The organism is Neptuniibacter caesariensis (genome assembly GCF_000153345.1).
Lineage (GTDB): Bacteria > Pseudomonadota > Gammaproteobacteria > Pseudomonadales > Balneatricaceae > Neptuniibacter > Neptuniibacter caesariensis.
In genome coordinates this window covers 154,774-212,209 of sequence record NZ_CH724126.1, presented here as the reverse complement: position 1 = coordinate 212,209, position 57,436 = coordinate 154,774, and the positions used below count along the sequence as shown (strand labels likewise).

At 48.0% G+C, this 57,436-nt stretch carries 57 protein-coding genes (1 of these 57 cut by a window edge); 31 read left to right on the top strand and 26 right to left on the bottom strand.

Annotated features, from left to right (window positions below):
• A protein-coding gene (locus MED92_RS10715) for an Lrp/AsnC family transcriptional regulator (RefSeq protein WP_007021560.1) crosses the window boundary here: on the bottom strand, positions 1-365 show its 5' portion. Its footprint begins 91 nt before the window's first position; 365 of the gene's 456 nt are visible here — the first part of the coding sequence; its start codon is at positions 363-365; its stop codon lies off the left edge, out of view.
• Positions 366-514: 149 nt separating this feature from the next.
• On the opposite strand from MED92_RS10715, the gene MED92_RS10710 reads away from it, so the two are divergent.
• Positions 515-2,143: a thiamine pyrophosphate-binding protein gene (locus tag MED92_RS10710; RefSeq protein ID WP_007021559.1), complete on the top strand. Its 1,629-nt coding sequence runs from the start codon at positions 515-517 to the stop codon at positions 2,141-2,143.
• 57 nt (positions 2,144-2,200) lie between these two features.
• Here MED92_RS10710 and folE2 read toward each other — a convergent pair whose 3' ends face one another.
• Positions 2,201-3,136, bottom strand: a complete 936-nt coding sequence (gene folE2 / locus MED92_RS10705) for a GTP cyclohydrolase FolE2 (RefSeq protein ID WP_007021558.1) — start codon at positions 3,134-3,136, stop codon at positions 2,201-2,203.
• A gap of 480 nt (positions 3,137-3,616) precedes the next feature.
• Here folE2 and MED92_RS10700 point away from each other — a divergent pair, with 480 nt between their 5' ends.
• On the top strand, positions 3,617-5,107 hold the full coding sequence (locus tag MED92_RS10700) for an FMN-binding glutamate synthase family protein (RefSeq protein WP_007021557.1): 1,491 nt from the start codon (positions 3,617-3,619) through the stop codon (positions 5,105-5,107).
• 53 nt (positions 5,108-5,160) lie between these two features.
• Here MED92_RS10700 and MED92_RS10695 read toward each other — a convergent pair whose 3' ends face one another.
• The 4 genes from MED92_RS10695 to MED92_RS10680 all read right to left on the bottom strand — a co-directional run bounded on the left by MED92_RS10695 (position 5,161) and on the right by MED92_RS10680 (position 8,294).
• A complete protein-coding gene (locus MED92_RS10695) occupies positions 5,161-5,358 on the bottom strand; it encodes a PA3496 family putative envelope integrity protein (protein ID WP_007021556.1) in 198 nt (65 codons plus the stop codon).
• 384 nt (positions 5,359-5,742) lie between these two features.
• Entirely contained in the window at positions 5,743-6,573 is an 831-nt protein-coding gene (locus MED92_RS10690; protein ID WP_007021555.1) for a class I SAM-dependent methyltransferase, read from the bottom strand.
• 3 nt (positions 6,574-6,576) lie between these two features.
• Positions 6,577-7,410: a 2OG-Fe(II) oxygenase gene (locus MED92_RS10685; protein ID WP_007021554.1), complete on the bottom strand. Its 834-nt coding sequence runs from the start codon at positions 7,408-7,410 to the stop codon at positions 6,577-6,579.
• A gap of 32 nt (positions 7,411-7,442) precedes the next feature.
• Complete coding sequence (locus MED92_RS10680) at positions 7,443-8,294, bottom strand: SIS domain-containing protein (protein ID WP_007021553.1); 852 nt, start codon at positions 8,292-8,294, stop codon at positions 7,443-7,445.
• Between the two features lie 180 nt (positions 8,295-8,474).
• Here MED92_RS10680 and MED92_RS10675 point away from each other — a divergent pair, with 180 nt between their 5' ends.
• The 10 genes from MED92_RS10675 (at position 8,475) to MED92_RS10630 (ending at position 19,834) form a co-directional block, all read left to right on the top strand.
• Entirely contained in the window at positions 8,475-9,563 is a 1,089-nt protein-coding gene (locus MED92_RS10675; protein WP_007021552.1) for a TRAP transporter substrate-binding protein, read from the top strand.
• A 64-nt stretch (positions 9,564-9,627) separates the two neighbouring features.
• Entirely contained in the window at positions 9,628-10,224 is a 597-nt protein-coding gene (locus tag MED92_RS10670; RefSeq protein ID WP_007021551.1) for a YjaG family protein, read from the top strand.
• Between the two features lie 3 nt (positions 10,225-10,227).
• Complete coding sequence (locus tag MED92_RS10665; protein WP_007021550.1) at positions 10,228-10,488, top strand: hypothetical protein; 261 nt, start codon at positions 10,228-10,230, stop codon at positions 10,486-10,488.
• A gap of 9 nt (positions 10,489-10,497) precedes the next feature.
• Positions 10,498-10,923, top strand: coding sequence for a hypothetical protein (locus MED92_RS10660; protein ID WP_007021549.1), 426 nt, complete (start codon positions 10,498-10,500; stop codon positions 10,921-10,923).
• 396 nt (positions 10,924-11,319) lie between these two features.
• Complete coding sequence (locus MED92_RS10655) at positions 11,320-12,123, top strand: response regulator (RefSeq protein WP_007021548.1); 804 nt, start codon at positions 11,320-11,322, stop codon at positions 12,121-12,123.
• Between the two features lie 17 nt (positions 12,124-12,140).
• Positions 12,141-12,500, top strand: a complete 360-nt coding sequence (locus MED92_RS10650; RefSeq protein WP_007021547.1) for a response regulator — start codon at positions 12,141-12,143, stop codon at positions 12,498-12,500.
• Positions 12,501-12,515: 15 nt separating this feature from the next.
• Positions 12,516-12,992, top strand: coding sequence for a chemotaxis protein CheW (locus MED92_RS10645; protein WP_007021546.1), 477 nt, complete (start codon positions 12,516-12,518; stop codon positions 12,990-12,992).
• 20 nt (positions 12,993-13,012) lie between these two features.
• On the top strand, positions 13,013-15,130 hold the full coding sequence (locus MED92_RS10640; RefSeq protein WP_007021545.1) for a methyl-accepting chemotaxis protein: 2,118 nt from the start codon (positions 13,013-13,015) through the stop codon (positions 15,128-15,130).
• Between the two features lie 20 nt (positions 15,131-15,150).
• On the top strand, positions 15,151-19,038 hold the full coding sequence (locus MED92_RS10635) for a hybrid sensor histidine kinase/response regulator (protein ID WP_007021544.1): 3,888 nt from the start codon (positions 15,151-15,153) through the stop codon (positions 19,036-19,038).
• 19 nt (positions 19,039-19,057) lie between these two features.
• Entirely contained in the window at positions 19,058-19,834 is a 777-nt protein-coding gene (locus MED92_RS10630; RefSeq protein ID WP_007021543.1) for a type IV pili methyl-accepting chemotaxis transducer N-terminal domain-containing protein, read from the top strand.
• Positions 19,835-19,858: 24 nt separating this feature from the next.
• Here the strand turns inward: MED92_RS10630 and MED92_RS10625 are convergent, their stop codons facing one another.
• A complete protein-coding gene (locus tag MED92_RS10625; RefSeq protein WP_007021542.1) occupies positions 19,859-20,797 on the bottom strand; it encodes an NADP-dependent oxidoreductase in 939 nt (312 codons plus the stop codon).
• A gap of 201 nt (positions 20,798-20,998) precedes the next feature.
• On the opposite strand from MED92_RS10625, the gene MED92_RS10620 reads away from it, so the two are divergent.
• The gene (locus tag MED92_RS10620) at positions 20,999-21,223 is read left to right on the top strand and encodes a hypothetical protein (RefSeq protein WP_007021541.1); all 225 of its coding nucleotides are present in this window, start codon (positions 20,999-21,001) and stop codon (positions 21,221-21,223) included.
• 12 nt (positions 21,224-21,235) lie between these two features.
• Complete coding sequence (cysZ, locus tag MED92_RS10615; protein WP_007021540.1) at positions 21,236-22,009, top strand: sulfate transporter CysZ; 774 nt, start codon at positions 21,236-21,238, stop codon at positions 22,007-22,009.
• Between the two features lie 4 nt (positions 22,010-22,013).
• On the opposite strand, the gene phoR is transcribed toward cysZ, so the two are convergent.
• The 4 genes from phoR to MED92_RS10595 all read right to left on the bottom strand — a co-directional run bounded on the left by phoR (position 22,014) and on the right by MED92_RS10595 (position 25,721).
• Entirely contained in the window at positions 22,014-23,420 is a 1,407-nt protein-coding gene (gene phoR / locus MED92_RS10610; RefSeq protein WP_007021539.1) for a phosphate regulon sensor histidine kinase PhoR, read from the bottom strand.
• 19 nt (positions 23,421-23,439) lie between these two features.
• Entirely contained in the window at positions 23,440-24,135 is a 696-nt protein-coding gene (gene phoB / locus MED92_RS10605; protein ID WP_007021538.1) for a phosphate regulon transcriptional regulator PhoB, read from the bottom strand.
• Between the two features lie 134 nt (positions 24,136-24,269).
• Complete coding sequence (ubiA, locus tag MED92_RS10600; RefSeq protein WP_007021537.1) at positions 24,270-25,157, bottom strand: 4-hydroxybenzoate octaprenyltransferase; 888 nt, start codon at positions 25,155-25,157, stop codon at positions 24,270-24,272.
• Positions 25,158-25,184: 27 nt separating this feature from the next.
• Positions 25,185-25,721, bottom strand: a complete 537-nt coding sequence (locus MED92_RS10595) for a chorismate--pyruvate lyase family protein (protein WP_007021536.1) — start codon at positions 25,719-25,721, stop codon at positions 25,185-25,187.
• Between the two features lie 116 nt (positions 25,722-25,837).
• On the opposite strand from MED92_RS10595, the gene MED92_RS10590 reads away from it, so the two are divergent.
• Positions 25,838-26,422: a DUF1415 domain-containing protein gene (locus MED92_RS10590; RefSeq protein ID WP_007021535.1), complete on the top strand. Its 585-nt coding sequence runs from the start codon at positions 25,838-25,840 to the stop codon at positions 26,420-26,422.
• A 7-nt stretch (positions 26,423-26,429) separates the two neighbouring features.
• Here MED92_RS10590 and MED92_RS10585 read toward each other — a convergent pair whose 3' ends face one another.
• The gene (locus MED92_RS10585; RefSeq protein ID WP_007021534.1) at positions 26,430-27,335 is read right to left on the bottom strand and encodes a LysR family transcriptional regulator; all 906 of its coding nucleotides are present in this window, start codon (positions 27,333-27,335) and stop codon (positions 26,430-26,432) included.
• A 107-nt stretch (positions 27,336-27,442) separates the two neighbouring features.
• Here MED92_RS10585 and MED92_RS10580 point away from each other — a divergent pair, with 107 nt between their 5' ends.
• Together MED92_RS10580 and MED92_RS10575 are read left to right on the top strand one after the other, a co-directional pair.
• Entirely contained in the window at positions 27,443-28,006 is a 564-nt protein-coding gene (locus MED92_RS10580; RefSeq protein ID WP_007021533.1) for a pyridoxamine 5'-phosphate oxidase family protein, read from the top strand.
• 13 nt (positions 28,007-28,019) lie between these two features.
• Positions 28,020-28,613 carry a glutathione S-transferase family protein gene (locus MED92_RS10575; RefSeq protein ID WP_007021532.1) on the top strand — a complete coding sequence of 198 codons (594 nt, stop codon included), beginning with the start codon at positions 28,020-28,022 and terminating at the stop codon, positions 28,611-28,613.
• Here the strand turns inward: MED92_RS10575 and MED92_RS10570 are convergent.
• The 6 genes from MED92_RS10570 to MED92_RS10545 form a co-directional block, all read right to left on the bottom strand.
• Positions 28,591-30,108, bottom strand: a complete 1,518-nt coding sequence (locus tag MED92_RS10570; protein WP_007021531.1) for a diguanylate cyclase — start codon at positions 30,106-30,108, stop codon at positions 28,591-28,593. The genes MED92_RS10575 and MED92_RS10570 overlap by 23 nt on opposite strands.
• A 138-nt stretch (positions 30,109-30,246) precedes the next feature.
• A complete protein-coding gene (phoU, locus tag MED92_RS10565) occupies positions 30,247-30,981 on the bottom strand; it encodes a phosphate signaling complex protein PhoU (RefSeq protein ID WP_007021530.1) in 735 nt (244 codons plus the stop codon).
• A 20-nt stretch (positions 30,982-31,001) separates the two neighbouring features.
• Entirely contained in the window at positions 31,002-31,835 is an 834-nt protein-coding gene (gene pstB / locus MED92_RS10560; RefSeq protein ID WP_007021529.1) for a phosphate ABC transporter ATP-binding protein PstB, read from the bottom strand.
• A gap of 44 nt (positions 31,836-31,879) precedes the next feature.
• Entirely contained in the window at positions 31,880-33,568 is a 1,689-nt protein-coding gene (gene pstA, locus MED92_RS10555) for a phosphate ABC transporter permease PstA (RefSeq protein WP_007021528.1), read from the bottom strand.
• 24 nt (positions 33,569-33,592) lie between these two features.
• Positions 33,593-35,866: an ABC transporter permease subunit gene (locus tag MED92_RS10550; protein WP_007021527.1), complete on the bottom strand. Its 2,274-nt coding sequence runs from the start codon at positions 35,864-35,866 to the stop codon at positions 33,593-33,595.
• Positions 35,867-36,012: 146 nt separating this feature from the next.
• A complete protein-coding gene (locus MED92_RS10545; protein WP_007021526.1) occupies positions 36,013-36,984 on the bottom strand; it encodes a PstS family phosphate ABC transporter substrate-binding protein in 972 nt (323 codons plus the stop codon).
• Between the two features lie 239 nt (positions 36,985-37,223).
• On the opposite strand from MED92_RS10545, the gene MED92_RS10540 reads away from it, so the two are divergent.
• A complete protein-coding gene (locus tag MED92_RS10540; RefSeq protein WP_007021525.1) occupies positions 37,224-37,625 on the top strand; it encodes an acyl-CoA thioesterase in 402 nt (133 codons plus the stop codon).
• Between the two features lie 37 nt (positions 37,626-37,662).
• Positions 37,663-38,019 (top strand): GFA family protein, encoded by a 357-nt coding sequence (locus MED92_RS10535; protein ID WP_007021524.1) that lies wholly within the window; start codon positions 37,663-37,665, stop codon positions 38,017-38,019.
• Positions 38,020-38,067: 48 nt separating this feature from the next.
• On the opposite strand, the gene MED92_RS10530 is transcribed toward MED92_RS10535, so the two are convergent.
• A complete protein-coding gene (locus MED92_RS10530) occupies positions 38,068-38,577 on the bottom strand; it encodes a DUF6942 family protein (protein ID WP_007021523.1) in 510 nt (169 codons plus the stop codon).
• A 124-nt stretch (positions 38,578-38,701) separates the two neighbouring features.
• Between MED92_RS10530 and MED92_RS10525 the strand changes: the two genes are divergently transcribed.
• Complete coding sequence (locus MED92_RS10525; RefSeq protein WP_007021522.1) at positions 38,702-39,160, top strand: hypothetical protein; 459 nt, start codon at positions 38,702-38,704, stop codon at positions 39,158-39,160.
• Between the two features lie 102 nt (positions 39,161-39,262).
• Positions 39,263-40,561, top strand: coding sequence for a GGDEF domain-containing protein (locus MED92_RS10520; RefSeq protein ID WP_007021521.1), 1,299 nt, complete (start codon positions 39,263-39,265; stop codon positions 40,559-40,561).
• An 11-nt stretch (positions 40,562-40,572) separates the two neighbouring features.
• On the opposite strand, the gene MED92_RS10515 is transcribed toward MED92_RS10520, so the two are convergent.
• From MED92_RS10515 to MED92_RS10490, 6 genes are all read right to left on the bottom strand, one after another.
• Complete coding sequence (locus MED92_RS10515) at positions 40,573-40,923, bottom strand: ribbon-helix-helix domain-containing protein (RefSeq protein WP_007021520.1); 351 nt, start codon at positions 40,921-40,923, stop codon at positions 40,573-40,575.
• A 66-nt stretch (positions 40,924-40,989) separates the two neighbouring features.
• A complete protein-coding gene (locus MED92_RS10510; RefSeq protein WP_007021519.1) occupies positions 40,990-41,556 on the bottom strand; it encodes a DJ-1/PfpI family protein in 567 nt (188 codons plus the stop codon).
• A 92-nt stretch (positions 41,557-41,648) separates the two neighbouring features.
• Complete coding sequence (locus MED92_RS10505; protein WP_162010864.1) at positions 41,649-42,365, bottom strand: substrate-binding periplasmic protein; 717 nt, start codon at positions 42,363-42,365, stop codon at positions 41,649-41,651.
• 90 nt (positions 42,366-42,455) lie between these two features.
• A complete protein-coding gene (uvrD, locus tag MED92_RS10500; RefSeq protein ID WP_007021517.1) occupies positions 42,456-44,669 on the bottom strand; it encodes a DNA helicase II in 2,214 nt (737 codons plus the stop codon).
• A gap of 136 nt (positions 44,670-44,805) precedes the next feature.
• Positions 44,806-45,762, bottom strand: coding sequence for a homoserine kinase (locus MED92_RS10495; RefSeq protein ID WP_007021516.1), 957 nt, complete (start codon positions 45,760-45,762; stop codon positions 44,806-44,808).
• Between the two features lie 29 nt (positions 45,763-45,791).
• Complete coding sequence (locus MED92_RS10490; protein WP_007021515.1) at positions 45,792-46,070, bottom strand: DUF2782 domain-containing protein; 279 nt, start codon at positions 46,068-46,070, stop codon at positions 45,792-45,794.
• 84 nt (positions 46,071-46,154) lie between these two features.
• On the opposite strand from MED92_RS10490, the gene polA reads away from it, so the two are divergent.
• On the top strand, positions 46,155-48,923 hold the full coding sequence (gene polA, locus MED92_RS10485; RefSeq protein ID WP_007021514.1) for a DNA polymerase I: 2,769 nt from the start codon (positions 46,155-46,157) through the stop codon (positions 48,921-48,923).
• A gap of 239 nt (positions 48,924-49,162) precedes the next feature.
• Here polA and yihA read toward each other — a convergent pair whose 3' ends face one another.
• Positions 49,163-49,819 (bottom strand): ribosome biogenesis GTP-binding protein YihA/YsxC, encoded by a 657-nt coding sequence (gene yihA / locus MED92_RS10480; RefSeq protein ID WP_007021513.1) that lies wholly within the window; start codon positions 49,817-49,819, stop codon positions 49,163-49,165.
• A gap of 219 nt (positions 49,820-50,038) precedes the next feature.
• On the opposite strand from yihA, the gene MED92_RS10475 reads away from it, so the two are divergent.
• The 9 genes from MED92_RS10475 (at position 50,039) to tatC (ending at position 57,031) form a co-directional block, all read left to right on the top strand.
• Positions 50,039-50,644, top strand: coding sequence for a c-type cytochrome (locus tag MED92_RS10475; protein ID WP_007021512.1), 606 nt, complete (start codon positions 50,039-50,041; stop codon positions 50,642-50,644).
• A 114-nt stretch (positions 50,645-50,758) separates the two neighbouring features.
• Positions 50,759-51,379: a thiol:disulfide interchange protein DsbA/DsbL gene (locus MED92_RS10470; RefSeq protein WP_007021511.1), complete on the top strand. Its 621-nt coding sequence runs from the start codon at positions 50,759-50,761 to the stop codon at positions 51,377-51,379.
• Positions 51,380-51,515: 136 nt separating this feature from the next.
• The gene (locus tag MED92_RS18565) at positions 51,516-53,105 is read left to right on the top strand and encodes a GGDEF domain-containing protein (protein WP_007021510.1); all 1,590 of its coding nucleotides are present in this window, start codon (positions 51,516-51,518) and stop codon (positions 53,103-53,105) included.
• 48 nt (positions 53,106-53,153) lie between these two features.
• Positions 53,154-54,788, top strand: coding sequence for a ubiquinone biosynthesis regulatory protein kinase UbiB (gene ubiB, locus MED92_RS10460; RefSeq protein ID WP_007021509.1), 1,635 nt, complete (start codon positions 53,154-53,156; stop codon positions 54,786-54,788).
• Between the two features lie 87 nt (positions 54,789-54,875).
• On the top strand, positions 54,876-55,208 hold the full coding sequence (locus MED92_RS10455; protein ID WP_007021508.1) for a phosphoribosyl-ATP diphosphatase: 333 nt from the start codon (positions 54,876-54,878) through the stop codon (positions 55,206-55,208).
• Positions 55,209-55,230: 22 nt separating this feature from the next.
• A complete protein-coding gene (locus MED92_RS18845) occupies positions 55,231-55,485 on the top strand; it encodes an HIT domain-containing protein (protein ID WP_007021507.1) in 255 nt (84 codons plus the stop codon).
• Positions 55,486-55,568: 83 nt separating this feature from the next.
• Positions 55,569-55,826 (top strand): Sec-independent protein translocase subunit TatA, encoded by a 258-nt coding sequence (gene tatA / locus MED92_RS10445; RefSeq protein ID WP_007021506.1) that lies wholly within the window; start codon positions 55,569-55,571, stop codon positions 55,824-55,826.
• Positions 55,827-55,838: 12 nt separating this feature from the next.
• Complete coding sequence (gene tatB / locus MED92_RS10440; protein ID WP_007021505.1) at positions 55,839-56,213, top strand: Sec-independent protein translocase protein TatB; 375 nt, start codon at positions 55,839-55,841, stop codon at positions 56,211-56,213.
• The gene (gene tatC, locus MED92_RS10435) at positions 56,213-57,031 is read left to right on the top strand and encodes a twin-arginine translocase subunit TatC (RefSeq protein ID WP_007021504.1); all 819 of its coding nucleotides are present in this window, start codon (positions 56,213-56,215) and stop codon (positions 57,029-57,031) included. Before tatB ends, tatC begins: the two co-directional genes overlap by 1 nt.
• Positions 57,032-57,436 lie beyond the last annotated feature (405 nt).

Here is a 57,436-nt window from a genome sequence, read left to right as displayed (position 1 = left end):
AAAAACTCGTTATAGGCTTGAATATCTTCACAAACAACCAGCATGTTGTAGTCCTCCTGGCCGGTCGTTGCAAAACACTCAACAACAGCCTCGCACTCTGACATCGCTTGCTCAAACTGTGCTCCGGTTTCCCGTTCATGTTGGTTTAAGCTGACCATAACAATCGCACGGAAATTAAGCCCGGCTTTCTTTTCATCGAGCACAACCGCGTATCGGTTAATAATTCCGGCTTCTTCAAGCGCCTTTATTCTCCTCCAGCAAGCCGATGCCGACATCCCTACTTGCTCAGCGATCTCGGTATTTGCTAAGCGACTATCTTTGGCCAGCAATTTTAGAATTTTCCTATCTCGTTGGGTCAGTTTCATTCGGTTAATTATTCCGGTTTTTGCCTATATTGTGGAAATAATAACCAATAATGGCTTTGAAGTGGTATGAGAAAGAAAATTAATTTCATGGATTTTATTTAGCATTAGAGGTTGGTCATTTATCACAATTAACAGGAGCTATAGACCCCATGAGTACCGAAGTCACCTATGTTTACCAATCTATTGCTCAAGCGGTGTTAGATCATGAGATCGATACGATGTTTGGATTGATGGGGGATGCGAACCTGTTCATGGTCGACCACTATGTCAGACACTGTGGCGGTGAGTTTATCCCGGTAGCTATTGAAGGCAGCTCTGTGATGATGGCACTGGCTTACTCCAAAGTCTCCGGTAAGATCGGCGTTGCAACGGTTACCCATGGACCTGCGTTGACTAACTGTATTACCGCTTTGGTGGAAGGAGCCAGGGCTAACATGCCGATGATTCTATTGGCCGGGGATACGCCTGTTTCTGATACGCAGAACCTACAGAATATCGACCAAAGAGAGCTGATCAAAACGACGGGGGCCGGGTTTGTTCAGATAAGGTCGCCGGAAACAGTGGCCCAGGATATGGCAAATGCCTTTTATCGGGCTGCTGCGGAGAAAAGGCCGGTCGTTGTTAATATGCCTGCGGACTACATGTGGAAGGAAGTTCAGCATCAGAAGATCAGCTATCCTGTTTTTGATGCTGCTTCAATGGTGCCTGAAGGTGATGACTTTGATAATGCAATCGGAATGATCGCTTCAGCCAGAAGGCCAATTATTCTAGCGGGTGGCGGTGCGATAGATGCAAAAGAGAGTATTGTTAAACTAGCCGATCGATTGGAAGCGCCTTTGGCGACTACCCTCAAGGCGAAAGGGATGTTTAATGATCACCCTTTTAATATGGACATCTTTGGTACATTAAGTACGCCTCAAGCTTACGAGCTTATAGCGCAATCAGATTGCATCATCTGTTTTGGTACTAGCTTGCATCACTTTACAACAGATCGGGGCAAGCTGGTTAAAGATAAAAACATCGTCCAGATCAATAATGAGATCACCGAAATCAGTAAAAACATTCATCCGACGGTCGCTTTGACTGCGGATGCGCAACTGACCGCGGATAATATTGTTTATTGGTTAGATGAAGCCGAAATCCCACCTAGCCTGTTTACTCGGGAACTTGAACCCCATTCATTGAAGCAGCACCCGCTGGGTACTAACAGTCAGCAGGATGGCAGCTATATCAATTATATTGAAGCGCTTGAGAAACTGGAGCGCGCTCTCCCTGAGAATCGTGTACTTACAACAGATGGTGGTCGGTTTATGACTGAAGTCTGGTGCCGAATTTCAGCGCCGGATCCGCAAAGTTTTATTGTGACTGCGCACTTTGGTTCTATTGGGCTAGGGGTTCAGGCTGCTATTGGGGCGAGTCTGGCGGTGAGTGATCGCCCGGTTGTTGTGTTTAGCGGTGATGGTGGTTTCATGATGGGCGGTATAAATGAATTCAATACAGCGGTGCGTTTGAAAAGAGACCTGATCGTTATTGTATGTAACGACTCTGCTTACGGCGCTGAGCATATACAATTTGTCGATAGGCAGATGGACCCGGGTCTGACTCAGTTTGAATGGCCTTCATTTGCCGAGACTGCGACTGCACTGGGTGGGCAAGGGGTATTGGTGAAATCTGAAAATGATCTGGATCTTGCCATTGCGGCGATTGAGAAAAGAGAAAAACCGATCTTGATCGAGCTATGCCTGGATCCGAATGACGTACCTAGAATGCGTGTCTAACAAAAAAGGGCAGGTTACTAACCTGCCCTTTTTTATGAGATAAGCTTTACAGCTTGCTTAGCTGTAATCCGCTGGGCTGTATCCGCCCGCAACACCTTTGGAAGCCAGTGCTACCGCATCGTGGGCATGCAGGCTTTCAAAATGCTCTACTTTAAGCCAGAAGTCAGTGTAGTGCTCCTGAGACTGCAGGGCGTGCTTAACGCGGCGAGCTGCGTCTTCACAGAACATCAGGTTATGGCCGTTCAGGCGAGCAAATTCCTGTTCGTCTGCACGTTTAACTGCGGTCTGTACCGGCGTTTTAAGTGCATCTTCAACCAGATCAATCAGATCGGTCAGCGGGAAAGCTCCCATGTTCTTATCCAGCTTAACCCAAGCAGTTGCCTGGCTGCGCTGGCTATGAGGCGTAGCGAAAGAACCTTTTTCAGATTTCAGCCAGTTCTCGACGTCTTCAATGTTGATGCTGCCTTTGTTAGCAAAGTCATCAGTGAACGCTTGAGCTAGAAGCTGGCGCGATAGCGCTGCTGAACAAGGGCAAGTGGATGAGTAAGGAACGCGAGTAGCCAGTTCCAGTAATACTTCACCATCTTTCAGGGTAGCACGCAGGGTTGTGGAGTAACTTTTCCAACCACTGTTATCGCTTTTCAGGGCGTCACGCTTAATCAGGAAATCAAATTCAAAGTTCAGGAAAACCTGAGTTGAGATGTCATGATGGCTATCCAGCAGGTGAGACAGGAAATCTGTTAGTGCTGGGACATTCAGGGTCTGGTTTTCGAAGAAGTTGCTCAGTGCAAGGTAAAGGCGGGACATGTGAATGCCCTTAACCTTTGGATTTACCAGGTTAACGTAGGTGTTAACTCGCGCTTCAATGTTGTTAACGCCAAGCTTATTGTCTTCAAACTGCAATGGGACAGTGATCCCATTCATGCCCACCCAGTCCAGAGAGCCATGAATCTCCGGGTTTTGGTGACTGGTTACATCAGGCAAATTGGTCATGAATCTGGTCTTCCAATTTAAGGTTTCAACAAATCTGTGTATCTACGCGCTTAATCACTCAGCGTCGATCCGAATATGTCTAATAAATAGGGCCAGACTAAGGAAAAACAAGCGTGGCTTCAGATGGATCGACATCACAAATGATTCGGAAAATGCCTTACCAAAAGTACCGTTAACTAGTGCTAAAGCCTAAAGAATCATAGAGAGCGACGTACCATACTCCTACCTCAAGGTGTTTGGCAAATCTCTGGCGAAAAAATTTACAAAATTGAGCTTTTTTCGCTGAAAAAGGGGGCATATTGGAGAAAAATGCCAGTAAAACGCCATCTTTTACAGGGGTATTGGAACCTTTGAAAAGTACAAGTGACTTATATATCAGGAATTATTTAAGAATAACTGTTTACAGCCGCTTCAATACAGCATAAAAACAAAGAAAAGCCTTATAAAAAGGCCGGTGCTATGTCTAAGGAGGCCCATAGCATGAACGATCAGGTTACTAGCTTTGCAATCAACTTTATTGCATTTGTTGGTATAGCTTTCCTTGTGGTTTTCGTTATTGCTCTCTTTGCGGCAATTGTGTTGTACCAGATAGATAAGCATCAGACCGCACAAACTATCCGTCGTAACTACCCGCTCATTGGCCGGTTTCGTTATCTATTTGAACATATAGGGGAATTCTTCCGTCAATATTTCTTTGCGATGGATCGGGAGGAGATGCCGTTTAACCGTGCACAGCGCTCCTGGGTTTATCGTGCTGCAAAGAATGTTGATAGCACGATAGCCTTTGGTTCATCCCGAGATCTCCGAATTCCGGGTACCTATTATTTCCTTAACTGTCCGTTTCCGACATTAAAAGAGGATGCGGTTAAAACTCAGGCATTAAGAATCGGGCCATACTGCCAGCACCCTTACGATGCGCCATCGTTCTTCAATATCTCTGGCATGAGCTACGGAGCTATGTCTAAACCTGCCATACAGGCGCTTGCTCAAGGGGCAAAGAAAGCGGGTTGCTGGATGAACACCGGCGAAGGGGGAGTCTCACCTTTCCACCTTGAAGCGGGCTGCGACATTGTTTACCAGATTGGTACTGCGAAGTATGGCTTGCGCGATGAGAATGGCAATTTCACCGATGAAAAACTAAAAGAGAAAGGTGATCTGCCCCAGGTCAAAATGTTTGAGATTAAACTCAGCCAGGGTGCTAAGCCAGGTAAAGGGGGGATTCTTCCTGCCGAGAAAGTGACACCTGAAATCGCCGCTGTACGAGGTATTCCTGTTGGAGAGGATTCCCTGAGTCCAAACCGTCACCCGGATATAGCTTCTGTTGATGATCTGCTGGATATGATTGAGCGGGTACGTCGCGTCACTGGAAAGCCATGCGGCTTTAAATTGGTGATGGGGGATTCGGAATGGCTGGATGATTTTTGTGAAGCCGTTAATAAGCGTGGGGTAGAAAGTGCCCCTGACTTTATTACCCTGGATAGTGCCGATGGGGGTACGGGCGCCGCACCTATGCCATTAATGGACAGTGTTGGTCTGCCATTACGTGAAAGCTTGCCGATTCTGGTTAATAAACTGATGGCGCATAACCTGCGTGACAGGGTTCGGGTTATTGCTTCAGGTAAGTTGATTAATCCAACGGATGTCGGAGCTGCTTTGTGTATGGGGGCGGACTTTGCGGTAACCGGGCGTGGCTTTATGTTCGCCTTGGGTTGTATTCAGGCATTGCAGTGTAATAAGAATACTTGCCCAACCGGAATAACTACGCACGATCCAGATCTGCAACGCGGCTTGGTACCTGAGGTTAAAGCGGATCGTGTTGCTAACTACCACAACCATCTAGTGCACGAAGTTGAGATGATCGCCCACTCATGCGGCGTCACAGAACCGCGTAAGCTCAAGCGTAAACATTGCGCTATTGTGGTTGAGGGCAGTCGATCGATCCCGCTGAATATTCTTTATCCAGAGTATTAATCGTTCTGTAACGAAAAAAGCCAGTCACAATGACTGGCTTTTTCTTTTATTCGTTAATCGTCAAACCAGCACTCGTCGATACTGGCGGCGAGCTGTTTATCTTCTTCGCGCTGTTCTATTGCCCTTCGGGCTTTGAGCGCGCGGCGTGAAGCCAGTTTTTTACGGGAGATTTTTTCTTCTTCTTCGAAACCAACCATCAGATCAAAAACTTCGATCTGGGCTTCATTGAGTTCTTCAGTCTTTCGCAACATAGTCAACTCCTGATCTTATCCTAACGGTCAGAAGGCCCATCGAGCGTGGCGTATATTCGCACCTCGATGAGGGGCTCTGGTGAGGTTTCTTAAGACGTTGTGTCTCGCTTAAGTGCTCTTTTTTAAATACGGCCTATGTCCAGTTTTATAATAGCTATGCGCAAATTTCAAACATTTTTAGCGGGGCTATCGGCTGTCGATTTTTGTGCATTGCGCTCATAAATGCTGTTGCGGGCCTAGTGTTGGGGCAGATCATAAAGGGACGCTATTGCAGCATGATGAATGAAATATGTCGGAAATATTTCACCGTAATGGGTATACCCTGAACATAAAAACAGGGTTAAACGGAGCGGCAATTGCTGTTAATGCAGCATAGCCGCACTTTTATTTTCGCAGTGTGAAGTAGCAGTATTGCAGTATGTCTTGTTGTTGAAGCCATTTCAGCATCATCGCAGCACGCTGGGCTGAGCTTCCTGGGTCTTTTCGCCCATCAGCACGGCTTGAAACCGTCAGTTGGTGGCTGGGCATAGTCTCTTTGGAGACATCTCTGAAAGCCTCAAGCTTCAAACCGGATTTGCTTGCCATAACCGAGTGACTGCCTTCGTCTCCCCACAGGTCAGGCCATGGACCATATCCATCAAATAAAGCCGCTTCAATGGCAAACCCGGGTATAGATTGATGATCAACGGTTTTAGTACAGGCGATATCTGAAGCGATGAGTAAACCATTAGGTTTCAATAAACGTGCGACTTCGTTGAAAAATTTCTGTCGGGAGGGGAAATGAAACATCGCTTCAATGCAGAAAATACGGTCGAAGCATTGATCAGGAAAAGGCATGCTACAGGCGTCCCCTTGCTGCCAACTCAGGGTGTTATGGCCGGTGGCTTTGATCTGCTCACAAATAGCGATTTGCCTCGGATCGATATTCAGCCCCAATAGTTGCATATGGGCAAATTGGCTATCAATCGTTTGCAGGGTGCTACCAAAGCCACAGCCCACATCAAGTACGGACAAGCCATCTTCTAACTGTCCCATTCGGATGAGTTCTTGTTCGAGCGCTTTCTGAGCCGCAGCGAAAGAAGCTCCGTTTACTTGCTGTGTTGCTGTGGGTTGATCCCAATGCCCTAAATGCACCATGCGATTGCCCATACCTTCATGGAAATCCTGGATAAGGAAATCGAAATAGCTGGGTACTGGATATCTGTGATCGTTCATAAACTAGCCCCAGCAGTACATTTTGTCTTCAGTTTTGGACATTGCCATAAAGCTGCTGATAGTCCAGCGCCGTTGTGGGCTGACGATAGGCTGAAGCTGATGTAGATAGGCTCCGGAATCAAACAGCATTAATGACCCAGGTGGTATGCGTATTTTGACGGATTTTAACTGGTCAATATCAATTTCCGTTTCGCTTTGTTCTGTGCTGGTTTCAGCTGTATTAGCAATGGCCATTTTGTGTTCAAAAATTTCCAGGGCGCCCCCGGATTCAGGCAGCGACAGCGCCAGCACATAGGAATAAACATGGGCATCAGCGATACCGCGTAAATGATGGTAGGTGCGGCGTCGAGGGTATTCATTTTCACAGTGAGGGGGAATAAATCCACCCTGTTCATGCGCTCTGATTGTAGCAAACATGTATTCCTGGTCAGGCAGAGGGCCGGGTGCCGGGCAAAATGGGCGGCCGTTGTCTAAAGCAGAAAGCACGTCGGTAATATGTTTAAGAGCGGATTGAGGAAACAGCTGTTCTAAATGTTGATGGAATAACGCTGCTTGTTCAAAATATTCGCCTAACTCTGGATCGGCCAGGTTTAAATTCTGCCCGTAAAACCAAGAATTAAATGCTTCGGGAAACCAGGTTTTTAAAAAGGGTGGATTGTGTTGCTCTAACTTCTTGATAATGGGGGGCAGGGCTTCAGACGGGTAGACGTTACGGACTAAAATTCCTTGAAACTCTCCCCGGCGCATCGCTGAGAAGCTCTGAGAATGCAGATCTAACTCATCTATCCCGATATCTAATAACCGAAAGAAACCATTTAGTTCTAAGACTTGGGACATTGTCTACGCCTCAATGTTTTCCCCAGGAGTGTTTAGCCATTCTGCCTTAATGACCGTAGGCTTCGCTTGATTGTTTTGAGATGATCAATCAACCCAGGTCCTAACTTCATTGCTACCCCTACAGCGAGCACATCGATTACGACCAGATGCAGTACACGTGAAGACATCAGGGTACTTAAGTCTTTATCTTCTTCTAAATCGATATGAATTGGCACTGTTGCCAGATCGGCAAGGGGGGTATTGCTTGGGCATAGTGAGATGACGGTCGTCCCCGTCTCTTTCACTAGACGAACGGTGTGTAATAAGTCTTTAGTGCGACCCGTCTGCGAGATAGCTACCACCACATCTCGGTCATCCAGAGAGACCGCTGAGATCGCCTGCATATGGGGATCGGAATAGGAGGTCGACGAAACTTTCAAACGGTGGAACTTATGCGCTGCATCAGTACAGACCGGGGCCGATGCACCAAACCCATAAAACTCAACCCGTCGAGCGTTGGCTAATGCGTCGATCGCTTTTTCAACCGTAACGGTATCGAGTTGATCCTTTATATTCAGCAAATTACCGATCATCGAATCAAAGATCTTTTCTTTGAATTCGGTCACAGTATCTTTGGAATCCAGCGAAAACTGCTCAAAGTTGTTGTTACTGGCGAGCCCTTGGGCCAGGGTCAGTTTGAAATCCTGAAACCCATCGTAGTTCAATGCACGGCAGAAGCGAACAACGGTTGGTTCACTGACATTAGCTTCGGAGGCCAGATCGACAATACGCATATGGATGACTTCGTTGGCATGCGCCAATACATAGTCAGCCACTTTCTGCTCAGATTTTCTTAAGCTCTCACGTGCTTCCGCAATCTGCTTGAGTAGATTGAACGAATTCACCGTCTCACCTCTTTAAATACAAACTACAAGGAACAGTTAGATAAATAGAATCTATTTTTCTTTTCTACTGTTCGTTCAAAGTATAACAATCTTATGCTTCGGAGATCACCTTTTGTGTCAAATTGCGGTCCTAGGGAACGCATGCTATTTTCTTGAAAAATAACAATTAAGGTCCATCCCGTGAAACGCCGCCAATTTGTCAAAACAGCAGGAGCCCTTCCTTTAGCCGCTGGACTGGCCGTGCAATCAAGTTCTGCACAAGCGCGCCTGTTGCCTGAATACAAATGGAAGATGGTCACCACCTGGCCGAAAAACTTTCCTGGTCTTGGCATGGGAGCAAACTTTCTGGCCAAGCTGATTAATGAGATGAGTGGTGGCCGAATCCGAATCTCCATATACGGTGCCCACGAGCTTGTTGAACCCCTTGATGTGTTTGATGCGGTTGCTGATGGCAAAGCTGAAATGGGGCATGGTGCTGCATTCTATTGGCAGGAAAAAATACCCGCTGCACAGTTTTTCGCTGCGGTACCGTTCGGGCTGACCGCACAGGAGATGAATGCCTGGCTTTATCAGGGAGAGGGTCTGGAGCTTTGGCATGAGCTCTATGCCGAATACGGTGTCATCCCCTGGGCTTGCGGAAATACCGGGGTGCAGATGGGGGGATGGTTTAACCGAGAGATTAACAGTCTGGCGGATTTTCAGGGCCTGAAAATGCGAATTCCAGGCCTCGGTGGTCAGGTGTTGAAACAGCATGGTGTTGAACCAGTGCTTTTACCTGGTGATGAGATTTTTAATGCACTTGAAACTGGGGCGATCGATGCGGCTGAGTGGGCAGCCCCCTATAACGATGTTGCTTTAGGTTTGCATAAAGTTGCTAAGTATTACTATTACCCCGGTTGGCATGAACCGGGTACGACCATTGAATGCCTGGTTAACAAGCAAGCTATGGAAGCACTGCCGAAAGATCTTCAGGCGATTGTTAACAGCGCGATGCGAGTAGCCAATCAGGAGATGCTGGCGGAACTCACCGCAAAAAATAACCGGGTTCTGCAACAACTGATCAAAGTTCATAATGTCGAGCTTAGGCGTTTTCCTGACGACGTTTTACGTGAACTGAAAAACAGTGCTGAAACGGTCATTGCTAATACCCTGCAAAAGGACCCCAGAGCTATTAAGATCTTTGAATCTTTTGACCGTTTTCGTCAACAAGCTCATGCCTGGCATGATGTTTCAGAGCTCGCGTTCCTTCAGGCACGAGATCTCGTTTAAGAATTCATGCAATTGCCATTAAAACCGTTACAATAGGCACTTTCCAACTGATCTGGTGGTATTCATGTCCGATCCACGTTTTGATAAAGAGTTTTACGATCTTAAAGACTGGCAGCTCACGGCATTTTGCGCGGCTGTTACGGAGAGGATGTTTCCGAACTTTGCACTGTTTGCCCGGTTGCTGGAATTTGGTGATGCGGAGAAGATGCGCCAGATTCTGGATGCTGTTTGGGATCACCTGAATAACACCGGTGCCAAGATGAATTTTGAGGTTCAGCTGGATAAAGTTGAAGCGAATATGCCGGACCTGGATGAGTTCGAAATGTATGGTGCTTCGCCGGCGCTGGATGCTGTCGTTTCTCTCTACTCTACGCTGAATACTGTTATTGCCGCTGATCCGGGTGAAGTTCTGAATGTTGCGAATATGTCACGCGAGTCCGTAGCAACCTTTATCGAACTGAACGCTGATGATCAGATATCGGACGAGGAGCTGGTTCGATTCATCAATACTCACGAACTGATGCAGCAGGAAGATGATTTCCAGGCGGACATTCTGGAGATCATTCAGGATGACCTGCCAAGAGGTGAAGCCTTGCGTGAACTTCGTGAACTTTCCCATAATGATGGTTACAGCAATCTGGGTATCTGCGACAGCGAATAAACTATGCTCAGAATCGGCCTTGTTCTTCTTATCCTGCCATCGATCGCACTGATGGTGGTTTTTTATATGGATCAATCTGCAGTCAATGCCTGTCTGGAATTGGGTGGGTCTTATAACTACGATCTGGCGGAATGCGATCTGGAACAGAAACACCCTTTTAAGCCTCTGATGGCACGACACCCAATGTTGATCAATGGAACGATGCTGTTGTCGGTTGTTGGGCTGTTTATGTGTATGAAGGGATTGCTCTGGCGGCCCCGTTAAGGATTTAACATGATTAAGAAATTTATCTGGGCGACGCTTTTCGTCATTGTCGGTGGAATTTTTATCGCTTGGCTTACACAAGATCTTTGGTTGCCAGGTTGGAATAAAGAGTTGCAAGACAAGTCTGTTGAATTCCGCGAGCGGGGACTGAGTTTCGGCGAGCGCGCAGACCAACAAGCTTGTCTTGATGAAGCGCTGACTAGCTTCAATACCTGTTCTGGTTTTGCATGCACAATCACCCATGGCAAATTTCTTAAAGCCTGTTGGGAGAAAGCTGCACCGACAGAAGGGTTCTGTGAAGGGGTCCCTACGTATAGTGAAAAACCATCTGATGATGATAAAAGCTGGGCACGCCATGCTTGCTGGGATCGGGATATACGTGGTGAGGGTTGCCGTTTATTGATGCGACAGCAGCAGTTCCTCTGCTCACAGTAATATAACTGAAACACTATTTTTGACGGACCATATGGTCCGTTTTTTTATTTCCATCTTAATTAAAAAAACTCTAACATAAGATTCATACAAGCGTTTTATAGTGGTGCGTTTTTAATTTTAGATTAAAAGCTGTACAGTAAGACGCAATGCTGGTGCATGAATAAAAAAAATAATAAATCGAGTAGAGATGGATACCCAGAACGCAAATAGGATAATTGTGTTCTGGGTTTGAAAGCTTATGGATAAAAGTTGTTTGTGCTGTATAGGTAGCTCTGTGCGCCTGTGCCGCGATGTAGTTTTATCTGCTGTATGCCTTCCTGCGCAGAAAGCCAAAGCGTCGACTGATCTGTTTTTAATACATGGTGAAGTACCCATTGCTAAGTTATTGGGGGATGCATGCAGATAGGTTCAATTGGCTTTCCAGAGGATCAACGCGTAAAGCTGGAAAAGATCTTCCGTTTGTCTAAACAGACGCGGTATGAGCTGGTTGATATCGATTTTGATCAACTGCCCGATCTTTTATTGGTTTTTGGTTTTGATCTGAGTGCCCATTCAGCGCTGCAAAATCTGCCGCAGCAATACCATTCCCGCATCATTCTGGTAGGGCGTGGTAAGCCTGACGATAAAAGTTATGCCCATCTGGGCTACCCTCTGGTTTCTTCTCGTGTTCTTCGTGCGTTGGATAAAATGACCAACGAAAACGAAGAGATGTCCTGTGATCCTGCTGTAACAGAAGAGCAGGAAAATCGTTTCAGTAAATATGAGCAGCAAGCTATCGAGGCTCCTGTTACTTCGTCTGACAGGAAAGCATTTCAAGTGCTGGTTGTCGATGACAACGAAGTCATGCAGCAAGCCCTTAATGCTGAATTGCAACAGCTTCCTCTACCCGTAAATGTTCGGTTTGCCGGTTCAGGTGAAGAAGCAATGGAACAGGTTGCTGAACATCAATTTGATTTTATCTTTCTGGACGTGGTTATGCCGGGTATGGATGGTTTTGAAACCTGTACCGAGATGCGTAAGCGCCCAGATCTGAAAAAAATCCCAATTATTATGCTGACTTCTAAAACCTCACCCATGGATGAGGTTAAGGGGATCATGTCCGGTTGTTCCACCTATCTGACCAAGCCGATAGTGCATGAAGAGTTCCAGAAGGTGATTAACCGGGTTTCTAATTGGGTAGAAGAGTTTCAAAAAGCTTAGTGAGTGGAGTTATCTAGGTGAAAAAAATACTGGTTGTAGAAGATGATCCGGTACAACAAAAACATATCTGTACAGTACTGGCCTCTTGTGGTGTCGAAGTGGTTGCGGCAAGTGACGGTAAGCAAGGTTTGGAAAAAGCTAAAAGCGAGAACCCTGACCTGATCTTTATGGATATTATCATGCCTGAAATGGACGGTTATTCGGCTTGCCGGCAGATCACCAGTAACGAGGATACCAAGCATATACCAGTGGTGATTGTGTCCAGTAAAAATGAAGAGGCCGACAAGGTCTGGGCGCAGTTGCAAGGCGCATCGGCGATGGTAGCAAAGCCCTTCACCGAAGACGATCTCACCGCGCAAATTAACGCGCTGACATAAGTTAGGGATACATCGATGGAGCCTATAATCGACAGCACTTCTGAATCTCAAGAACCACAAATTCATAAGATTCGCCATGGCTTTATGATCAGCAGCTATGCGTTGCTGATTATGGAAGGTGTTCGTGCTGAGGTGGTAAAGGCCCCCTCGATCTGTTCTATCCCTTCTACACCGGAGTGGTTTGCCGGTTTTATCAATCACCGTGGTGAAACCGCCCCGGTCTATGATCTGGATAATTATCTTCAGATGGTTGATGAACCAAAACAGGATCAGGAATGGGTGCTTCTGATCGATAACCATCCGCATACGGTTGGCGTGCTGCTTCGTCAGCCGCCGCGAAGTATCACCGATCCAGTCTGTTTGAATGAAACGCTGTCCGGTTTGCCGGAAGTGATTGAACAAGCTGCAGGTGATGCTTACGAATTTGCTAATCAACAATGGCTGGAGATCGATCATCATCGATTATTCCTGGCCTTGAAGAATCAGTTTTAATCTAACGGAGAATAAGTTCTATGCAATCCTTTTGGGAATTCAGGAATGTACGGATACCGATCAAGTTTGCAATAGCACTGGTACTGCTTCTTGCCGGATTGGTCTTCATGGGTGCGTCTTACTATCAGACCATTGTTCTCCAGGAAAAAGCTCAAACCCGTTCACAACAGTTAAATGATTTCCTTCTTCTAATCAGTGATATTCAGGCGAATATCTCAGAAGCGCGATTCCAGGAAAAGAGTTTCCAGACCGACAAAGATATGACACAACTGTCGATGTTTAACGACGTGATGGAAGTGGTTGATCAGGATGTAAATAACCTGAAAAACTATCTGCGTACAGACCAGGACAAAGCGCTGGTGGAGCAGTTTCACGGAATCATCGACCAGTATCAGGACACCTTTTATGACGGTTCTGAAGCACGTATGGAGATCGGTCTGAATACAGGTGAAGGTCTTTCAAAAGAGATTCGTCTGTTGATGTGGGAAACAGAATCCCTGTTGGTATGGATCGAACGTGATTGGCTAACCGAGCAGTTTAAAGCCTTGAACGGTGCTTTGGATGAGTACATCGTTAGTGAAGGCCGTGAAGAAAAGGCGTCGCGTATACGTGCCCAGATAACACGTATGAAAAACCAGTTAGATGCCTTAAATCTGGATCCCTTCAAAGTTGAGCGATTCCCGCAAAACCGCACGGCGGTTATGGAAAACCTGACTAAGCTGGAAGAACTGTTTGCGGCACTGTCTGATGCGGTAGAGCGCACCAATACTAAATTTACGCAACTGCAGGATATCATCGCTGCACTGGGTCCTAAGATCGATGAAGTCAACGCGCTGGCGGCGAACTATAAGCTGGAAAACGAACAGTTGCAGGCTTCCGGTACCACCGAGATGGCGAAGTACTTCCTGATAGCGATGGGATTAATGATTGTAGCCCTGGCTGTTTCGCTTTCTATTGTGAAGTTTGGCGTACTGAACCCTCTGGGTATTATCCAGAATACGGTTAACCGAGTCCGTGAAGGTGAGGTAGATGCGCGAAGCGATCTGGATACTAAAGATGAGATCGGCCAGCTTTCCAGCGTATTGGATACCCTGCTGGAAGAGAAGGAGCAGGCGCTGCAGGTTAAAGATGAAGAGAACAAACGTCTTAACAGCTCGATCATTACTTTGATCCAGAACGTATTCCAGATCTCGCAAAGAGACCTGACCGTCCGTGTTCCGGTTGCCGAGGATGTCACTGGGGCGGTATCTGACTCGATCAACCAGTTGGTGGAATCGATTGAATCGGTACTGCAGGAAGTAAACAGCGTATCCAGCCGTGTAAACAACGCCTCTGTTCAGGTGAAGTCACAGTCTGAAACGGTACTGAGTTATGCGGAACGAGAGAAAGAGGAGATTGTTGAAACGCTGACCGGTCTGGATTCTGCAATCAGCGCCATGGAGCTGATCTCTAAGCTGGCGGTACTGTCTAACAACGCATCCCAGAAAGCGATCAAAACCTCTGAAACGGCGATGGACTCAGTATCTCAGACAATCGACAGTATCAACAAGATTCGTCAGACCATCCATGAAGCGGAAAAACGTATCAAACGCCTGGGCGAACGTTCCCAGGAGATCGGTGGTATCGTAAACCTGATCAACAACATCTCGGAACGTACCCATGTACTTTCTTTGAATGCGAGTATGCATGCCGCCTCTGCGGGTGAAGCGGGCCGCGGCCTGATGGTGGTCGTAGATGAGGTACAGCGTCTTGCTGAAAACTCCCGAGAGGCGACCTCCGAGATTGAATCCCTGGTTAATAATATTCAGCTTGAGACAGCGGATACGATTAACGTAATCAACAATGTAATCACTGACGTAGTCGAAGGTACGCGCCTGGCGGAAGAGGCGGGTGAGCGTATGGATGAAACCCGTGCGACCACACAGACGCTGGTAGATTCCGTAGTTCGAATTGCCCACAGTTCGGTTAAGCAGGCTAAGGTGGCCGAAGATCTGCGTACCCGTGCGAATAGCATCAACGAGACTACGCAGGCAACCAACGCCGAGATGAAGCAGCAGGCGCAGCTGTCGGATGAGCTGGTGGAAGCGGCTGATGAACTGCAGAAGTCAGTCAGTGTATTTAAGCTGGCAAACTCTTGATTACAATGGGATAGAGATCAATGTTTGATCCTAAACAGGCCATTGAGTGGCTGATAGCTAAGCAGCAGCTTTGCCTAAAAATGGAGCTGCCTCTGACTGAGCTGATCGTTGAGATTCATCAGTATGTTGATCAGTTCAGTGAGCAAGATCTGTCGGGTTTAGCAGACCTTCTGGCCTTGTACGCAGAACTCCTGGAATCCCTGGAGGGGGCTGATATTTCAGAATATCAGCCATTGATTAGCGATGTTGCCAGTCAATTAGAGTCTGTTTTTAGCCATTCGCCAGAGACGGTAACTGATGCTTTAGTGAGTTTGCTTCAGGACACTCGTTGGCCAGAGCCTGTCGCCGAAGAGGATGCTAGCTTCCTGATTGAGCTACTGGAAAGCGATTGCGCCCAGTTGTGCGCAGCTGATTTTCAGAGTGACGCGAGCGCTTCTGGCGAGCAACTATCAGAGCCTGAATTGATTGATAAGCCTTTGATCGAAGAAGTTGATGCTTCAGAGACGCTACTTGAGGCGCCTGCCCACCTGCAACAACCGTTGTCAGGTATCTTCACTCTTCTGAGTGAACTATCAAACAACCTACCCGTGTTTCACGAAGCGCTATCCGATCAGTTTTATGAACTGATCGATCAATGTTCTGAAAATGATTGGGCGGGTATAGCTGATCTGCTGGCGCTCTACGGTGAATTGCTTGTACAGCTACCAGAAATGGCGGACACGGGCATTGCTAAGCAACTGAATGATGCATTGCTTAACTTACTGTCGGAGCTGACAGAGAGTGCGATCGATCCTGTTTTCGAGTTGTTACAAAACGCAACCTGGGATGAACCTGTTGCTCAGGAGGATACCGATTTCCTGAAAGCGCTTTTGCTGGATGACCTGCATCGTTTATCTGCCCATTCCGAGCAAGCGCCTGAGAGTGAAAATGCAGTCGATCTGCAAGCATTTGAAGCGACAGAAGATGATCTGGCTGAACTTCATCTCCTAGGACCTATGGAACAGGCCAGCTCTCAAGATGTGAAAGACTTAGACGTTGCCGCTGAGCCAACCGAAGAACCGGTAAGTTTTTGCACGATTGACTTCAGTTTACTGGAAGAGCAAGGACCGCAGATTGATCCTGCGGTGATGGAAATGCTTTCCCATTCCCTCTCGCAACTGGTACAGCAATGGCAAACCGAAAACCCTGATAAGGGCTTGATCAGTGAATCAGAAGAGTCACTATCCACGGTATTACGTGCGTTAGAGACGGTTAACCTGATCGGTGCCAAAGTCCTTGTTGAAGGGTTGCTGTTCAACCTTGAGCTTCTCAAAGCGGGTGAGGGTGCGTTAACAATTGAGCGAACCCAGGCTATTGAATCATGCCTGTCTGCGTTTATTGAATACTTTGCTGATATTGGCAGCTTTGACTCTCAACAGACACTGTTAGACCAATTTGTTGATGCTCCTTTGCTTTGCCGCCCGGCGACCGAAGAAGCATCATTTATCATGGGCTTGCTTGCCCAGGCCTCTATCCAGACCAGTGACGACATCGTTCAGGAATATGCAGAGCCTGAAGATATTCTGTTGAGTGAGTCCGACGAGATCGACCCTCAGCTGCTGGATATGTTGCACAATGAGCTGCCAACCCTTTCTGACGAGCTGCTGGGCAATATGCAGCAGGTTCTCGATCAGGATGACAAAGAGGCGTTAGCAGGGGCGCAACGAGCGGTGCATACCCTTAAAGGGCTTGCCAATATGGCAGGCATCCGCGGATTGGCAAATCTGGCCCATCGTCTTGAAGATGTGATGGATTTCCTGACCGAAGCCGGGCAGATGCCGGGCCTGGGTTTGAAAGAAGATATGCTCGAAGCCTGTGACTGTATTGCTGCAATGTCGGATACCGTTACTGAGGGTGGCAATGCACCTGAGAATGCGCAGGGTGTACTGCAATCGATTATGGACTGGGACTTCCGTCTCAAGACCGAAGGGCTTGAAGCGTTGCAGGCAGAACCGACTCGTCAGAAGCCTCAAGCAGCGTCCAGTCAGGATAGTGCCCCAGCTGAGAGTGCAGAACCGGAAGAGGTTCAGGATAATCCCCAAGAAGGTTCCCGAAGTGATACGCCGGTATTCCGTGTGCCAAGGAATATCTTGGATAACCTGTTCCGTCTGGCAGGTGAATCGAGCACCCTGAATACCCAGCTAGATGAAGAGATCACTCAGCTTCGTGGTTTTACTCGTGTTAACCGAGATCGTCACCGTAATTTGCAGCGAATTTTGTTCGAGCTGGAACAACAGTTTAGTGAACAGATGAATCTGCAGCCTCAGTTGGATGAATCCTCTGAGGAGTTTGATCCGCTGGAAATGGATCGCTACAACGAAATGCATACGATTATTTCTCGTGTGCAGGAAGCTGTAGCGGATGTACGCGAAGTGACTCAGGAGATGGATGGTCACATTCATAACCTGAGCTCACTTCACATCGCCCAATCCGGCTTACAAAAAGAAACCCTTGAAAACGTGTTAAGTACCCGATTAGTCGAGGTACGGACGATTACTTCCCGCCTGCAACGAATCCTTCGTCAGGCGTGCCGTGCGACAGGGAAAATGGCGCAACTGGTCGTAGAAGGTGAGGAAACCCTGGTTGATAGTCATATACTCAACCAGCTGGCGGACCCTCTACTGCATATTATCCGTAACGCGGTTGATCATGGACTTGAGTCGCCTCAGCTTCGTAAACAACGCGGCAAGGATGAACAGGGAACAATCACATTAAGCTTCGCTCTGGTAGATGATCAGATCAGCGTGAAATGCGCTGATGATGGTGATGGTATCAATACCCAGAAAGTATTGGCCGTTGCCAACGAGAAAGCGTTGGTAGACCCTGATCAACCCATGTCCGAGCAGGAGGCTCATCGTCTGATCCTGATACCGGGTTTCTCAACCCGAGGCGAGATAAGCCAGCTGTCAGGACGTGGAATCGGTATGGATGTGGTTTACCAGCAGATTCTGCGCTTGCAGGGGACGCTGGATATCGCTTCAGTCAGTGGTCAGGGGACGACGTTCAGTCTCTCCATGCCATCCAGCTCTTTGATGATCCGTACGCTGCTGGTACGTTGCGCCAAACAGGTCTTTGCTCTGGCCGGGCATGGGGTTGAACAGAGTTTATTATCCTTGGACGGAATCATCCGACGCGAGGATGAGCAACTGATCTTCACATACAAAAATGAAGATTATCCTGCCTTTGCACTGGAAGGACTGTTGGACCAGGGCGGTTTCAACTATCTCGAAGAGGGCGCTGTGAACCCGGTTCTGATCGTCAATATGGGGCAGGGCGAACGGGTTGCTGTTCTGGTCCGTGAAGTGATTGCACATCGTGAACTGGCCTTTAAGCAGATGGGCGACTTTGTTCCTGAGTTACCGGGGATCCCAGGTTTGACCATTCTGGCCAATGGTGAAGCGGCTCCGATTATCGATCTGCCGGGGCGTATTCGTCATAAACGTGCGTCACTGACTGATCAGCCGCTGTTGCTGGACAACAGTGATGAACTCGAATTACCGCGTTTACTGGTGGTTGATGATTCGCTAAGTGCCCGTAAATCACTTGAGATTCTGTTGAAAGATACGGGCTATGAAGTGATGACAGCCATCGATGGACTGGATGCACTTAATCAGATTCGTAAACGCCAGCCGGATCTGATCCTTAGTGATATGGAGATGCCGCGTATGGGGGGCATCGAACTGGCGACGGTATTGAATAACCGTGAAGAAACCGCAGATATTCCGGTCATTATGATCACCTCCCGTTCAACTGAGAAGCATCGTAATGAAGCGGTTAATGCAGGCGTTGCGGCGTATTTAACAAAACCTTGGACCGAGAACCAACTCTTAGATCTGGTAGATAATCTTTTAGCTGAAGCCTACGTCTAATAATAATAAGGAGAGACGGATGCGTGCAGTAAAACTGGTAGTACTTGCACTGCTCATGTTTAGTGGCAGTTGTTATGCTGAGATCAAATCCATAGAACAAGCGATCAATGTAACCTCTAATCAGGGGATGCTGACTCAGCAGATGCTGAAGAACTATATCCTGATGGGGCTTTCTGTTCGTGCGCGTAAGGCGGAGCAGGAGTTACACAAAGCGATCGATAGTTATGAAGCTGCTCAGGAAGAGATACAAGGCTACGCAAAGACTGATGCAGTGCGAGACTCCTTACGTCGGGCTTCAGCACAGTGGCAAGTTGTGAAGCCTCTTTATGCTCAGAATCCCAGTAGAACTGATGCGGAGCGTGTACGCCAGGAAACCGAACTTCTGTTGCAGTTATGGAGTGCGGTGACCATGGAGATTGTCGAAAATACCGATACCAAATACGGAAAGGCGATCAGTACAGCGGGTTTTATCCGCATGCTTTCACAAAGGGTCAGTAGCCACTATGCACTAAAAACCTGGGGCTTCGAAGATAAGTATCAGGAGGCCTTTGTCAGCTCTTTGCAACTTTTTGAACAGAACCGTCAGGAGCTGGAAGGCAGTCAGTTGAATAATGAGCAGATTAAATCTGAACTGAACAAAATTCAGCGTGATTTTAAACGTTTTAAAGGTTTATCCGATGGCGAGACCAGCAGTAACAAAGCGCTGTTAGCTTTGCTTACACGGTCAGCTGAAAAAATCACGGTGAGTATGGATAAGCTCACGGCCATGTATATGTATCAGGGGCTTAGCTTTTAAGCCCCTGAATCACAGTTTTTCCGCTTATAAGGTTAGGATCAGCTTGCCTTTTACCTTGCCTGTACGGCTGGCATCGAATGCCTTTCCAATATCTTCAAGGGGGATTGTATCGGCAATCTGCAGCACCAGTTTTCGATCAGCGTACAGGCCAGCCAGGCGGTCTAGCTGATCGCAGTTGGGTTCGGCTCTAATAGGTTCTACTTTGACTTTCATTGCCTTACCCGCGGCAATCACTTCATCCTTGGTTACTGAGGGGAGTGTTACAAGTGTTCCACCGGGTTTAACGCAGTTCAGGGCATCAATACCGACCTCTCCTCCGACACCATCAATCACCAGATCAACGTTATTTACATGATCGAGGATCGATTCGTTTTTGTAATCGACAACTAGGTCAGCCCCAAGCTCTTTTAGGAATTCATGATTTTCCGTCGATGCCGTGGCGACAACCCGGGCGCCCATCCATTTGGCTAGCTGTACGGCCAAATGTCCTACACCGCCGGCTCCCGCAAGAATCACCACCTGTTGTGAAGCCTGAAGGTTGCCTTTATCGAACAGCGCCTGCCAGGCTGTCAGACCTGCCAGACCAAGCCCCGCAGCTGCTTCTGCTGACAGCCCGTCAGGGCGCAGACTGATCTGATCCGCTGGCGCGGCAATATATTCCGCAAAGCAACCAGCACGTTCAGGGAAGCGAATGAATCCGAAAACTTCATCCCCTTGTTTAAACTCTTCTACATCATCAGCGACCGCTTCAATGGTACCGGCAAACTCCCAGCCTGGTATGAAAGGCAGATCGCCAATAAAGGGCGCGGCTCCGCCACCGCTACAGGTCTTCCAATCAATTGGGTTGACGCCCGCAGCACGGTTTTTCACTAAAACTTCACCCGGATTCAGTTGCGGTTTAACCAGCTCGGTATATGTTAAGACGTCGTTGGAACCAAACTGGCTGATCTGTATTGCTTTCATCTACTACTCCAGCAGTTGCTCTGTTTTGATAAATTTTTGCGGCGTTATTACGTAAGATACTATGCCGCTCAACCAAGGCAGTGCAGCCGACTACTTTGTTTTTTGATAGGCTAACTGTTTCTTTGCCCATTGGGTTACTTATAAGGACCAGTAAGCTTAAGACTGGTTCACTTCTACTGGCAATAAGTAAAGGCGAATGTGATGTATCTGGCAATATTAGAACAGTTTTTATTTTGGGGTGGTCTACTGGTTTTCTTGGTTTCACTGGCGATGTACGCCGGGCGGACCAAAGATTACAAGTCGCTGGTGGAGTTCTGGAAGCCAACAATGGATATGAACCGACGTGAATTTAACGTAAATCGCGTTGGTTTAACGATGATGATCGCAGCGGTTGCGATCCGTATCGCTAATTTTTTGATTCAGTAATAAAAGGTTTTTATGAAAGGAAATCCTCTTCGTGGTTCCGGATACCTTCTGCGGGGTTTGCAGATGCTACCCGATCCGGAAATTCGTCCCTTTGTCCTTGTTCCACTACTGACAAACATTGTTTTGTTTATTGCGGCAATTTGGATGCTATTTAGTAATTTTGGTGACTGGGTACAGCTACTGATCAGCACCTTTCTTCCGGACTGGGAGTGGTTGCAGTTCTTAGAGTACCTGTTGTGGCCGCTTATGGCGCTGTTGGTCATTGTGTTCGTCTACTACGGCTTTTCGATCTTTGCGAACATCATTGCGGCCCCCTTTAACGGTTTCCTCTCTGAGAAGGTTGAGAAGCGCCTGAGGGGGGATGTAGTCACCGATGAAGGTTGGCAAGCCGTGTTGGCCTTAATACCCAGAGCAATCGGACGTGAGCTATCAAAGCTGGCGTACTATCTGCCGCGTTTGTTGATCCTACTGCTGATCTCATTCATCCCGGTGATCAATTTTATATCGCCGCTGCTATGGTTGCTGTTTGGCGCCTGGATGATGGCGATACAGTATTGTGACTATCCGATGGATAACAATAAGGTCAGCTTTAAGAATATGAAGCTGATGCTGAAGAGTGATCGGCTCACATCGATCGGTTTTGGTGGTTTGATCCAGGTAGGGATGATGATTCCACTGGTCAATTTGATCATTATGCCCGCGGCTGTTGTTGGTGCGACGATCTATTGGGTTGAGGCCCATGCCACCATTGAAAAGGATCTGGACCAGAAATATCTGGAAGAGTAAGCCTTTATTCTGGCGCAGCTGTGCGGTTATTTACCGCTGGCTGCGTTTGCATCTCTGATGATCTGCCTTCTGCAGAATTCAGCTCATTACCATCGAAGTCATCATCGTCATCGTGCCTTTCTGCTTTTACCACCATCTCAAGAGGGAAGTGACACGCAAAAGTACTACCTTTGCCTATCTTACTTTTGATGGTTAACTGACCGTTATGTCGAGCCAGGACATGCTTAACGATAGCCAGGCCCAGTCCTGTGCCACCACTGGCAGAAGAACGGCTTTCATCGACACGGTAGAAACGTTCGGTCAGGCGTGGCAGGTGGATCGACTCGATGCCGGGCCCGTTATCTTTGACAGAGAAATGCGCGCCCTGATCATCAACCCACCATTTAACGCTGATGTCGCCTTCGGAAGGGGTATATCGAACGGCGTTATATACCAGGTTAGAGAAGGCACTGTGAAGCTCGATCTCCTGACCGCAGAGGTCATGATCCGGATCAATATCCAGTTTAAAGCGATGGCCTTTTTCGTTTCCTAATTGCTCAGCCCCTTCCATAATGTGGTTAACGACACTTTGTAACTGGATGGGTTGCTCATCGGAAATCTGATGGCTGGCTTCAAGTCGGGAGAGTAGCAACAGGTCCGATACGAGGTTTTCCATGCGCCGTGCTTGTTGTTGCATAGAGCCCAGACCACGTAGCAGAGGCCGAGGTAACTCCTGATCGAGGAAGGTTTCCAGATAACCGCGGATAACAGTCAATGGGGTTCTCAGTTCATGGGATGCGTTAGCCACGAAGTCCTGGCGGGTTTGCTCGAGGCGCATCAGGCGCGAAACATCACGGGCAACCAATATGCGGTCCCCTTCACCAAACCGGGTAATCTGGTATTGAATCTGTATATCCGTGTGGGCAGGTGATGGCAGCGTGATAGGGTCAGTATATTGAGCGCGTTTGTAATAACGTATGAAACGCGGATCACGAAGCAGGTTCATAACCGGCTTTCCACGGTCATCTTTATTGCTTAGCCCAAGCAAGCGATTGGCAGAACCGTTCCACCATTCCATATTATTACTTTTGTCGATAATCAGGATCGCATCAGGTAGTGCTGATGTAGATTCCTGAAATCGGGTGATAATATTTCGCAGGCGATTTTCACGGCCGCTCTGGCGTCGTTGTATGCGGGATAGCTCGTCAAACAGCTCGCCCCAGTGCCCGGGGGCTTCAGGTGGTTCCTGAGATTCGTCACGGGATTGCAGCCAGTCAGTCAGTTTATTGAACTGGCGAATCTGGTACAGAGACCAGGCGATCAGAGCCAGTGCTAGAAACCAGCTCGGATAACCAAAAGCCAGACCTAGTACAAAAGAGCTTCCACTCACCAGCAGGAGGCTGGTAAACATCGAGTGGCGATTTTTTTGCATGCTAAGTCCTTGAAATTATTCAGGCAACATTGGATGAGAAGCGATAACCCGTTCCGCGTACCGTTTGTACCAGATAATCATGACGATCGCCAAGTGCTTTTCGCAAACGACGGATATGAACGTCAACTGTGCGCTCTTCAACGTATACGTTACCACCCCAAACCATGTCGAGTAACTGACTTCTTGAGTAAGCGCGATCCTGATGGGTCATAAAGAACTGCAGTAGGCGAAATTCGGTCGGCCCCAGTTCGATAGGATTCAGGTCGGATGTCACTCGGTGGGAGATAGGGTCCAGTGTTAAACCATCTACCGTTACGGGCTCTTCAATACCTTTTGGTGTTGTACGACGAAGAACCGCTTTTAGACGTGCAACAAGTTCACGAGGGGAGAAAGGTTTAGTAATGTAATCATCTACACCGGCTTCCAGCCCTTTAATCTTGTTATCTTCATCACCTTTAGCGGTTAGCATGATGATGGGGATATCGGCTGTCGTTTCGTCCTTACGCAGGCGGCGAGCAAATTCGATGCCGCTGGCACCGGGCATCATCCAGTCTAATAAAACCATGTCTGGTTTATCATCAACGATCAGACCATGCGCTTGGTTCGCATTTTCAGCTTCTAAGCACTGGTATCCAGCCATTTCGAGCGCTACGGCGATCATCTCGCGTATTGGCGCTTCATCATCAACGATCAATACGCTTTTGGAAGCAGACATTACAATGTTGTCCTTTGTTAGCTCAGTTTATTGACGCGGATATTAGAAGACAATTGTGTTACACAAATATGACATGCAGTAAGAATTAGCAAGAGATTGCTTAAAAAACAAACAAAGTGGCTGCTTTCTGCTGATTAAAACGCGTAGTCGGCTGCTAATCCGACAAATATCAAAAGGCCTGCATAGTGGTTATTGAGAAAGGCTTTGAAGCAAGGATCTCGCTCACGATCGCGAATTAACCATTGTTGATAGATAAACAACAGCGCAGCCCCTGCCAGGCCTAAATAGAAGAACAGGCCAAGGTTAACCTGAAGAGCCAGCAAAATCAGGCTCAGTAGAGTGCTAAGTTGCAAAATCCCGATAATAAATTTATCAGCATAGCCAAACAAAATAGCGGTCGATTTTACACCAATTTTAAGATCATCATCCCTATCGACCATGGCATACATAGTGTCATAGGCAACGGTCCATAGCAGGGTCGCGATATAGATTAACCAGGCGTAAAGCGGCACTGAATCAGTGACAGCGGTAAAGGCCATAGGTATTGACCAGGCAAACGCTGCCCCAAGCACAACTTGAGGTAGATGGGTGTAGCGTTTCATGAAGGGGTAACAGGCCGCTAATAGTAAGCCGCCGGCGGATAACAGAATGGTATTCAGGTTGGTAAACAGAACCAGAACGAAAGCGATCAGCATAAGACCGGCAAAGAGAATCAGGGCTTCTTTAGCGGTGACCAGGCCGGCTGGAATAGGGCGAAGTGCAGTGCGCTTTACATGGCCATCGATCTTGCGATCGGCAAAGTCATTGATGACACAACCGGCTGAGCGGGTCAAAAATACTCCGAGCGTGAAGATAAACAAAATATCGTAGGGAGGGATACCTTCAGCAGCAATCCAGAGTGCCCAGTACGCCGGCCATAACAGTAGGTAAGTGCCGATCGGTTTTTCAACGCGCATAAGGCGGCCATAGGCTTTGGCCTTTTTCATCAAAGAAAGAGAGCTGGGCTGCGCTGAAGATTCCATCGTTTCACTCTGGTTGTCGGTGTTGGGCTATTTTACCTTCAGTAGCTCAGGGAGGAAAACCTCTGAAACCAGCAGGGGCTTATCTGAAAGATAGAAGATCGATCGGCGCGCCCAGACTTCGTGATGATCCCGGGTTTTCAGACGGCTGATCTGCAAGGGGCCGCGGCGCATGGTCGGGTCAGTAAACAAAAGCGTGCCTAATGAGCGGTTGCCCAGCATGCGCAGCTGCCTTTGGCTACCGGTGAGGGTTTGTGCAGGGATGATCGAACGGGCGAATACCCAGGGTTGATCGTTACCGATTAATTGCACTTCACGGACCAGAGCAAACTGCCGTTCAGTCATACCCAGAGCTTTAGCCTCAGATCGGGTAGGGCGAAGCCAGCCTTGCCGAATCACCTCTACTCGAAAATTACCTTTGCTAAGTTTGACTAAACGTTGAGTCAGGGAGCCAGCATCAGTAAGCCACGAACGCCAGGCCTGAGGCGCGGCCTGTTCAAAAGGGCGACGCAGGGAGGTCCAGCGGGTATCGAAGCTTTGTTGGGTTAAAGCAGCTTTTATGGGCACAGTGTGAGTCCAAAATTACAGTGGCGCTATCTTATCAGAAAGCATCAGGTGGTAGGAGGCAGATTTCCCTTAGATCTCTGACGCTTAAGAATGTGTGCCTGTGATAAGATAGCCCCATGACTAAACAACTTTTTGCTTTCCCTGCTGAGCAGGCAGCTTCACTGACCCAGCAATGGGTTGAAGCGATGGTAGTAGGGTTAAATCTATGCCCTTTTGCTGCACCTGAGGTGCGAAATGAAACGATCCGATATGCAGTGTCTGGTGCTGAGGCTGTTGAGCCCGCAGTGCAGGATTTTTTGCAGGAACTCGCTCATATTCAGGGGCAAGAGGAAAGCGATCTATCCACTACACTGGTGAGCTTCACTCAAACAGCGCAAACGTTTGAGGAGTTTCTCGATCTGCTTGATCTTTGTCAGGCGGTTCTGGAAAACGCGGGTTTGGATGGGATTTTTCAGTTGGCGAGTTTCCATCCTGAGTATTGTTTTGCCGGTGTAGACGCTGACGATATTACCAACTGGACGAATCGGGCTCCTTTCCCAACGATCCATATTATCCGGGAAGGGCAGATGAGTAGGGTTCTGGTGCATTATAAGAACCCGGAAGAGATTCCTGAACGTAACATGGCACTCATGGATAAACTGGGTCGCGAGGGGTTAATTGAGCGATTTCCTCCACTAGCTGACTATTGGCCTCAGGTTTAAACGCTTCCTAGCTATCCATAGCCCTCAGGCGGGACTGTAGCCTGGGGGCAATCCAGTCGATAAAGGTTCTGCTCCGCGAAGAGAGGCGTCGAGAGTGCGGGTAAACCAGGTTAACGGGTAACGGTGGGGGCTCGTAGCTTTCCAGAACCGTTTTGAGTTCACCTGAGTGCACACTTTCGGCAACCTGGTAGCTCAGAAACTGCCCATAACCGAGCCCTTGTTTGCAGGCATCTAATGCTGATTCCACGTGATTAGTTTTAAAGCGTCCGCTGATACTGATTTTGTGATGTTTGCCGGCTTCTTTAAAACCCCATTGGGCATGAGATTTCAGTGCAGTGAGTTGGATGCACTCATAATCGAAGAGCTCAGTCGGGTGCTCAGCCTGACCAGCCTGCTTGATATAACTGGGGCTGGCGCAAACTTTAAAAGCGACTTTGCCTACTTGTTTGGCTATCAATGTTGAATCCGGTAGATGACCGATTCTCAACGCTATATCCATCCCTTCCTCAATCAGATCAACAACCCTGTCCAGTAACAGCAGCTCTACTTCGATCTCCGGATAGGTGTGTATGAATTCACTAATCAGTGGGTTGATATGCAACCGTCCAAACGTCTGTGGCGCAGTGATTCGGATCAGGCCCTTCGGTTTGCTTTGTCGCTGAGTTAACGCATTCTCTGCATCTTCCACGTCGGCGAGGATCTGACGACAGCGTAAGCTGAATTCGATACCTTCCTCGGTCAATGTCAGCTTTCGAGTGGTTCTATGAATCAGTTGGGTGGCTACTGATTCCTCGAGTGCAGCCAATGATCTGGCAACAGATGATTGCGACATTCCCAGTTTTTCAGCCGCTTTACTCAGGCTTCCCTGATCAACAATTTTTACGAAGATTGCCATCGCTTTTAATTTATTCATGGAAATGATTATTGCAGAAAATGCATAAGTGAAAAGATATTTGTGGTGTTTATTGAGGAAAGTGCTGATCAGATAATGCCATAACCTAATTTCTAGTGGGCTCAGTGATGGGACATCGTTTCAGTGAAATTACCTTTACCCCTTCGGTTGAGAGGGTACAGAAACAGTTTGGCAGTTATGAACGGTCATCAGCGGTCAGACAGCGAATGCCTGTGTTTGATCGCTTTGAATCAAGAGAGCGCGAATTTATAAGTTCACGGGATAGCTTCTATATGGCCTCAGTGAGCGAAACGGGCTGGCCTTATATTCAACATCGTGGCGGTGATATGGGGTTTCTAAAGGTCCTGGATAGCCAAACACTAGCGTTTATCAACTTCACCGGTAATGGGCAGTATCAGAGCCTCGGCAATTTAGCGCACAACGACAGAGTTGCGTTGTTTCTAATGGACTACCCCAATCGTCGTCGACTTAAGATTCTTGGAATGGCCCGCATGCTATCTGGTGATCAAATCACCGATGAGCTTGTCCAGTGCTTACACATTGATAAACATATGCAGAAGTTTGAGTCGGTGATCACCGTTCAGTTAGAAGCTTTTGACTGGAACTGTTCACAGCATATTACCCCTCGATTCAGTACTTCTGAATTGGAAGCTTTTGAGGCAATCAGATAACAAGGAGAAAAGTATGAAGCTTTATGATCTTGAGCCTTCGGGCAATTGCTACAAAGTGCGTTTGTTTGCGGCGCTGACAGGCATTAAATTGGAGCTGGAAGCGGTAGACTTTCTGGCGGGTATGCATAAGCAATCTCCGGTGATTGATCTGAACCCCTGGGGGGAGTTACCTGTGTTGGTCGATGGCGAGATCAGTTTACGAGACTCGCACGCCATCCTGATCTATCTGGCTAAGCGTTACGCATCTGCAGATTGGTATGGTGAAACAGCTGCAGAACAGGCTGAGATACAACAATGGTTGGCGACTTCGGCGAATGAGATTCAGCATGGGCCAGGGGCCGCAAGGTTAGTTGATAAGTTTGGCTATGATCTGGATAAGGGGCGAGCCTTAGGTACTGCGAGCAGAGTATTGGGGTTACTGGAATCACATCTCTCAAATAACCGTTGGTTGGCGTGTGATAGACCTACCATCGCTGACTGCGCAGTGATGCCTTATGTTGCACTGGCCTGGGAGGGGGGGATTACACTTGATGATTATCCGGCTATCCAGCACTGGATTGGACGAATAAAAGCACTACCGGGCTTTATTCCGATGTCTGGACTATAGCAACCTGGTTACGGCCCTGGGCTTTTGCCTGATAAAGCCCCTGGTCTGCCAGCAAGATCAGTTCGTGTGGCGAGCCTTCCTGTGAGGGGCTTAGACAGGCAACACCAGCGCTGATCGTAATGGTGTTGTCGGTACTGGAGAATTCGTGGTTTATTTTCAGCTTAGCGATCGCTTTTCTGATTCTCTCGGCAATCATTTGGGCGCCGTCGAGATCGGTTTCCGGCAGGATCACGACAAACTCTTCTCCCCCGTAACGGCAGACCATATCCTGAGCCCGCTGGATGCTATGTTTGATTGTCTGCGCCACGGTACGTAAGCAGCCATCCCCCGCCAGATGACCATAACCATCGTTGAAAGGTTTGAAATGATCAATATCCAGCATGATCAGTGCAAGAGATCGCTTTGAACGTTGCGCGCGACGCCACTCCATCTCAATGTTACGCTCAAATTCGCGGCGATTGTTCACCTGGGTCAGGCCGTCCACACGTGCCGAACGGGCCAGCTGATCCTGAGACTGTTTCAGCTGCATAAGAATTTGAATACGTGACTGCAGGACGGCAGGGGCGCGATTAAGCGTTAAAAAGTCAGCCGCACCTGCATTGTAGGCATCCAGCTCACGCTGATCGTCCAGGTCAGCAGAAACAAAGGCGACCGGGAGGGTATAGTCGTCTTTGTTGGCAGTGATCTCCTGACATAAGCTCAACATCTCCTGCCACTGCTGTTCGGTACATAGCAAAAGCAGATCCGGTTGGTCTTCCGCAAGCAAGGTGGTCAATTCGCCTTTGCTTGAGGGCAGAAGGATATTAAATTCATTGCGCAGGGTCGCAATCATCGGCCAGATCTTTTCTATCCCATGATCACAAAAGATGGCGATGGTCTGTTGCTCTGCTCGTGGGCAACTTTCTCTGACCTGTTCCTGGGAGATAATATCTTCGCCTTTGAAGAAAGCTTTAAGATCCTCAGGGCTGGGCAATCCCAGCGAGACGCGACCATCTTCGGCGCAGATAACCGGTATGCGCAGATTAAAATTGCCTTCTTCCCAGGCTGTTTGCCAATCGGTGAGCTGATTTTCCTGATCTTCAGTGATATCCAGCTCTGTGGGTAAGCCGGTTTCTTTAAGGCAATCGTAGATCACCGAAACATCCGCAATATCTTTACCTTCCACCCACAGGGCGCGGTAGAGGCGGCGACGCAGCTCGATAGACTTTTCGGTGTCCTGTTGCTCAGCTTCAATCACACAAAGGCTGGCAAAGCGGCTGTCACTGCGAAACCGGGGGAGTGCGACATCAATCCCAGGCGCTCGGCTGCGCACGACAAAGACTTCGCTGGCCAGTTCGGCCTGGCTTTCAGCGCTCTTGTTATATATGCCGATTTCTGGCGCATGTTCGACCAGACGCCAGTCAACCTGATTCAACAACCCATAGCGATACAACTGCTCATGCAAGGCATAGCAAAAAGGGCAGTTGAGATCAGCGTATACGGTGTATTGCAGCATATAAGGTCCGACAGCAAGGGCGGGAAGATCTCCCGCATGGTCTACTTAGTATCGACCAAAACCGCTGGAACTTTGGCGATTTGGTAAAAAAAAAAGCAGCCGGTCAGGGCTGCTTTTTAATTAGCGTTTGATTAATTATCAGGCGTCACCGTCTTCCGGGCGTACCGCCTTTTTAATCTGTTTCAGGCTACCGTGACGAACATCGGTGCCACTCACCAGATAGATCAGGTGCGCAGCCATAGAACGGGCATGTTCAGAGATACGCTCGAGGCTTCGCAGAACCCAGATAACATTCATCACGCTAGAGATCGAACGTGGATCTTCCATCATGAATGTTGCCAGGGAGCGCATTGCAGAACGGTATTCCTGGTCTACAGATTTATCCATTTTGGCAACGCGGTAGGCCAGTTCAGTATCGTTACGGGCAAAGGCTGTTAGCACGTCTTTAACCATCTCGCGTACCAGGTTGCCGATGTGGCGTACTTCCTGATAGCCACGCGGTGATTCACCTTCATCTACCAGCTCAATTGCATGGCGACAGATACGGCTGGCCTCATCGCCCATACGCTCAAGGTCAGATACGGCTTTGGACACAGCAATAATCAAGCGAAGGTCGCTTGCTGCTGGCTGACGACGGGCAATGATCGTTGTGCACTGCTCATCGATCATTACTTCCATATCGTTAGTTTGCTTATCAACTTTGCGTGACTGTTCTGCCAGTTCCGCATCGCCGTTTAGCAGGGCGTCGATACAGTCATGTACCTGACGCTCAACCATGCCGCCCATCGTGAGTAACTGAGTGCGGATCTGTTCCAGCTCTTCGTTGAACTGCTGGGAGATATGCGTTGAATAGTTTTCAGTATTCAGTTCCATGATCTTAGTCCTTACCCCAATTAACCGTAACGGCCTGTGATGTAGTCTTCAGTCTGTTTCTTCTCTGGGTTTGTGAACAGCGTATCTGTTACACCAAACTCGATCAGATCACCCATGTACATGAAAGCAGTGTAATCAGATACACGTGCTGCCTGTTGCATGTTATGGGTAACGATCACGATAGTGAAATCTTTCTTCAGTTCGTGAATCAGCTCTTCGATCTTCAGAGTTGAGATCGGGTCCAGAGCGGAAGCGGGTTCGTCAAGCAGAAGTACTTCTGGTTTAACGGCGATGGTACGCGCGATAACCAGACGCTGCTGCTGACCACCAGACATACCCAGTGCACTTTCATGCAGGCGATCTTTTACTTCATCCCACAGTGCTGCTGATTTCAGAGCCCACTCAACCGTTTCATCGATAACACGTTTCTTAGTAACGCCCTGAATACGCAGGCCGTAAGCAACGTTTTCGTAGATAGATTTTGGGAATGGGTTTGGCTTCTGGAATACCATACCTACGCGACGGCGTAATTCAGCGATATCAACGCTACGCTCGTAGATGTTGGCATCATCCAGCATGATCTGACCGGTGATGTTACAGTCATCAACCAGATCGTTCATGCGGTTGAAGCAGCGTAGTAGTGTGGATTTACCACAACCGGATGGGCCGATAAACGCGGTTACACGGTTTTTCGGGATGTGCATGTCGATACCGTGCAGAGCTTCGTTATCGCCATAGCTTAAACGTAGATCTTTAACCTCAAGAGCGATTGTTTCATCTGCAAGGTTAAGAACGCGATTGTCTCGCTGCATAGAAGAAATATCAATTGCGTGTGTTTTAGCTTCGCTAGTCATTTTAGCAACCTTTCAAAATTCTGTTCGTTGTCTGTTGGTTCAGATTACATTTCAAGCGCTTTGTACTTCTCTCGCAGGTGGTTTCGAATCTGGATAGCTGACAAGTTCAGCATCGCGATTACTGCCACCAACAGAAACGCTGTTGCGTATACCAGCGGACGAGCCGCTTCAACGTTCGGGCTTTGGAAGCCAACATCATAGATGTGGAAGCCCAGGTGCATAAATTTCTGATCCAGGTGCAGGAACGGATAGTTACCGTCCAGCGGCAGGCTTGGAGCCAGTTTTACTACACCCACCAGCATCAGAGGGGCTACCTCACCTGCTGCACGGGCGATCGCCAGGATAACACCGGTCATAATTGCCGGGCTGGCCATCGGAATAACAATCTTCATCAGGGTTTCGAACTTCGTCGCACCCAGTGCCAGAGAGCCTTCACGTACCGCACGAGGGATACGGGTCAGACCTTCCTCAGTTGCTACGATAACAACCGGTACTGTTAGCAGAGCCAGAGTAATCGATGCCCAAAGCAGACCTGGTGTACCAAAGGTTGGCGCTGGTTTCGCTTCTGCGAAGAATGCGTCATCTATATGACCACCCAGGAAGTAAACGAAGAAGCCCAGACCGAATACACCGTATACGATTGAAGGTACACCTGCCAGGTTGTTTACGGCGATACGGATCACACGGGTAACAAAACCCTGCTTCGCGTATTCACGCAGGTAAACAGCAGCAACAACACCAAATGGGGTTACCATTACGGACATGATGATTACCATCAGAACCGTACCGTAGATCGCAGGGAAGATACCCCCTTCAGTGTTTGCTTCACGTGGGTCGTCGCTCAGGAACTCCCATAGTTTGGCAAAGTAGTGACCGGTCTTACCGCCAAGGCCCATATCGTTTGGCAGGAATGCGCGTACGATGTGAGCGACTTTGAACTCGACGATCTTACCGTTGGCAATCTCTGCTGTAATGCTGTCGCGGTTAACCGCATTATAAAGATCCAGCAGTTCACCCTGCAGGCCTTCATATTCGGCATTCAGTTCTGCACGACGCGCATCGATCTCTGCATATTTAGCTGTATCGGTAACTTCTTTAAGCTGCAGGGCACGTTCTTTCAAACGCAAGCGTTCCAGCTCGTAGTTGATGGAACCGATCTTACCTTTCTCAATATCTTTGATCTGGTCATGGATCATCTCTGCACGTTCAATGCGGTTTTGGAATTCGTTCCAAAGCGCCTCGTAGTCTGCGGACTTTTCATAACCATCGTAAGCTGCAACTTCGTTACCAGACTCTTTGATGCTGCGCAGGTAGCCATAGAAGTTACCCCATTCACGACGTTCAGCCGCAAACAGCATCTCCGGCTTGGAAGACTCTTCGATAAAGTCATCCAGAATCCAGATGAAGTCAGTACCACCATGATCACGGTTACCGATTTTCATCAGTACACGGTCCATAGTTTCTACATCGGCAGGTACGTTTACACCACCATCACGAAGCTGTTCAGCAGCAACTTCTTGAACCTGCACTCGTTCGCCGATCATGCGAATTGAGTTATTGTTCTCTTTATACTCTGCCTGAACGATGTCTGCTGGCCAGAAGTGACCCAGACCGCGTACCGCGATCAGGCTCAACAGGCCCACAACCATGATCATACAGATCGCTACGGCGCCGGCATTAAGCCATACCCAAGGTGCGCCGGATTTTGTCCATTCAGTAAATGACTGTCGCATTAAATTAATCCTCAATACGCACGATTACAGAGAGCCGTACTTCTTACGCAGGCGTTGTCTTACCAACTCGGCCAGCGTGTTTACGAAGAACGTAAACAGGAAGAGTACGAAGGCTGCCAGGAACAGGATACGGTAGTGAGTACTACCCACCTCAGACTCAGGCATCTCAACTGCGATGTTGGCCGCCAGAGTACGCATACCCTCAAAGATGTTTACATCCATGATTGGTGTGTTACCTGTCGCCATGAGTACGATCATGGTTTCACCTACAGCACGACCCATACCGATCATAACTGCTGAGAAAATACCCGGGCTTGCTGTTGGCATAACAACGCGAACCAGTGTTTGCCAAGGTGTTGCACCTAGTGCAAGGGAACCGTATGACAGGTGCTTAGGTACTGCGAAGATCGCATCCTCTGTGATCGAGAAGATCGTTGGGATAACCGCAAAGCCCATCGCGATACCGACAACCAGAGCGTTACGCTGGTCGTAAGGAATACCTAATTCGTTACTGACCCAGTAGCGCATCTCGGTACCGAACAGCACCTGTTCGATTCCTGGTGCTATCCAGAAACTGAACATAGTTGCGATGATCACAACCGGTACCAGCAGGGCCGCATCCCAGCCTTCCGGAATCAGGAAGCGAATAGCTTTGGGTGCGCAGGCCCAGGCATAAGCAAAGGCAATAATGGCAACAGGCAGCACCAGTAAGGTGACAAAAATACCTGCCAGGTTCACTTCCATGAAAGGTGCCAGCCACAGACCGGCCAGGAAGCCCAGGATTACTGTTGGTAGTGCTTCCATCAACTCGATGAAAGGTTTTACCTTACGGCGCATCGCCGGAACCATGAAGTAAGCGGTATAGATCGCACCACAGATCGCTAGTGGTGTGCCCAGTAGCATTGCATAGAATGCTGCTTTAAGCGTACCGAATGCCAGTGGCATAAGGCTGTACTTAGGCTCGAAATCGTTGGTTGATGCAGAAGACTGCCAAGTGAATTCAGGTTCCTGATAACCTTCGTACCAAACTTTCTCCCATAGCGCGCTCCAGGAAATTTCCGGATGCTCGTTGTGGATCTTCCAAAGGGTCAGTTCACCGTTCTGTTCAACCAGTAGCGCATTAGAACGAGGTGCCAGTGCAATCATATCAACATTGCCCTTAGCTACCGCAGCGTTCAGTGAGTTACGCTCAGCTGTTGTCGTGAAGAACGAAATATCGCCAGAGTCTGTGATTGCAGCAAAACCTTTACGGCGGTGCTCGATAGAGATACCAGTGATCGGTGCACTACCGTTCTTGAAGTCACGAATTTTGGTCAACAACCATTCATTATCTTCGTTACGTACCAGGAACCACTGAGAGGTCTCACCTTTATCGTCAGAGATAAGCAGGGAGTTACCACCCAATAGAAGTTCAAAGGAGGTAATATTGCCAGGCGTTGCATCGATAAGCTGGGTAACCTTCGGGCCACCTTCCGCGTTCATATCGACCACACCCAGCTTGCTGTCTTCGCCAGAGATCAACATCCAGCGACGATCTGGCATCAGCAAAATTTTGTTAGCCGGAATGTTCATATCCGGCATGGCAACCAGATCACTTTCGGCCATCACTTCTTCAGTAATCAGGTTCTCAGTTAGCGAGATCTGTGCCGCATTCAGCTTAGACTGCTGTCCACCTACCAGTGTCCAGGTGTCTTCTTCACCGTTAAGCGCCAGTACTTCAAGAGGGCCATCGCTTACCTGAATCGTTTCAGCACCCAGAGGGTATTCGATACCTGGTGTGATAACACGTACACCGTTCGGGTAAGTTGATTTGTACTTGTGCTGGAATACCTGCGCCTGACCATTGCTGTAACCTAAAGCAAAGATACCGCTGTACTCAGAAGCCAGAGCAAAGCTGGTTACAGTCACGCCTTCAGGGAGAGATACGCTCTCTTTTTTAAGTACTTCGCCGTTACGCGTGTTAAAGAAAGAAAAAGTACCCGTGTCTGTAACGCGTAAACCGATTTCAGCTTGCTCTTCCATGGTCAGGTAGAGAGTATTGCCTTCACCGGGTACGGCATAAGGTGCAACGGTCTGTTCGTTATCCTGCCAGCGTTCAATTTTTGCTGACTCAAACAGAGGCGCTACTTCATAAAGAAGGTAAAAGAAAATCAACAGAATCGCGACAATAACGCTGATGCCACCAAAGGCGATGCCTGCCGATGCAAACTTATCTTTCAGCGCTCGGATATTCCGGTGGCGCTTAGCCGCTGGTGTGTCGAAATCCAGTTCGCTAGAAGCTGTGTTATTTGTACTCATGGCACAAGGGTCCTGAGGTTAACTAAAAATACGGCGCGTACAATATTAAAAGTTTGTTACACGAATATTACAGAAGGTGTAATAAACGAAATAAGGGGGCCATTTCTGGCCCCCTTATCTCAGTAAAGCAATTGGCTTGGGATGTATTACATGCCCAGAGCAGCCATCTGCTTCTTAACAACTGCAGCAGGTAGTGGGATGTAGCCGTCTTTAACAACAACTTCCTGACCTACTTTAGACATAACCATCTTCAGGAACTCTTTCTCCAGAGGAGCTAGAGGCTGACCTGGCTTCTTGTTTACGTATACGTACAGAGAACGAGCCAGTGGGTACTTGCCGTTCAGAGCGTTTGCAGGCGTTGCTTCAACAAATGCAGTACCTTCTTTCTTAGTCAGAGGCAGTGCGCGAACAGAAGCAGTCTTGTAACCGATACCTGAGTAACCGATAGCGTTCAGGGAAGTAGAAACAGACTGTACTACAGAAGCAGAACCTGGCTGTTCGTTAACGTTGTTTTTGAAGTCGCCTTTACACAGGCCTTTCTTCTTGAAGTAACCGTAAGTACCAGATACTGAGTTACGGCCGAACAGCTGGATGCTCTTGTCAGCCAGTGCACCAGATACGCCTACGTCACCCCAAGTTTTAGCGTCTGCAGCAGCGCCACACTTACGAGTAGAAGAGAAGATAGCGTCAACCTGAGCAATAGTCAGGCCTTTAACTGGGTTGTCTTTGTGTGCGAAAACAGCCAGTGCGTCGATAGCAACAGCAACTGGAGTTGGCTTGTAACCGAATTTCTTCTCGAAAGCTTCGATCTCTTTGTCTTTCATCTTACGAGACATAGGACCAATGTTAGAAGTACCTTCAGTCAGAGCTGGTGGAGCAGTAGAAGAACCTGCAGCCTGAATCTGGATGTTTACATTTGGGTAGCTACGCTTGAATTCTTCAGCCCAAAGAGTCATCAGGTTAGCCAGAGTGTCTGAACCAACAGAAGACAGGTTACCAGATACGCCTGAAGCTTTAGTGTATACAGGCAGGTTTTTGTCCAGCAGGTCAGATGCATTTGCAGCTACGCAAGTTGCAGAGATAGCAACAGCAGCAAACAGCTTTTTCATTGGTTTCATGTAGAGCTCCAGAGAGTCTTATTTAGTATGTTAGTTAAGATGGTGGAAGACTATAGGCTGCTTTAATGACAAAAATGTGACAGCAAATTGCAATTTTATTTTTTGTGCAGTTTTTTCAGCAATATCTTTGAACTATTACGACTTTGGTTTAGTCTGCGAGCCATAATAAGTAAAAAATGATGCTTTTCTGTTCGATTTCACACCAATATTGGGAAAGCAGAGCTAGGGTAGTAGTAAAAATGAACCACGAAATTGACAACAATCTTCAGCCTGAAGGCGAATTAAGCCTTCTTCTTCCAGCCGGCAGTGACGCGACTAATATGTTTGGTGATGTTTTTGGTGGTTGGGTATCAGCCAAGATGGTCCAGGCATCGGAGATATATGCAGCTAAACTTTCCAAGGGACGTGTTTCGACTGTCTCTATAGGACAGATGGCATTTATGTCTCCTGTTCGAGAAGGTACCGTGATGTCCTTCTATACCAAACTGATTGAAAGTGGACGTAGCTCGTTAAGAGTGAGTGTTGAAGCCTGGGGCTGCTGCCCGGATGGCTCTGAACTGCGAAAGGTCACCGAGACAGAGTGTGTTCAAGTGGCTATTGATGGTCACGGCCATATCCGTGATATCGCCGCTTTTGATTAAGTGTTGATCGACTGAATTTGTATTCGGGGGAGTGTATATGTCCAGGCACTATACAGGTAGCTGCCATTGCGGCGACATTAAGTTTAGCTTCAAAGCACCAGAGATTGTTGATGGATTACGTTGTAATTGCACTGTCTGTCAGAAAAAAGGTGCGATGATGAGTAACTTCTTTGTCGCACCTGAAGATATTGATATTGAAGCAAAAGAGGGAGCCATCGCTACTTATGAATTTGGCACCCATGTAGCTAAACATCACTTCTGTAAACGTTGCGGAATCTACCCGTTCCATCAAACGATGCGTAAGCCGGGGCATTATCGTATCCATCTGGGATGTGTTGATGGGGTCGATGTGCTTTCCTTACCCCATGTGCTGGTTGACGGCGCTTCCTTTTGACCCTTAGCCCAAAAAACTGCAACTGACACTTATGGTTGCAGTCTTGTGCTAAATATCTTCGGGTTTGTGTTGTAACTTTTCCACCAGGGAGACAAGTGTCTCGATCCTGGCATTACTGAGCTGCCGATAGTCCAGGTAAGGACAAACTATCAGCGATTGTGTTTCGTTAATAGCAAACTGATCGTCTAGCCAGAACAGCCCTTCCAGGCCGAGCTCCTTGGCATAAGTCCGCCCGGCCACGATATGGATCACATCGGGTGCTTGTGTTTCTGCTGGTGGCGGCGCTGAGAAAAGCAAAGCAACCGGCGACTTTTCCTGAAAAAGTATCTGATCCCGGTAGGCTTGCCAGCTTTCCTGACCTTGAGTATGTATCTGATAGATAAACTTCGCGCTGACGTTGAATATCTTTCGCCAGTGGTTGCCTGTTTTTAAAACGATCTGATCAATTTCTTGGGGGCTGAGAGCTTTGAGCACTTTGAGATCGCGGTACTCGTCCAGTTCAGGCCGATTGGCAATGTGAATCGCGATGCTGAAATTCTTAGACCCGAAGCCGATCATGCTGCCGTTTATTCCTCAAACTCGTTCTCAATGAAGCAGGACTTTTGATAATACCGGAAAAGTTACCATACTTTCTTCTAAGCACCGGTTAATTGTCCGGTGCTGTAAGCAAAGGGTGGAACTTATGAAGCTGACCCTGCTTGTTATATCGGCTTTCATAGCCGGAGCAGCGACGACACATATTACGCAGCAAGAGGAACAAGACTCTGAAGTCCTCTATTCATGTGATCAGATCATCGGCAGTTGGGTAGGGAAATCCGAGAACAGTGCGCTAGAGAGTAGTAACCGTTATGTAGAGACTTATTTGCCAAAAGGTTTGTATGTGAGTCGATTTACGACAACGGATTCGACAGGTTTTACGGAAGCTCAGACCGAACGGCGTATCTGGTTTTGTGACGGTGAAAACTTTGGGACTTATCTTGTGTCGACCAGCAGTGGTGCTACACCCCTAACGGCTTTGGCGCCGTACAAGGTTTATAAAATACTGCACCTGGATCAGGACACATTTAAGTATCAAACACTGATTGGATACAGTGTCGGCAAGGTCTATGAGGATCGTCGCCTGGCCGAAAATCAGAACTGATCCACCGCGACAATTAAATAGGCAGCCATTCGTGATAATGCCTAGCGTGGACTATTGCCGTTAAGTCGGATACTTTTGAGAAAACCGACCAGGAAAGTGAGTATGTCTTCCGAATACAACCACCTCGTTCATATCCAAACCCATGAAGAGTTAGCGCTGTATGAACTTATCCCTGATGTGGTCTGGGTTTTTGATCTGGATAAACATGGCTGGTGGTGGGGAAATTCTGCTGCGGTGGATTTCTGGAGCCTGAATTCACTTGAAGAGCTGATAAACAAAGACCTGTCCGGTGACACGCAGGGGGCAAGGGAAAGAACGGCCCAGACCTTTGAGCTTGCCGCTAAGAATGGTTTAACGATCGATCCCTGGACCACCTACCCGGGAGGCAAACCAAAAACCTTATTTATGCGCCATCGAGCCTGCTTGCTGGGGCCAGAACGCCATCGTGGAATTATCGCTTATGTGAATGAAGAGGTGAATCTGGGAGATACTCCGGAAAACCTGCTGCTAGTCGAGGCGATGCGCTATACCACTGTGCTGGTTACCAGTTTTACCTATGAGGGGCAGGTTGTGGTTGAGAACCCCGCTGCGACCGAAGCTTATAAGCATGTTCAGCATGAAGCGATGCCTGAAGGTAATTCGCCTTTCAGTATGCGATTTGCCGATCCGCAGGAAGGTCAACAATGTCTGAAGCGGGCTATCGAGAAGCAGGGAGGTCGTTGGACTTATCAGATGAAAACGGCGCAGGGGCTGCGTAAGCATACTCTGGATATTCGGATCACCCGACATCCTCTCAGCGGTGATTTTCTGATTCTTATGGCTGAATATGACGTCACCGAACTGCATCAGGCGATCGATAAGGCGGAAGAGGTGCAGGGGGAATTACGTCGCATGGCCCATTACGATGCGCTAACTGGCTTGCCATCGCTATATTTCCTGTTGGAACAGGCCGAGATGTTCTTCTCCAGAGCGCAGCGTAATCAGGAAAGTGTCGCCATACTCTTTATCGATCTGGATGGCTTTAAAAAAGTTAATGATACCTGGGGACATCCGGTTGGTGATCGTGTACTCGTTGAAGCGGCACAGCGTATATCAAAAGAGCTGCGTCGTTCCGATCAGGCGGCACGCATTGGTGGTGATGAGTTTGTCGTGATGCTGGATGGAATACGTATGCCTGAAGCAGCAGGAGATGTTGCACAAAAACTCATTAATGCACTGGAGAAGCCTATCTGTTTTAGCACCGATGAGGGGGTAGAAGTTGAGGCTCTGATCAGTGCCAGCATTGGCATTGCGCTCTGCCCTGAGCATGGTGAGGATCTGGAACGACTGATTAAAGCAGCCGATGTGGCTATGTATAAGGTCAAGCGTTCAGGAAAAGGGGCATTCTTCATTGCCTCCTGAGCAGGTTAGCTTTAGTGTCGCATAGCGATCTCTTTGGCCAAGATGCTATCCGCATCCAGATCAGCGATAGCCTGCTTCTGATCAGCTGGGATATCCCCACTTAATTGAAGTGCCAGATAACGCATACAGCACACCCTTAAGAATGATGTGAAATTTCCAAGGTCGTGACCCGCATCGATCGATTCGTGATAGAGGCGGGTCAGCATCTGTGGGATATTCATTCCGTCACGCTCTGCGACCACCTCTAGCGTACTCCAGAAATAGTTTTCCAGGCGTACACTGGTCACCATTCCGTCGATGCGGATCGAGCGGGTACTGCTTTTCCAAAGTTCAGGATCTGCGTTGATAAAAAGTTTACACATCGTTGTTCAATACTCTGAATCAGAGGCCGGACCGATTCGGCAGGCCTCTTCATGTTAGCTGTCAGTCTAGTTTAGCAAAGCCATAAATTGAGCAAGCCAGGCGGGGTGCGCAGGCCAGGCAGGTGCGGTAACCAGATTACCATCAGTGACTGCCGAATCGATCTCGATCTCAGCATAACTTCCACCTGATTGAATCACTTCTGGCTTACATGCTGGGTAAGCGGAGCAGGCTTTGCCTTCCAGAACACCAGCGGCGGTTAGCAGCTGTGCGCCGTGACAGATGGCCGCCACGGGTTTATCTTCAATAAAAAAGTGGCGGACCATCGTGAGCACCTCATCATTCAGGCGCAGGTATTCCGGAGCGCGACCGCCCGGGATAACCAGTGCATCGTAATCAGCGACATTAATGTCGGAGAAGGTCGCGTTTAAAGTGAAATTATGCCCGCGTTTCTCGGTATAGGTCTGATCGCCTTCGAAGTCGTGAATAGCGGTGGCAATAGTATCGCCGCTCACTTTATCAGGACAGACTGCATCAACATGATGGCCAACGGCCAGCAGGGTTTGGAAAGGTACCATGGTTTCGTAATCTTCGGTGAAATCACCGGTGATCATCAGAATCTTTTTATTATTCATATCTCTGCTCCATTTGAATGGCTACGAAAATAGCCGGATCAAAATATCAGCAGTGAAAAGTGAAGTGGTATTAGCCGATTACTACAGGGCAATCAGTCTTTGGATAGGTAGCTTCGCACGATCTGATCAAGCTCTCCAGAGGTGATTATTCTCTCAATGGCCTGATTGATCGGTTCAACAAGGTCGATTCTTTTCCGGTGAATGCGAATATGCAGGCTCGCCTGATCATGGACGGGCCCTTGTTCAACCTGAGCTACTTCTTCAGAGGCAAGTAAGATGTCTTCATTAACAATGCCCACATCTGCCCGGCCAAGTGCTACAGCGCGTATGAGGGCCTGCTCATTGTGATAGTTCAGGCGCTCTCCAAAGTAGGCTTCTCCGCGATAGTCGAAACCCCGTATTGTGGCGACACGCTTATTGCTAAGTGAGGATAATTTATCGATCGTAAATGCTTGTTCCTGTGGGAATATAAAAACGTCTTTAGTCCAGTAGAAAGGTTTGCTGAATATCTGAATCTCCTGCTCTTTGGGGCGCTTTCGCCAGGCAGGATTTGCGCAACAAGACAAGCTATATTGGTTTGTTTCAAAGTCGACCCGACGGCGCATAGGGGGAACAGGTATCAGTTCAGGGGTTAGGCCTGCTTCAATTAACACCGCTCGGAAAAGGTCAGGGTAGATTCCTCGTGCCTCTCCCTTAATAAGCAGGGCCAGGGGCGGTCTGGGCTGATCATAGATAGGCACTTTGATCGCTTCAGCTTTGAGCAGGAGCGGGAAAAATAGCAGCAATAACAAGGTAAGCCGTCTGAGCATAGACAGGTCCATAGGTCGAAACAGACCTTAGTAGTCTAGTACAGAGAGGGAAAAGCGCTGGGTTGTTTTGGCAACCCAGCGAGTCATCAGTTACAGAGGGGTTAGGTTAGCAAACCCGACCACCAGCCATTTGGGGCCCTCGTAGTCGAAATTCACTTGTACCCGGGCTTTAGCACCGGAACCTTCAAAGTTAAGTACGGTACCTTCACCAAACTTGCTGTGCATAACCCGCGAGCCAAGTGCCAGATTGGTTTCAGGGACTTCGCTGCTGCCCAAAGAACTACTTCCGAACAGGCTGCTACCCTGATTGTCATTGTAGCGGCTTGTCATTGGTCGACTGACACTGGCATTCAAACGAACCTCTTCCATCAACTCGGAAGGTATCTCACTGATAAAGCGGGAAGGTCGATTGTAAGTATCCTGACCATGTAAGCGACGGGATTCTGCGTAAGTGATAAATAGCTTCTGCATCGCACGCGTGATGCCCACGTAGCACAGGCGACGTTCCTCTTCGAGGCGTCCTGGCTCTTCGATCGACATTTTGTGCGGGAACAAGCCTTCCTCGACTCCGGCCAGGAACACCTGGGGGAACTCCAGACCTTTAGCGGAATGCAAAGTCATCAACTGAACACTGTCCTGGTACTCATCGGCCTGAGCATCCCCTGCATCCAGTGCAGCCTGATCCAGGAAGGCTGCAAGGGGAGAGCTGAACTCCTCATCAAGAAACTCATCCCACTGGCTGTTGAACTGTTTCGCCGCAGTGACCAGTTCTTCAAGGTTTTCAATGCGGGACTGGGCTTTCTCGCCTTTCTCTTTTTTGTGATGCTCGATCAGCCCTGAATGCTGGATCACATGCTCGGTCTGTTCATGAAGCAGCGTATCTTCAGTATCCTGGGCCATTTGGTTAATCAGATCGAGGAATGCCTGTAGCGCGTTGGAGGCACGTGCCGGTAAACGTTTAAGCTCGACGATCTCGTTGGAGGCACGCCACATTGAGATTCCCTGACTACGGGCATGCTCTCGAATGATCTCAATGGTGCGAGTTCCGATACCACGGGTCGGAACATTGATGACACGCTCCATGGAGGTGTCATCATCACGATTGTTCATCAGGCGTAGATAGGAGAGGGCGTTTTTAATCTCAAGACGCTCATAGAAACGTTGGCCACCATAGATTCGGTACGGAACACCGCTGCGAATTAAGGCTTCCTCAAGGACGCGTGACTGGGCATTGGAGCGGTAAAGAATTGCACACTCTTTACGTAGGTTACCTTCCTGGCTCCATTTTCCGATCTGATCGACGATAAAACGGGCTTCATCCTGTTCGTTGAAGGCCGCATACAGCGAGATCGGATCCCCTTCACCTGACTCCGTATGAAGCTCTTTACCTAAACGCCCCTGGTTGTTGCGAATCACTTCATTGGCAGCACGCAGGATTGTTTCGGTGGAACGGTAATTTTGCTCCAGCTTGATTGTTTCAACGCCCGGGAAGTGTGTTGATAGGTTTTGAATGTTTTCGATTTTCGCGCCACGCCAGCCGTAAATAGACTGATCGTCATCACCCACGGCCATCAGCTTCTGCTGTCCGCCACAGAGCAGCTGCAACCAGCCATATTGAATGGTGTTGGTGTCCTGAAATTCGTCAACCAGGATGTAGCGAAAACGCTCCTGATAATGTTCCAAAAGCGCCGGGTTCTTATCGCGGAACAGTTCCAGTGAACGCAGCAATAGCTCACCAAAGTCGATCATCCCACCACGCTCACAAGCCTGCTCGTAGGCTTCATACATGGCGACCATCTGCCGGTCATTCAGATCATGGCGAGGTTCAATATTCTTGGCACGCAGACCGTTATCTTTTTTGTCGTTGATGTACCACTGGAACTGACGTGGAGGCCAGCGCTTATCATCCAGCCCCATCTCTTTGGCAAGACGTTTGATCAGGCGTAGCTGGTCATCACTGTCCATAATCTGGAAATTTTCAGGAAGCCCGGCATCCTGCCAGTGTGCGCGCAGCAATCGATGAGCAAGGCCATGGAAGGTACCGACCCACATCCCCTGAGGATTTAGCCCCAACAACTCCTCTATACGGCCGCGCATCTCTTTAGCGGCTTTATTGGTAAAGGTTACCGCCATAATCGAATAGGGGGAAATCCCCTCAGTCTGAATCAACCAGGCGATCCGGTGGACCAGCACGCGGGTTTTACCTGAGCCAGCACCGGCCAAAACCAGTAAATTTTTTACCGGCGCAGTTACCGCATTGCGCTGGGCATCGTTCAGAGAATCGATAATGTGGGTTACATCCATTGCTGTTCTTCAGTCACTGTATAAATAATCAGTGACTGATTATAGCGAGAGTTTGGATAAGAGGGCAGGGGCAATTTGCAGAATTAAAAAAGCCCCCGAAGTAACGGAGGCTCTGTAAAAGTATTCTGCAGCGGGTTCAGGGGAGTTTACCTGGATTTTCCCGACGGTAGATCAGAATACGTTTCAACTCATCTGGATCTTTGAGCTTTTGCTCACTATTTTCATCCAGCCAGGGGATCAGACGTGATAACCAAAAACGCATGGCAGCAGTACAGGTCAGTATTGGCCAGGCTGCAGATTCATCCTTAGTAAAAGGGCGGGCCTGAGCATAAGCTTTCAACAAGCCTTGTTCACGATCTGCATCGATCGAACCATCGGGGTTACAACACCAGTCATTTGCAACAATCGCCAGGTCATAGAGTAGAAAAGCGGTTGCCGCATTGTACAGATCCAGCACTGCACTGATTTGTGTACCCTGAAACAAAACATTGTCATGGAACAGGTCGCCATGGATCGTACCGCTTTTGATATCACCGGGGTTTTCCCGCAGCTGGTCGAAGCGGATCACTTCTTCCTTCAACATAGCGGCATCAGCTTCAGGTAACTGTGGAGCGATCAGTTCGCTCTCACGGCGCCACCAAAAAACGCCACGATGCGCCTGGCGTTTAAGGTAAAAGTCTTCGGCGGCGACATGGAATTCACCCAGTACTTTTCCTATAGATGCGCAGTGTTCGGGCGTGAGTTCAGTCTGGCCGACATGATCACCATAGAAACGCGGTTGTAATGCGGCAGGCCGGTTCTTGACCTTTTTAAGGCCAATACCATTACGGTCTTTTATCGCATAAGGTACCGGAATATCCCGCTCAGATAGCCATTGATTCAGCTCGATAAAATAGGGAAGCTCTTCGTAGCTAAGTTCTTCAAAGAGAGTAAGTACATACTCATCTTCTTTGTCACCTGACTTAAGGGTGACAAAATAGTTGGTGTTCTCGATACCGCCTTCTATGCCTTTGTATTTGGCAAGCTGGCCGAGATCATAATCCACCAGTAGCGACTTAAAGTCGCTGTCATTGAGTTCAGTGTATACAGCCAAGAGTGATACTCAGTTAAATTACTATCAGATTACCAGCGAAACAGAACCCATTTAGGGATCAATAACTGGGACTCTTCGTGACGGATGAAATCGCCTTCACCCGGTGCTGGTACCAGATAATACTCTTTACCGTTTTTCGGTACGACCTTGATCTCTTTCAACTGACCATTTATGCGGTACTCATAATAAGTTTTTTCCGCTTCATGGAAGATGGTGATCTGCGGTTCATTCTCGTCAACCAGCGGAGGTACTTCAGCTTGTACCATCGGAGCGGCGAGCAGAATTGCAGCTAAGAGTAACTTTTTCATCTCTATTTCCTATTGTCGGTTTGTGCGGTGGCGCTTATCGACTATGATCTGTCCTTTGAAGAGTAACCAACCCGGATATACCAGATGAGCGAACAGCGCCAAGCCACCCTTTCACCTCTCATTTTAGTCGACGGCTCCTCTTATTTATACCGTGCGTTCTTTGCTTCACAGCAAGCGGACCTAAGAAATTCGGCTGGAATACCAACCGGAGCGATCCGTGTTGTGACTTCCATGATGAAAAGTCTGATTAAACAGTATCCGGAAAGCCCGGTTGCGGTCATTTTTGATGCCAAAGGCAAAACGTTCCGTGACGAAATCTTCAGTGAGTACAAAGCCCAGCGTCCACCCATGCCGGATGATCTTCGAAGTCAGGTCGAGCCTATCCATAAGATTATCAAAGCGATGGGCTTCCCGCTGATTGTGGAAGAGGGTGTAGAGGCTGACGATGTGATCGGCACGATGGCCCGTGAGGCCAGTGCTAAAGGTATCGCTACGTTGATCTCAACGGGTGATAAAGATATGGCACAGCTGGTGGATCAGCATGTGACGTTGATCAATACCATGACCGATACGGTAATGGATGTTGAAGGGGTGAAAGATAAGTTTGGTATACCGCCTGAGTTGATTATCGATTTCCTGGCATTGATGGGAGATAAGGTCGATAACATTCCGGGCGTGCCAGGTGTCGGAGAGAAAACCGCGCTGGCGTTGCTGCAAGGGATTGGCGGTTTGAAAGACCTTTACGCAAATCTGGATAAGATTGCCGATCTTGGGTTCCGTGGTTCGAAAAGCATGGCTAAAAAGCTCGAAGACAATCGCGAAGCAGCTGACCTTTCCTATCTACTGGCTACGATTAAAACCGATGTTGAGCTACAGGAGTCGGTAGAGGATTTTGTCAAACCTGAGCCGGTTAAAGAGCAGCTTCTGGAACTGTTTGAAGAGTTTGAATTTCGCAGCTGGGTTAAAGAGCTTGAGTCGGGTGAGTCTGCAGCTTCAGGCACTGATGCATCTGATGACGAGCCCGAGCTGCCCGAAGCACCCTCTGATGTTGAGTATGACACGGTACTGGATGAAGCAACTTTAGATCAGTGGCTGGAAAAGTTATCCACAGCTGAGTTATTCGCATTCGATACGGAAACCACCAGCCTCAACTACATGGAGGCGGAACTGGTGGGCGTTTCTTTTGCGATTGAACCAGGGAAAGCGGCTTATGTTCCCGTTGCCCATGACTACATGGGAGCGCCTGAGCAGATCACTCGTGAAACACTGCTGGAAAAAATGAAACCGCTGCTGGAAAGTAGCGATCATAAAAAAGTGGGTCAGCATCTTAAGTACGACATGAATGTTCTGGCACGCTATGGCATTGAGCTGACCGGAATCGAATTCGATACGATGTTGGAATCTTATGTATTGAACTCTACGGCTACCCGTCATGATATGGACAGCCTGGCAGATCGTTATCTGGGCCTTAAAACGATTAAGTTCGAAGATATTGCCGGTAAGGGCAAGAAACAGCTGACTTTTAATCAGATTGAATTGGAACAGGCTGCGCCTTATGCCGCTGAAGATGCGGATATCACCTTGCGCCTGCATCAGGCAATTAATGCTCAACTTAGCAAAGATGAAACCCTGACCTCTGTTTTTAATGATATCGAAAGGCCGCTGATCCCTGTGCTATCACATATCGAGCGAAACGGGGCTTTAGTGGATGCCTCGATGCTGGGAGAACAGAGTATTGAGTTGGCAGAGCGTATGGTTGAACTGGAGCGTCAGGCCTATGATATTGCGGGAAAAGAGTTCAATCTGGCTTCACCTAAACAGCTCCAGCAGATCCTTTTTGAAGAGCTGAGCATTCCAGTTATCAAGAAGACGCCTAAAGGGGCGCCATCCACTGCGGAAGAGGTATTACAGGAACTAGCGCTGGATTACCCGCTACCGAAGCTGATTCTGGAACACCGCAGCCTGAGCAAACTTAAATCCACCTATACCGATAAACTGCCGCTGATGATTAATCCGGGTACTGGGCGTATACATACCTCTTATCATCAAGCAGTGACAGCAACAGGCCGGTTATCTTCTACCGATCCAAACCTGCAGAATATACCTGTGCGTACCCAGGAGGGGCGTCGTATTCGTCATGCGTTTATCGCGCCTGAAGGTTATAAGGTTGTCGCGGCGGACTATTCGCAGATTGAATTGCGCATTATGGCGCACCTGTCACAAGATCAGGGGCTGCTGGATGCATTCTCCAAAGGTGCGGATATTCACCGTGCTACCGCAGCGGAAGTGTTTAAAGTTGAGCTGGATCAGGTTAGTGATGATCAGCGTCGTAGTGCTAAAGCGATCAATTTCGGCCTGATCTACGGAATGTCAGCTTTTGGTCTGGCGAAGCAGCTGGGTATCGCGCGTAAGGATGCCGCGCAGTATATCGAGCACTACTTTGAAACCTACCCAGGTGTTCAGCACTACATGGATGATATCCGTGCTAAGGCTCAGGAACAGGGGTATGTTGAGACCTTGTTTGGTCGACGTTTGTACCTGCCTGAGATTAAAGCCCGTAACGCAATGCGTCGTCAGGCTGCAGAACGTACTGCTATCAACGCGCCGATGCAGGGGACAGCAGCAGATATCATTAAGCGGGCAATGGTGACTGTGGATAAGTGGCTGGCAGAGTCTGACTTTGATGTGCGTATGATCATGCAGGTTCACGATGAACTGGTCTTTGAGGTTCGTGATACACAGGTGGATAGCTTTGTTGAAGCGGTGAAAGACAAGATGGCTACAGCGGCCGACCTTGATGTCCCTTTGCTGGTGGAAGCGGGTGTAGGTGAAAATTGGGAGCAGGCGCACTAATAAGGGTTGCAAAAGCTATTGTGACTTGGCATTCCTTTCTAAGTACCTGATATCAGAAGCTCAAAAAATGTTTGTATATTTTTTGAGCTATCTGGGGAACTTTCATTTTCAAAGCAGGTCTACTTTTTAAGAGTCACGTATACGTTCATCTAGCCATGGTTGTGGCTCTTTACAACAAGCATGCGTTAAAGCCCTGAGAAATTGACAGTTCCCCTTCCTAAGTTTCCCAGGGCTTTCTTTTATTCTTCTGTTATTACTTCACTCTCAAAGTCCGTCTCTTCAGGCAGAAGCCAATGATCCAGGCGATTACGCAGCTGATCTACACCTTGTTTCTTCAAAGCAGAAAAGGTTTGTACGGTGACCAGATCTCCCAGCACGGCCTGTAACTCTTTACGGAGTTTTAGCATGGTCGATTGGGCGGGCCCTTTTTTCAGTTTATCCGCTTTTGTTAGCAGAACGTGTAGCGGCATTTGCGAATTTTCGCACCATTCGACCATCATCTGGTCAAACTCTTTCATTGGGTGGCGGATATCCATCACCAATACCACCCCCTGAAGGCACTGGCGTTTCTCCAGATACTCACCCAGGTGCTTTTGCCAGTGAACTTTCATCTCTACAGGTACTTTCGCATAACCATAACCAGGTAGATCGACCAGACGAACACCTTCAAGGTTTAGATCAAAAAAGTTGATGAGCTGAGTTCGGCCGGGGGTTTTTGACGTGCGGGCCAGCTTGCCGTTGTTGGTCAGTGTGTTAATGGCGCTGGATTTACCCGCATTTGAGCGACCCGCGAACGCCACTTCAGCGCCAATATCTTCCGGGCACTGATGTAATTTTGCCGCGCTTTTATTAAATCGCGCGGAGTTATAGTGAACAATTCTTTGATCTGAAGACATATTTTTTGGTCGCTTTTTGGCAAATCACTACTAAAGGAACAGAGATTGCCGTTCCAGTTTGTGTGGATATTGGTTTATAATTGCGCCAATTTTACCTGCGTTCAGGCTTTAGCTCTAGTCCGCGGGGAAGTGAGGATAAGATCGGTCGCCGCATTTTGCCTTTGTCATCATGCATTTGGCCGTCCAAAAAATTTTAATAGCAAGAGTCTGGGTTCATCGATGAATAAACTACTGATTAGCTTGCTGGTGACCATTGGTATCACTGGTGTAGCTCACGCGGCAGGTGATGCTGCTGCAGGTAAAGGCAAAACTGCTGTATGTGCTGCTTGTCACGGTGCTGACGGTAACAGCGCGATCGCTAACTTCCCTAAGCTGGCAGGTCAGAATGAAAAATACCTGATCAAGCAGATGGATGATATCAAATCCGGTAAGCGTCCTGTTGTAGAGATGACTGGTCTTCTGGATGCAATGAGCGATCAGGACATTGCTGATATCGCTGCTTACTTCGCTAAGCAAAACGGTACAGTTGGTCATGCGGCTAAAGATCTGGTTGAACAGGGCCAGAAGATTTACCGCGCGGGTATCGCTTCTAAAGGTGTAGCTGCATGTACTGCTTGCCACGCACCAACAGGTGAAGGTAACGGCCAGGCTGGTTTCCCAGCAATCGGTGGTCAGCACGCTGCTTACACTGAAAAACAGCTTCAGGCATTCCGCAAAGGTGAGCGTAACAACGATCCTCAGCAGATGATGCAGGATATCGCTGCTAAGCTGAGCGATGCTGAAATGAAAGCTGTATCTAGCTACATTCAGGGTTTGAGCAAGTAAGTTCAGCTCAGGTTAAAAAAAGGCAGCTTAGGCTGCCTTTTTTGTGTCTGGTAGGAACTTATAATTTGTTTTATTGTCTACCACCCCGTCTTATTGTGTTCGGAGCAAGTAATAATGAAAAAGTTTGGGTTGATGTTAGTGGCTCTGCTTCTGCCATTTATGGTTCAAGCAGAAGAGTATAAAGAGGGTGTTCATTACAAACAGGTAGCACCAGGCCTGACTTCTAATAAGGGTAAAATTGAAGTTATCGAGATGTTTGGTTACCCGTGCCCGCATTGTAATAGCTTTGAACCATTGATTAAGCATTGGGATAAGAACAAGAGCGAAGATGTGAATTTTGTTCGTGTTCCGGCTGCCTGGAACCCTAGCTGGGAACAGATGGCGCGTGCTTACTACGCTTCAGAGGTATTGAATACACTGGATAAAACCCATGAGCCGACCTTTCATGCTGTACATGTAGAGCGTCGTCGTTTCAGAAGTGTTGATGACTTCGCAGATTTCTATAGCAACCTGGGTGTTGAACCTAAGAAGTTCAAGAGTGCGTTTAAATCGTTTGCCGTTAATACCAAGCTAAGACAGGGTGACCAGAAGCTGACGAAATATCAGATTCAGGGTGTTCCGGCGATGGTGGTCAATGGTAAGTATCAGGTTACCGCTGCGATGGCGGGTGGTCATAAGCAGATGCTTGAAGTTGTCGATTACTTGGTAGAAAAAGAACGTAATTCAGCGAACTAATCAGATCTGAGTAAAAAAAACGCCCTTTATGGGCGTTTTTTTGTTTTAGCGTTGATTTCAGCCCTAGTGTGGAAGTCAGAGTTCGACTAACATAATCTTAACCGACATTGTTTGTACTGTGCTCCGAGGAAATCGCGTGGCGGAAGAAAACGTAGACTGGAAGAAAAAATACCGGGAACTCACCCAGGAGTTTGAGCAATTCGAACGGAAAAGCCTGGACACTGAGCAACAATTGCGTCTTCTTGCGAGTCATTTCTCTGTCGCCTTAGAGGGTGAAAACTCTGAATTTGATACTGAGCTAAGTGCGCTTAAGCCTCTGCTTCAGGATCAGTGTGTCGAGCACCTTGGTTTCCTGCAAAAAATCAGCCGCCGTGTCGAAAAACAGATCCAGAATCGCGAAGAAACGCGAGCCCGCAATGCCAAAGATACCGTGGCGGCACTCCTTAAATGGATACGGATGTTGCGAACCCAGGTGCAGAACAGCGGTTCGCAGAACTTGCTGGATTCTCTGGAAAAGCGCAGTAAAGATGTCGAAGAAAAAGTTTATGAACTGCCGTCGGTACTTCGTGACCTTATAGAGCTGCAAAGCCATATTGAAACCGGTACCGAATCGGATGCTTCTTTCAGTGACAGTGATTTCTCTCTGGACGCGACAGCCTCAAGCGAAGCCTTAGGCGATGAAGTACGTATTCTCCTTAATCGTATTGGCGCGGAACTGCTAGAGCTGATTAGCGGCCTTTATGTACCCAAAGAAGAAACTCCAAATGCTCGTGAACTGGTCAAACGTATTGAGAAGGGCTTTGAGCTTCCACACCTTCCGGAGATCGTTCATCAGGTAGTGCAGCTGGTTATTAAGTCTACAAGTAACACCAGTGAAGATTTTGAGAACTATCTGATCGAGCTGAGCTCACGTCTTAATGAAGTACAGACATTCGTTGTGGATAGTCGCCAGGAGCAGGCTGAAATTGGCCAGAGTCAGAAAGATCTGGATCTTCAGGTACGCCGAGATGTTAAAAAATTACACCTGACCGTGAAGAATACCCACGAGATCGGTGACCTTAAAAAAGCAGTTTCACAGCAGCTATCCGGTCTGGTTAAGGCGATGGATAGTTTCAAGAAAAAAGAAGAACAGCGTGAACAACGCCTTCAGGGTCGTTATGAAGATCTGATCGGAAAAGTCGAACAGATGGAAGAGGAGACCCGTAAGGTTAAGGCGCATATGGAAGAGGAGCGTTTACGCGCGCGTACTGACCCTCTCACCGGTTTGCCGAATCGTGCCGCTTACGACGAGCAGATTGCTCAGGAATATGAGCGTTGGTCCCGTTACCGTACCTCCTTCTCAGTTGTGGTTGCGGATCTGGATTTCTTTAAAAAGATCAATGATACCTACGGTCATTTAGCGGGCGATAAAGTGCTTCGCCTGGTCGCTAAAGTGATCACCAAAAATATCCGTGTTACTGATTTTGTTGCCCGCTATGGTGGAGAGGAATTTGTTATTCTTCTGCCATCTACTGTTGCTGAGGAAGCAGCGCAGGCAATGGATAAGTTGCGCGAGTCCCTTGCTAGTAGTCCATTTAATTTCCATGGCAAGCCCGTGGGGATTACAATGTCGTTCGGTGTTACAGAGATTAAAGAGGGAGACTCCCTTGATGATGTCTTTACCCGTGCTGACGAGGCCCTTTATCAGGCCAAAGAGGATGGACGAAATCTGGTTCGGTCAAATTAACACCGGCGATTTCTTTTTTTTAAATATTTGTAACAGGGTTTCCCCGCAGTGAAACGTCTTTCACGCATTCTGAAGATAGTTCAGGTATTCGCTCGTTATCGTTTAGATACCTTATTTTTAAGCCTCTCGCTGCCCTGGTATGCGAGGGTGCTGTTCTGGTTGATGTTATGGCGATACCTGATTCCTGCGCGTCAGCCCGAGGCCGTTAGGGTACGTTTAGCGCTTGAAGCGCTGGGTCCGGTATTTATCAAATTTGGCCAGATGCTGTCGACGCGTCGTGACCTGTTACCTGATGAGTTAGCGGAAGAACTGAAGAAACTTCAGGATCGGGTGCCTCCCTTCTCGGGACCTAAAGCTCAGGCGCTTATAGAGCAAGCGCTTGAACAGCCTGTATCAGAGCTATTCTCTGAATTTGAGGTAGAGCCACTGGCTTCTGCTTCGGTGGCACAGGTACATAAAGCGACGATGAATGATGGCCGAGAGGTTGTCGTTAAAGTGATTCGTCCAGGTATTGGCAAAACCATCAGAAAAGATGTCGACTTGTTGTATACCATGGCTCGACTGGTACAGGCTGTTTGGCAGGAAGGCCGCCGATTGCGCCCGGTTGAAGTGGTTTCGGAATACGAACAAACCATTTTTGATGAGTTAGATCTGCGTAAAGAAGCGGCCAATGGGTCGCAGCTAAGACGCAACTTTGAAAACAGCGATATTCTTTATATTCCGGAAATCTACTGGGATTTCACACGTGCAAATGTTCTTGTAATGGAACGTATTCATGGTATCCCTGTGGCTGAAGTTGATCAGCTCAATGAGCAGAATACCAATATGAAACTACTCGCTGAACGAGGGGTAGAGATTTTCTTCACTCAAGTGTTCAGGGACAGCTTCTTCCACGCAGATATGCACCCGGGAAACATCTTTGTATCGCGCAATAATCCATCATCCCCCCAATATATCGCGGTAGATTTCGGCATCATCGGTTCTCTGACTCCCGAAGACCAAAGCTACCTGGCGCGTAACTTTCTGGCCTTCTTTAAGCGGGATTACCGCTTAGTAGCACAGCTTCATGTGGATTCAGGTTGGGTCCCAGCGGATACAAATGTTGATGCATTTGAAACTGCTATACGTAGTGTTTGTGAGCCTATTTTTGAAAAGCCGCTTAAAGAGATCTCCTTTGGTCAGGTGTTGTTAGGATTGTTCCAGACGGCCAGACGCTTCAATATGGAGGTTCAGCCGCAACTGGTGCTCCTGCAAAAAACCTTGCTGAATATAGAAGGGTTAGGCCGTCAGCTTTATCCTGATCTGGATCTGTGGAAAACCGCGAAGCCTTTCCTTGAAAACTGGATGAAAGAGCGAATGGGTCCCAAAGGGGTTTATCGTTCAATCAAACAGCAAGCACCTGATTGGTTGGAAAAGATGCCTCATATGCCGCAGTTGGTATTTGATGCGCTAAATCAGGTCCGTAACTTAGATAACAGTCGTCAGCGAGATATCAGGGCCTACCAGCAGGCTAAGGATGAGCTGGAGACGCGTAGCAGTCGTCGACGCTATGCCGGGATACTGTTTATTATTGCGGCTCTCGCAGTATCTAATCCCGCTATGATGGAATGGTTATGTGAGCTTCCTCCGAGTAGCTGGTTGCTGGGGGCGATAGGGTTGTTCCTGCTCTTTAAAAGGAGTTAGTCCTCCTTTAGGAGGGGATGGTGGAAGTAATATTGATCGGGTATGCTTCCGCAACGTGAATTAGCAATAACTAAAGTGAGATATGAGATGAGTGATGTATTAACTCAACTGGGCGAAGTTTTGGAACAACGTAAAGGTGCTTCTCCGGATAGTTCTTATGTCTCCAGTTTGCATGCCAAGGGTCTGAATAAGATTTTAGAAAAGGTCGGTGAAGAAGCGACTGAAACGATTCTTGCGGCAAAGGACGCGGAAACAAGCGGCGATAATAAAGATGTGATTTATGAAACCGCTGACCTTTGGTTCCATTCTTTGGTGGCTTTGTCACATTTAGGTGAAAAACCTCAGGTAGTATTAGATGAGTTAGCTCGACGTTTTGATCTTTCTGGTTTGGAAGAGAAAGCGTCACGTAATAAAAAATAAAGGCTAACCTATATCCGGTTGTGTGTTCTGTTGTATAGCCCGTGGTGAAGAGGCTGCAGAGTGTGTATATCAGGATGAATATAGAGTGGCATTTAAAGACCGTGCGCCTAAAGCACCGGTTCACCTATTGGTGATACCATGTCAGCATATACGGAATTTGAATGACCTTCGGGAGGCGGGTGCTGCATTGGTTGCACATCTGGTATTGAAATCCCGGAAATTACGCAGAGAACTGGCCTCATTGATGGTGAGCGTACTATTACCTATTCAGGTATAGGCGAGCATCAGGAGGTTTATCATATGCATTATCATATTTTAGGTGGCGGGCGTGATCCTGCCATGTAAGAACGGAGAGTAAAAATGGGTTTAGGTGGTATCAGCATTTGGCAGCTACTAATTGTACTGGCAATCATCATTCTTATTTTTGGTACTAAGAAATTCAAAAACATCGGTAGTGATCTTGGCGGTGCAGTAAAAGGCTTCAAGAAAGCTATGACCGATGAAGAAAAAGAGAAAGAGCAGGAAAAGGCTGACCAAAAGCAGATTAAGCAGGAAGATGCTGATTTTACAGAAGCAAATAAAGCTGATGTAAAAGATGAGCAAAAGTCTGATAAGTAACAGGCTTACTTAATGTTTGATATTGGTTTTGCTGAGATTCTGATCGTTGCTGTCGTGGCCCTGGTTGTTTTGGGGCCGGACAAACTACCCGTGGCCGTTAAGACAGTCGGTTTATGGGTGGGGCGTATCCGTAGGACAGTCTCTTCGATTCAATCTGAGATCAGTGAAGAACTCAGGGTTGAAGAGATGAAGCGCACTACGGCTATAAAGAAAGAGGAACTGGAGAAAGAGCTTAACGAGATGCGTCAGCCTTTCCAGGATGCTCTAAACGAAGAATCTCCTATGGCTGCAAAAGCAGCGTCCCCTGATGAGTTAAAAGCTCAATCAGAACAGGCAGAGACTGTAGAGCCTGCTGAGTCTGATAAAGAACCTAGTACTAAAAAATAATGAGTGATAAGAATCAGGGAACCCCTGAACAAGATCAGGAACAGCCACTCATCAGTCATCTGGTGGAACTACGCCAGAGACTTATGTATGTTCTATTTGCGGTCTTAGTTATCTTTCTGGGTCTGTTCTATTTTGCGAACGATCTATATACCTACTTATCTGCACCGCTGACTGCTCTGCTGCCGGAAGGCACCAGTATGATAGCAACGGATGTCACATCACCCTTCTTTGCACCATTTAAGCTAACACTGGTTGCTGCGATTTTTCTGGCAATGCCATTTGTGCTTCATCAGATCTGGGGATTTATCGCACCGGGTTTATATAAGCATGAAAAGCGCCTGGCCGTTCCGTTGTTAGTCTCAAGCATCTTTCTCTTCTATGCCGGTATAGCCTTTGCTTATTTTGTGGTGTTTCCACTGATCTTCGGCTTCTTTACCAGCGTAGGTCCCGAGAATGTAGCGGTGATGACGGATATCAGTAGTTATCTAAACTTTGTTCTGAAGCTGTTCTTCGCGTTTGGTGTTGTGTTTGAAATTCCAATCGCAACTTTGTTACTCATCTGGACAGGTGCTGCAACCCCAGAGGGGCTTCGACAGAAAAGGGCCTATGTAATCGTCGGTTGCTTTGTCTTAGGTATGTTGCTGACACCCCCGGATGTTATTTCGCAAAGCTTATTAGCAGTTCCAATGTGGTTACTGTTTGAAGCAGGCATTCTTTTGGGTGTGATCTTTGTCCGAAAGGAGAAAGAGGAAGAAGACGAAGAATTAGAGGATGAATTTGCAGAAGCAATGCAAGAAGAGGAAGAGAACAGTAAATAAGCTTCTTATCTTGCAGTAGAACTTCAAAAAGGCGGTTTCAGAATGTTGAAACCGCCTTTTTTATTCCAAGTTGTACGCCAAATAATCAGCTCTGGTTGTTCTTTGATCGATTTAAGTGGTTTCTGCACTTTTTTACGGTTTTTTTAAGTTTTTTTACATTGGGGTGTTGACCCTTTCTGAGATGTCTGTAGAATTCGCCGTCCTTGCTTAGGGAGGCCGCAAATTAAGGCGGTTTTGAACTGAGTTAAGGGCTGAGTAAGTGGTTGAAAACGTTGAGTTTTTAGATTGCTTACGCAGCAGGATTCAAAGCCCGGTTGCTGAGTAAAAAAATTTACAAAATTGCAAAATAAACGGTTGACTTTGAATGAGCGCAAAGTAGAATATGCGCCTCGCTTGAGACGAAAC

Excerpts from the sequence above, each read along its gene's own strand:
- MED92_RS10710 (WP_007021559.1), top strand. The coding sequence starts at position 515 with ATGAGTACCGAAGTCACCTATGTTTACCAATCTATTGCTCAAGCGGTG.
- folE2 (WP_007021558.1), bottom strand. The coding sequence starts at position 3,136 with ATGACCAATTTGCCTGATGTAACCAGTCACCAAAACCCGGAGATTCAT.
- MED92_RS10700 (WP_007021557.1), top strand. The coding sequence starts at position 3,617 with ATGAACGATCAGGTTACTAGCTTTGCAATCAACTTTATTGCATTTGTT.
- MED92_RS10695 (WP_007021556.1), bottom strand. The coding sequence starts at position 5,358 with ATGTTGCGAAAGACTGAAGAACTCAATGAAGCCCAGATCGAAGTTTTT.
- MED92_RS10690 (WP_007021555.1), bottom strand. The coding sequence starts at position 6,573 with ATGAACGATCACAGATATCCAGTACCCAGCTATTTCGATTTCCTTATC.
- MED92_RS10685 (WP_007021554.1), bottom strand. The coding sequence starts at position 7,410 with ATGTCCCAAGTCTTAGAACTAAATGGTTTCTTTCGGTTATTAGATATC.
- MED92_RS10670 (WP_007021551.1), top strand. The coding sequence starts at position 9,628 with ATGTCCGATCCACGTTTTGATAAAGAGTTTTACGATCTTAAAGACTGG.
- MED92_RS10665 (WP_007021550.1), top strand. The coding sequence starts at position 10,228 with ATGCTCAGAATCGGCCTTGTTCTTCTTATCCTGCCATCGATCGCACTG.
- MED92_RS10660 (WP_007021549.1), top strand. The coding sequence starts at position 10,498 with ATGATTAAGAAATTTATCTGGGCGACGCTTTTCGTCATTGTCGGTGGA.
- MED92_RS10655 (WP_007021548.1), top strand. The coding sequence starts at position 11,320 with ATGCAGATAGGTTCAATTGGCTTTCCAGAGGATCAACGCGTAAAGCTG.
- MED92_RS10645 (WP_007021546.1), top strand. The coding sequence starts at position 12,516 with ATGGAGCCTATAATCGACAGCACTTCTGAATCTCAAGAACCACAAATT.
- MED92_RS10640 (WP_007021545.1), top strand. The coding sequence starts at position 13,013 with ATGCAATCCTTTTGGGAATTCAGGAATGTACGGATACCGATCAAGTTT.
- MED92_RS10635 (WP_007021544.1), top strand. The coding sequence starts at position 15,151 with ATGTTTGATCCTAAACAGGCCATTGAGTGGCTGATAGCTAAGCAGCAG.
- MED92_RS10630 (WP_007021543.1), top strand. The coding sequence starts at position 19,058 with ATGCGTGCAGTAAAACTGGTAGTACTTGCACTGCTCATGTTTAGTGGC.
- MED92_RS10625 (WP_007021542.1), bottom strand. The coding sequence starts at position 20,797 with ATGAAAGCAATACAGATCAGCCAGTTTGGTTCCAACGACGTCTTAACA.
- MED92_RS10620 (WP_007021541.1), top strand. The coding sequence starts at position 20,999 with ATGTATCTGGCAATATTAGAACAGTTTTTATTTTGGGGTGGTCTACTG.
- cysZ (WP_007021540.1), top strand. The coding sequence starts at position 21,236 with ATGAAAGGAAATCCTCTTCGTGGTTCCGGATACCTTCTGCGGGGTTTG.
- phoR (WP_007021539.1), bottom strand. The coding sequence starts at position 23,420 with ATGCAAAAAAATCGCCACTCGATGTTTACCAGCCTCCTGCTGGTGAGT.
- phoB (WP_007021538.1), bottom strand. The coding sequence starts at position 24,135 with ATGTCTGCTTCCAAAAGCGTATTGATCGTTGATGATGAAGCGCCAATA.
- ubiA (WP_007021537.1), bottom strand. The coding sequence starts at position 25,157 with ATGGAATCTTCAGCGCAGCCCAGCTCTCTTTCTTTGATGAAAAAGGCC.
- MED92_RS10590 (WP_007021535.1), top strand. The coding sequence starts at position 25,838 with ATGACTAAACAACTTTTTGCTTTCCCTGCTGAGCAGGCAGCTTCACTG.
- MED92_RS10585 (WP_007021534.1), bottom strand. The coding sequence starts at position 27,335 with ATGAATAAATTAAAAGCGATGGCAATCTTCGTAAAAATTGTTGATCAG.
- MED92_RS10580 (WP_007021533.1), top strand. The coding sequence starts at position 27,443 with ATGGGACATCGTTTCAGTGAAATTACCTTTACCCCTTCGGTTGAGAGG.
- MED92_RS10575 (WP_007021532.1), top strand. The coding sequence starts at position 28,020 with ATGAAGCTTTATGATCTTGAGCCTTCGGGCAATTGCTACAAAGTGCGT.
- MED92_RS10570 (WP_007021531.1), bottom strand. The coding sequence starts at position 30,108 with ATGCTGCAATACACCGTATACGCTGATCTCAACTGCCCTTTTTGCTAT.
- phoU (WP_007021530.1), bottom strand. The coding sequence starts at position 30,981 with ATGGAACTGAATACTGAAAACTATTCAACGCATATCTCCCAGCAGTTC.
- pstB (WP_007021529.1), bottom strand. The coding sequence starts at position 31,835 with ATGACTAGCGAAGCTAAAACACACGCAATTGATATTTCTTCTATGCAG.
- pstA (WP_007021528.1), bottom strand. The coding sequence starts at position 33,568 with ATGCGACAGTCATTTACTGAATGGACAAAATCCGGCGCACCTTGGGTA.
- MED92_RS10550 (WP_007021527.1), bottom strand. The coding sequence starts at position 35,866 with ATGAGTACAAATAACACAGCTTCTAGCGAACTGGATTTCGACACACCA.
- MED92_RS10545 (WP_007021526.1), bottom strand. The coding sequence starts at position 36,984 with ATGAAACCAATGAAAAAGCTGTTTGCTGCTGTTGCTATCTCTGCAACT.
- MED92_RS10540 (WP_007021525.1), top strand. The coding sequence starts at position 37,224 with ATGAACCACGAAATTGACAACAATCTTCAGCCTGAAGGCGAATTAAGC.
- MED92_RS10535 (WP_007021524.1), top strand. The coding sequence starts at position 37,663 with ATGTCCAGGCACTATACAGGTAGCTGCCATTGCGGCGACATTAAGTTT.
- MED92_RS10530 (WP_007021523.1), bottom strand. The coding sequence starts at position 38,577 with ATGATCGGCTTCGGGTCTAAGAATTTCAGCATCGCGATTCACATTGCC.
- MED92_RS10525 (WP_007021522.1), top strand. The coding sequence starts at position 38,702 with ATGAAGCTGACCCTGCTTGTTATATCGGCTTTCATAGCCGGAGCAGCG.
- MED92_RS10520 (WP_007021521.1), top strand. The coding sequence starts at position 39,263 with ATGTCTTCCGAATACAACCACCTCGTTCATATCCAAACCCATGAAGAG.
- MED92_RS10515 (WP_007021520.1), bottom strand. The coding sequence starts at position 40,923 with ATGTGTAAACTTTTTATCAACGCAGATCCTGAACTTTGGAAAAGCAGT.
- MED92_RS10510 (WP_007021519.1), bottom strand. The coding sequence starts at position 41,556 with ATGAATAATAAAAAGATTCTGATGATCACCGGTGATTTCACCGAAGAT.
- MED92_RS10505 (WP_162010864.1), bottom strand. The coding sequence starts at position 42,365 with ATGCTCAGACGGCTTACCTTGTTATTGCTGCTATTTTTCCCGCTCCTG.
- uvrD (WP_007021517.1), bottom strand. The coding sequence starts at position 44,669 with ATGGATGTAACCCACATTATCGATTCTCTGAACGATGCCCAGCGCAAT.
- MED92_RS10490 (WP_007021515.1), bottom strand. The coding sequence starts at position 46,070 with ATGAAAAAGTTACTCTTAGCTGCAATTCTGCTCGCCGCTCCGATGGTA.
- polA (WP_007021514.1), top strand. The coding sequence starts at position 46,155 with ATGAGCGAACAGCGCCAAGCCACCCTTTCACCTCTCATTTTAGTCGAC.
- yihA (WP_007021513.1), bottom strand. The coding sequence starts at position 49,819 with ATGTCTTCAGATCAAAGAATTGTTCACTATAACTCCGCGCGATTTAAT.
- MED92_RS10475 (WP_007021512.1), top strand. The coding sequence starts at position 50,039 with ATGAATAAACTACTGATTAGCTTGCTGGTGACCATTGGTATCACTGGT.
- MED92_RS10470 (WP_007021511.1), top strand. The coding sequence starts at position 50,759 with ATGAAAAAGTTTGGGTTGATGTTAGTGGCTCTGCTTCTGCCATTTATG.
- MED92_RS10455 (WP_007021508.1), top strand. The coding sequence starts at position 54,876 with ATGAGTGATGTATTAACTCAACTGGGCGAAGTTTTGGAACAACGTAAA.
- tatA (WP_007021506.1), top strand. The coding sequence starts at position 55,569 with ATGGGTTTAGGTGGTATCAGCATTTGGCAGCTACTAATTGTACTGGCA.
- tatB (WP_007021505.1), top strand. The coding sequence starts at position 55,839 with ATGTTTGATATTGGTTTTGCTGAGATTCTGATCGTTGCTGTCGTGGCC.
- tatC (WP_007021504.1), top strand. The coding sequence starts at position 56,213 with ATGAGTGATAAGAATCAGGGAACCCCTGAACAAGATCAGGAACAGCCA.